Origin of the sequence: Selenomonas sputigena ATCC 35185, from assembly GCF_000208405.1 — a bacterium.
Taxonomy (GTDB): domain Bacteria; phylum Bacillota; class Negativicutes; order Selenomonadales; family Selenomonadaceae; genus Selenomonas; species Selenomonas sputigena.
Genome location: NC_015437.1, coordinates 57,672 through 115,342, shown reverse-complemented (window position 1 = coordinate 115,342; position 57,671 = coordinate 57,672). Strand labels below are relative to the sequence as shown.

Sequence of the window (57,671 nt, the reverse complement as noted above, 5' to 3'; positions counted from 1 at the left end):
TCGAAGAAGGCGTACGTCGCCGCCTTGTCGTCGAGGAGCCGCATGATCTTGTAATCGCTGCCGACGGCGAGCTTCGTGCCCGCCGCAAGAAATTCCTCACGATAGCGCGAGAGCAGCGTCAGGGCGCGGCGCGGGAAGAAGATGTCGATATGATGCGCCTTGCAGAATTCCAGACAATATTCCACATACTCGTCGGAGACGGGAAGCGCAGGCTCCGTATACCACTCGTCGGAAACGAGACGATAGAGTGCATTGGGATTGGCACTTGAGCCGACGAACGTGAACTTTCCGGGCGATCCCGCCCGCATCAGCTCGATCAGATGGTAGGCCGTGCTGAACCATTGGTTGAACCATATACGCATAAAGACTTCCCCTTACCTTTTGCTCTCGGCGGCGGCTGCCGCCCCATCATCCTTGACGCCATAGATTTCCGCGAGCGTCAGCACGCGCTTTGCCCACTTGGCATGCGTCTTGACCTCGTTCATGCGCGTGCCGTCCCAGCTCTTCTTCACGCCTGCCTTCTCGTCCTGCCAACCGCAGATCATCTTCGCATCCTCGTAGTCGGCGCGCTCCGCCTTCAGACTCTCGAAGACGAAAGGAAGCTGCGCGGGGTGGATGACCGTCTTGCCGATGAAGCCGCTCAAGCGATCGAGTTCCAGCTCCCTCTTGAGTCCCGCCGCCCACGCGCCCGCAGGATCGTCGCCGAAGTAATTCCAGACGGGGCCGGAGACGATGTAGTCACGCGCGAAGATGTTCAGAATGTCGATGAGGATGTCGCGCACGACGCCGACCTCGTAGATCGTGTGCGCGATCGAGCGGCGCACACCGTAGAGATTGCTGAAATCGTTGCCTCCGACGCGGATGTTCAGCACGTATTCCCTGTGTGCGTCGAAGATCGCCTTGAGCTCGCCGAGGACGGCGGCGCGGCTCTTGATGTCGGCGATGGAAGGACTTTCGAGGACGGGCATGAGGTAGCGCTTCTTCGCCGCACCGTCATTGACCGATCGCATCAGCTCCATGTAGGCTTCTACATTGCCGAGATTCACCTTGGGCAGAACGTAGCCTGTCAAAATGTCGCCCGCCGCACCCACGAAGTCGAGAAAATGTTCCATGTGATCGGCGGTGCGCACGCGCACGAAGAGCAGCGGCGTCTCGCGCCCCTCCTCTTTGCAGACCTCCTTGAGCGCCGCGAGATTCGTGCGCAGGACTCGCTCGGCATCGGCGACCGCCATATCGCCGATCGCGTCCTCCAGACAGAAGCAGATGGCCGTCAGATGCTCATTTTTCTGCCGACGAATCTTCTCCACGATGTTCTCTTGGTAGGCGGGCATGTAGAGAAGCCCGCCCACCTTGTACTGCAAGATTTCCCTATCTTCCCTTCGGGATAAGTCACACGAACAAACATCCACTATGGTAAAACCTCCATCTTCAGGAAGCACGGCTTCCCGTGCCCCTCTCTATTCCACGCTGAGTCCGTAGTCCTCGCAGAGTCTCGCGAGTCCCGCCTCGTAGCCTGCGCCGACGAGCTTGAGCTTCCATGCGCCGCGATGGCGGTAAATCTCCACCGCGTTCACCGTCTTCTCGCGCCGCAGGCCGTCGAGATAAAAGCTGTACTTCGGCACGCCGTCCTCCGCGAGCGTCAGGCGCGGCGCACGCACATGCGAGAAATCCCTGCCCGTGCCGTCATCGTAGACCGAGAAGCACAGGACGAGGCGCTCGACGGCCGCGCCGACCTTGGCGACGTCGACGCTCGCACCGACGCCGCCCGCCGCATTCACTTCAATGCTGTCATCGTCCGCGCGCGCGTTGCCAAAGAAGATCAAATCCTCGTCGCCATGTACGCGCCCGCCCGCATAGAGGCGAAACACGTAGGCGTCGACCTCGACGCCCGGCTCGCGCCCCTCGTCCTCGTAGCGGAAGGCGAGCTTCTCGCTTCCCGCCAGCCGCAGCCGCTCGCCGCGCACGAGCTGAGGAAGCGGCGGCTCGGGGCTTCTCGCGCGTCTTTCCGGCGCACCCGCACGCGCCTCGCCCGCGATGAATATGCGCCGCTCCTCACTCGCCGAGCGCATGCTGAGAGCACCGTAGACGACCGAGCCTGCGCGCACCGCGGGAAGCGTCAGAAGAAAGCCGCCCGCCCCCGCCGGCAAGACCTCGGGAGAAACGCGTGCATCCGCGATCTCCGCCGTCACGCGCACCTCCGCCTCAGGCGATGCGGCGACGGCGAAGCTGTTCTCGCACTCGGGCGCGAACGCGCCGAGGTCGATGAACTTCGGCAGTGCCGCCAAGGAGCCACCCGCCGTGCTCATTGCACTTTCGCCCCTCGCCTGTTCCCTTTCCATCGCATTCGCCTCCTGCGTCGGATTTCGGCAGACTCCCGCACGCGACTCGGAACTCCACTTCAGAGCCGCGCCCGGAAATTGCCGAAAAGAACACCCCAAAAACGGGAGGCGCAAGGCCTCCCGTTTTTTTCCAATGCTTTGTCAGACATTCACGCCGTACGCGCGGCAAAGGGCTTCCAAGCCGCCCTGATAGCCCGCGCCGACCGCGTTGAACTTCCATTCGCCGTTGTGCCGATAGATCTCGCAGACGACGAGCGCCGTCTCGACGGAGAACTCCTCCATGAGATCGAAGCGCAGAACCTCCGTGCCCTGCATATCCTGCGCGTTCGCCATGCGCGCGACGCGCACGTAGGCGTTCGACACCTGTCCGAAGTTCTGCTTGCGCACCTGCGCCTCGTAAATCGTCACGGTGATGGCGATCTTGTCGACGTCCGCCGGCACTTTCGTAAAGTCGATCGTCAGAACCTCGTCGTCGCCCTCGCCCTCGCCCGTGAGGTTGTCGCCCGTATGATGCACCGAGCCGTCCTGACTGTCGAGGTTGCCGTAGAAGATGAAGTCCTCGTCCTTTCGCACTTTGCCGTTCGCGCCCAAGAGGAACGCCGAGGCGTCGAGGTCGAAGTCCGCGCCGCCGTCGTACTGGTTGACGTCCCAGCCGAGGCCGACGAGCGCCATCGTCATGCCCTTGTCAAGACTCACGCGCTGTCCCTTGGAAAGATTCACCGCCATGTCATTTTCCTCCCTTTCTCACGATCTCCTGAATCCACGTCTCGAAGCCCGACGGATTCCTCGTCTGGATGAGCACGGGACCGGGCCCGCGGAAGCGGCACACGAGGCATTCGCCCGACATGACGCTCGAAATCCAGCCGTTCGACGCCTTTTCGATCTTGTAGTTCATGTAATCGGGCCATGCGACGAGGTGGCCATTGTCCACGATGACCTCCTCGCCCGCTTCGAGGTTCAGCACGTGAATGACGCCGTAGCTGCTCAAGAAGGCGATGCCCTTGCCCGTGAGCTTCAAGAGGAAGAAGCCCTCCTGTGAGAAGAAGCCCTGCATGAGTCCCTGCATCTTCGAGTCGATGTTGACCGTCTCCTCCGCCGCGAGGAAGCCGCCCTTCTGCACAATCATGCCGTAGGAGCCGTCCAAGGCGACGTCCATGATGCCGCCGGGCAGCGGATGTCCGAAGAGCACCTTTCCCGCGCCGCGCGAGGCGACGAGCCGCTGCAGGAAGAAACTCTCGCCCGTGAATACGCGGCGCATGATGCCGCCGAGCACGCCGCCCTCCATCTTGCCCTCGACGTCAACGGTCGCATCCATCGCGATCATCGCATCGGATTCCGCCTTGATCGCCTCGCCGTGGCGCAGCGAGCATTCGACCACGGGAAAAGCTTCCGGATATAAAATCTTGTATTCCATCATCGCACCCCTTTCGATGGTAAGAAGCTGTGCACGAGTCCGAGAGACTTATGCACAGCCTCCTTCTCTCACCTCCCCCGAGGGGAAGGCTCGCCCAACAAAAGAATGCGCTTATACGTTAACGCCGTAAGCCTTGCCGAGTGCGCCGAGGCCGCCGCTGTAGCCCGCGCCGATGGCATTGAACTTCCACTCCGCACCCTGGCGGTAGAGCCTGCCGACGACGACCGCCGTCTCGATGGAGAAGTCCTCGCCGAGGTCGAAGCGGATGAGTTCCTCTCCCGTCGCCTCGTTGACAACGCGAATGAAGGCGTTCGACACCTGGCCGAAGTTCTGCTTGCGCTCATCGGCCTCGTAGATCGTGACCGTGAAATCGATCTTGTCGATGGAAGCCGGCACCTTCGAGAGATCGACCTTGATCTGCTCGTCGTCGCCCTCGCCCTCGCCCGTGAGGTTGTCGCCCGTATGCTCGACGGCGCCCGATGCGTGCTTGAGGTTGCCATAGAAAACGAAGTCCGCATCGCTCGTGACCTTCTCGTTCGGTCCGAGAAGGAACGCCGAGGCGTCGAGGTCGAAGTCAGAGCCGCCGTCGTACTTGTTCGTGTCCCAGCCGAGGCCGATCAGGAGCTTCGAGAGACCCGGATTGCCCTTCGTCAGATCAACTTTCTGTCCCTTTTTCAAACTGATTGCCATGAAGATTCCTCCTTATGCGTACATGCGGAAACCGCCTGCAGCCGCACGGTCGAAAGGCGCGGCAGAGCGGGCGATTTTCCTGCCTAGGCACATATCGTGCCGCCTCATGGGAACAAACGAACCGTTCCCTATATCAAGCCGCAAGGGCATGATGTCTTACTGATAGCGCCGCGCCAGCTCGTTCAGACCCTTGTCCTTCGTGCCCTGCCCGATGGCATTGAACTTCCACTCGCCGTTATAGCGGTAGATCTCGCCGAAGATCATCGCCGTCATGCCTGCGTAGCTCTCCGAGAGGTTGTAGCGGCAAAACTCCTCGCCTGTCCGCTCGTCGCATATACGGATGAAGGCGTTCGCGATCATGCCGAAGTCCTGCTTTCTCGACTCGCAGTCGTAGATGTTGACGACGAAGACGAGCTTGTCATAATCTGCGGGCACAGCGGTAAGATCGACGAGGATCTGCTCATCGTCGCCCTCGCCCTCTCCCGTGAGGTTATCGCCCGTATGGACGATCGCACCAGACGGATGCTTGAGGTTGCCGAAGTAAACGACGTCCTTCTTCCCCGAGAGGCGGCCGCCCTTGCAGACAATCACGCTCGCGTCGCAGTCGATGTCGGGCGCAGAACCGCCGAAGATCGAGCCGAAAAGTCCGCCTTTCTTCTGCTCGACGGGATCCCAGCCGAGTCCGATGCGGATGCGCGAGAGCGCCTGACCGTCCGACTTCTTCAAGTTTACCTTCTGTCCTTTTTGCAGATTCACGCCCATATGCCTGCCTCCTTGATTTCTCCTTGCGATAAGAATATCTCATGCGGAGCAGCCGCTCTGCGAGCGCCGCTCCATGAAAACAATTTCCCTTATTTAAAAGAATTCGCCCTGCCGCCGCCTTTTCCCTTCATGGCTTTGATGAAAATTTCTTTCATACACCCAGCGCCTTCCGTCGAAGCAAAGCGGCTGCCCGCAGCAAAATCCTGCACGCTCAGTCCTTGCTGCCCGGCTCCCAGCGCAGACCCCAGTGATAAGCCTTGTCCATGCTCTTATGTCCACTGAAGAAATGCACGAGCTTTTCGACGCTGAAGGTATCGTTGATGTTTTCGAGCATGGCGATCGCGCACATCGCCTTCGACGAGCCGTACTCGTCCATGCGCACGATGATGTCGGGGCTGCCCGGGCACTTGACGGTCACGACGCCGTCCGCCTGCTGCCAGTTGGCGACGCCCTCGTAGATGAACGTGTAGACGAGGATGCGCTTGATCTTCGATGCCATCTTGCCGTTGACGCGAAGCGTCTCGCCGGCAGCATTGCTTCCCGTACGGTCGTCGCCATCGAGCGCGATCCAGGGGCGGCGCGAAAGGCTGCCGAAGTCATTGCCGAGCGCCTGTACGCAGCCTATCTCGCCGTCCTGCAGCTCGTAGAGGCAGCCGAGATCGAGGTCGATGCCGCCCGCTCCTCCCCCGCCGCCGAAAATGGAGGCGAGAAGCCCCTGCTTCTTCGTCTGCGGCTGCTGATGCCAGTTGAGGTTGATGGCGATCTCGCCGAGTCCGCCGCCGCCCTTGACGAGGCTGACCTTCTGTCCCTTTTTCAGCTCGACCTTCTTCGGCGCGGTCGGCGGCTGCACGGGCGGCGCGGCGGTCGGTACCGGCGGCACAGGCGGTGCGCCGCCGGGTCTGCCGAGGTTCAGCGGCGCATGCGGCGCAGGGGCGGGCGCAGCGCCAGGCCTGCCGAGATTCAGCGGCGGACGCTGTGCGGGCGGCGCGGCGGGCGCGGGCGATGCCGGCGGCGCAGTCGGTGCGGCAGGACGCGGCTGTGCGGTTGGCGGCGCGGCGGGCGCGGGTGGTGCTGCAGGACGCGGCTGTGCGGTCGGCGGCGCGGGTGGTGCGGCGGGCGCGGCTCCCTGCCCCTCGCCGACTTCGACGCCGAAGTTTTTGCACAGCGCCTCCAAGCCGCCGCTGAATCCCGCGCCGACGGCGCTGAACTTCCACTCGCCCTTGTAGCGGTACAGCTCGCCGACGACGATCGCCGTCTCCACGGAGAAGCCTTGCCCGAGATCGTAGCGCAGAAGCTCCGCGCCGCTCGCCGCATCGAGGACGCGGACGTACGCGCCCGCGACCTGGGAGAAATTCTGCCGCCTGGCGTCCGCATCGTAGATCGTCGCCGTCACGGCGATTTTTTCGATGGACGCGGGAACGGCGGCGAGATCGACGCGCACCTGCTGCCTGTCGCCGCCCGAAGGCGCAGCGATATGCTCGACCGCACCCGAAGCGTGACGCGCATTGCCGTAGAACACGAAGTCCGCATCGCCCGCGACTTTTCCCCCCGCGCCGAGCAAAAACGCCGCCGCGTCGAGATCGATGGCAGAATTCGCCTGCCAGCCCATGCCGACGAGCACGCTCCGAAGCCCCGCGTTGTTCTTCGTCAGATCGGCTTTCTGTCCCTTGCTGATGTTCATACCCATGCTTTTCCCTCCCGTAGAGTATAGAGCGGCGGCGTCGATGCTCTCCACCGACGCCGCCTTGCAAATATTGAATTACACCTTGCCTGCGACCATCTTGCGCAGCAGATCGATCGGCACGATCGTCACCGCCATGCCGAGCACGAACGCCCACTCCGTGAGCGTCAGGCCATAGCAATGCAGGATCTCGCCGCCGAGGTACGTCATGGCGACCTGGATCACGACGATCAAGCCCATGACGCGCAGGAATCCCGGATTGTGCGAGATATTGTCAAAGAGATTCTTCGAGTCGGTGCGTGCGTTGAACGCATTGAACACCGCCATGAAGATGAAGAACGCGAAGTAGCCCGTCAGCAGGTAGTGATTCGCCTCGTCGGGGCGGAAGTATGCGTGCGCCGCGCCGCTCATGAGGAAGTAGAGACTCAGCGCGAAGCACCAAAGAGAGCCGACGCCGATGGAAGACACCATGTACTTGCTGATGATGCTTTCATCGCGCTGCTTGGGCTTTTCGTCCATGAAGCGGCGCAGAGCCGGCTCGCCGCCGAAGGCGAGCGCCGCGAGCGTATCCATGACGAGGTTGATCCAGAGGAACTGCGTGATGGAAAGCGGCGTCTCCATGCCGAGAAGGGGCGCGGCGAAAGAAATCATGACAGCCGCGACGTTGATCGTCAGCTGGAACACGATGAACTTCCTTATGCTGTTGTAGATCGTGCGCCCGTAGAGGATCGCACGCGCGAGCGACTTGAAGTTGTCGTCGAGGATGACGATGTCGCTCGCCTCCTTCGCGACTTCCGTGCCGCTTCCCATGGCGAAGCCGACGTCCGCCTGCTTCAAGGCGGGCGAGTCGTTGACGCCGTCGCCCGTCATGCCGACGACGAGGTTCATCTCCTGCGCGAGGCGCACGAGGCGGCTCTTGTCGGTCGGAAGCGCACGCGCCACGACGCGAAGACGCGGCAGCAGAGCCTTGACCGCCGCATCGTCGAGCGCGGCAAGCTCGTCACTCGTCATCGCGACATCGTCATCGCGCGAGAGAAGACCCGCTTCCCTCGCGATGGCGCTCGCCGTGTCCTGGCGGTCGCCCGTGATCATGACGACCTGCACGCCCGCACTGTGCACGCGGCGGATCGCCTCGACGGACTCGGGACGCACCTCATCGCGGATGCCGACCGCGCCGACGAAGACGAGACCGCTTGCAGGAAGCGTGCCGTCCGCAGGAATCGCACCCTCGTAGACGGCGAGCGCCAGGACGCGGATGGCACGCGCCGCAAGAGCGTCGATGCAGTCCGTGATCGCCGCCCTATTCGTCAGAGGCTTCTTCTCGCCGTTTTCATCGTAATACGAGTCGCAGAGCGCGAGGATCTTCTCGGGTGCGCCCTTCGCCAAGGTCACGCTGTACTCGCCTGCGACCTCGGACAAAGAATACTTGTTCTTGCTGTTAAACGGCACGGCGTTCTTGACCTTCTCGTCCATCTCCGCGCTGTCTGCCGCGACGAAGCCGAAGATCGCGCGCTCCGTCGCATTGCCGCCGACGACCTCCTTGCCGTTGATGACGGCGCTCGTATTGTAGCGCACGCTGAGGTTCACGAGCTTCTTGAGTCCCGCGCCCAGCTCGCTGTAAGCGGCATACTGCGTGCCTGCGCCGTCGACGAAAGCGACGGCCTCGAGCTGTCCCTTCGTGATCGTGCCCGTCTTGTCACTAAAAAGAAGGTTCAAGCTGCCCGCCGTCTCGATGCCCGAGATCTTGCGCACGAGCACGTTGTCCTTGAGCATCTTGCCCATGTTCTGCGCCGAGACGATGGCGATCATCAAAGGCAGACCCTCGGGCACGGCGACGACGATGATGATGACGGCGAGCATGACGGCGTCGACGAGGTCATGCGCGACGACGAGCCAGTTCGAACAGTACGCCATGATACGCGCCATATCGAAGCCGTTGTGGATGACGAGGCGCTGAAACATGAAGGCGATGGCGATTGCCACGCCGCCGATGTAGCCGAAGTTGCTGATCTGATGCGCGAGGTTCGAGAGCTTCACCTTCAAGGGCGTGTCGCGATCCTCGTCCGCCTGCAGTTCGCCCGCGATCTTGCCGTAGAACGTCTTGTCGCCGAGCGTCGTCGTGCGCATCACGGCATTGCCGCCGCAGACGACGGAGCCGCGGAACACCTTGTGCGGGTGGAGGAAGTCCGAGCTTTTCTCCGCTTCCTCATCGCCCTCTGGAGCCGGCGTCTTCGCCGCTTCCTTCGCCTCGCCGTTCAATACCGACTGATCGACCTGGATCGATCCGTCACAGATCACGCCGTCCGCCGGGATCTTGTCGCCCGTCTGCAGCAGCACGAAATCGCCCATGACGATCTCGTCGATGGGAATTTCCGTCAGCGTGCCGTTGCGGTACACCTTACACTTGATCAGCGACGCTTCCTCCTGCAGCTTCTGGAAGGCATTCTCGTTCTGATACTCCGAATACGTCGCGACCGTCGTCGCGAGGATCACGGCGAGCGCGATGCCCACAGACTCGTACCATGCGACCTGCCCGAGGATCGCGAAAACGACGTTGATGGCGAGCGCCACGCAGAGAATCTTGATGATCGGATCGTCAAAGCTCCCCTTGAGCTTCTCCCAGAAGCCCTCGCCCTTCTGCTCCGTGATACCGTTCGTACCGTGCCGCTCGCGCGACGCGCGTACCTCTTCATCTGTCAAACCTTGAATCTTCATATAATCTCTCCTCATCAAAATAAAGACAGCCGATATTATTGTACTATGAAAGCCCAAGAAGTCAAGCCCAACGGACGTAGACTGATTGGCCGCTTTCATGTAAGGGCGACGCACAATGTCCACAAAGTGGACGTTTGTGCGTATAGTTTACTATGAAAGCCCAAGAAGTCAAGTCCAAAGGGCGTAGAAGAACGACTTGCACACAAACAGTCAGATATGCTATACTAGGGGTGGCAAAGGCAGTTAATGACTTAATCGGCACACGAAAAGCCCCCAAGCTAGCATCTTGGGGGCTTTTCTATTCCCGTATTGCAGGTGGGCTTAATCCCTAGGCTCGTCGCCGTCATCTCTCTCATCGAGCCATTTGCTGATGCAATTGGCAATTACGCCAGCCATGATAGAGAGCAGAAAGGCAGTCAATGACATCGGCACCCCCCTTCCCATTGCCATGTATAGGGGCGGCAACGCATAAAGTATAGCATACTTCAGCATATCTTGCCACAGCCCTCGATGCTAGGGACCAACTTCATGTAAGGGCGGCGCACATGAAAAACAGGCTCACAGTCGATTTTCGACTGCGAGCCTATCAGATTTTACGATAGATGATTTCAGCGATGCTAATGCATTCCGCTCCTTCGGGATCGAAGTTACGCGACCGCGCGGTTCCCTCGGCATCTTTCATCCATGGATCATCCGAAGGAACGAGACAATGCCCCTCGGCATCATGTTTGCAGTTTGCATAAGCTATTTTATATAGCTTGTCTCGATTTTCTTCCATAAATTTCTTGAAATCACGCATGGATTCCACCTCCCACCTGTTTCCATTATAGCAAAAAACGCACCAAAAAAGAACCCCCGCGAATGCGGGGGTTCTTTCATCACCGCGCCGAAGCACGATGTTTTCGACTTCTTAGAAGAAGTACTCAAGCGAGCCGTAGAAGCGATTCAGCTTCGTATCGCTCGTGATGTGCCTACCGTTGAAGTACTTGAGCGTGCCGACGATGTTCTTCGCGAACGTGTAGTCGCCGCCGACTTCCCAGCCCTTCTCGCCAGACTTGACGGCATCAAACGTCGGCTCTACAGCGACAGCCTCACCGAGACGGCGGTATGCAGCGAAGAGACCGAAGCTATGCATGTTCTCCTGCTCAGCGCCCTTGTAGGAAAGCTGTACATTCCAAGCGCGGTTAATATCCGAATCGTTCTGCGTCGTGTTCTTCCAATAACCACCGTTCAGAGCAGCGGTCTTGGCAATGTTGTACGTCGCACCGATACCCCAGATATTGTTGTACTCGCCGCTCACCGATGCACGATAATACTCGGCAGCTCCCGTGAACTCTTCCGTAGGCCTCCACGTGATGTTCACGCCCTGCACATTCGAAGCCTCACCGCCCTCGCGCTTACGACCAGCAACCAACGTGCCGGAAAGCGTCTGGTCTGCGCCGACCGTGACGCTGGCGCCCGAAAGGTTCTCATCGAACACAACGCCCTGCTCGGAGTAGTAGGGAATCAAGCCCGCATTGATATCCGTGATGCCGTAGTGACCGGCAACATAGGCACGCTTGAGCTTGACGTTGCCATCCTTACCCGTATCATTATTCGTATCCCACTTCGCATCGAGACGAGCCTTGACCTTCCAATGATCGTTGACCGTAGCCGTCGGCTCAAGGCGGAACTTGAGATCGTGCTCCGTCGTCGCATCCACGCCATCATACTTCGTACGCGTGTACTCGTACTGCAGCTTGCCCGTCCACTTGACGTTGTCGATGCGGCTCTCGAGGTTCGAGACGCGGACGCCGAGGTTGTTGAGCTCTTCGCTGAACTCAGCGGCAAGGCGGTCGATCATGGCCTTCTGCTGTGCATTGACCTGGTCTTCCTTCGCCATGGCCTTCGCGACCATCTGCGCCATCTCGTAACGCGTGATCTCGTTCTGGCCGCGGTACGTGCCGTCGCCATAGCCCTCGATGACGCCGTCATCGGCGAGCTGGGCTACTGCATCGTATGCCCAATGGTCGGCAGGAACATCGCTGAACGGGTTCGCCGCAGCGAACGTCGTCGAGGCTGCACCAACGACAAGAGCCGTCGTGAGCGCTGCTGTGAGAGTCTTCTTCATGAGAAACTCCTCCTTTAAGATAGATAGAAATTTGGCTGTGAACCAAAGCTCCAAGGAGGCTTCCTCTGAGTGTCCATGTTTCCTCAAGCTCAACCTCACCCGTATCCTCGGTTCGTGAAACTAGAATAGCACAGCTCAGAGGAAAACGCAAATGAAAAAATCATGAAGGGTGAAATAGGGGTTTTCGTCCTAAGAATGGTGGAATGTGCGCCACTCTGTTTCTCTCTCCTTCTTGTTTCCTCCTTGAAGTTCATAGTATAATACAGTCAAGGGGGTGACTCTGTGAGGAGAACGAAACGTTCCTATAAGGATTCCCTGTTCCGAGATATTTTCAACAACAGGGAACGTCTGCCGGAAATCTACGAAGCCCTTCTGGGGCTCAAAGCAACGCCCCAGGACATAACGCTCGCCACTATTGACGAGACGCTTTTCAGCGGCATCAAGAACGATGTAGGATTCATCGTCCGAAACGAGTATGTGCTCCTTGCCGAGCACCAAAGCACCATCAACGCAAACATGCCCCTGCGACTCTTCATGTACCTTGCGGAAATATATCGTCAATATGTAAATGAAGATGCTGTCTACAAAAGAGAATCCATCGCCCTGCCAGCACCGAGATTCTATGTATTCTATAACGGAAGCACGGAAATGCCTGACTGTTGGGAACATCACCTCAGCGATGCTTTCGGTGGGCGCAAAGGCGATATGGATCTAAACGTCACCGTTCTAAACATCAACGACAAACCGCAGCGCCCCATTTTAGAAAAATGCCCCTCGCTTAAAAGCTACAGCGTATTCGTCGCACAGGTGCGCGAGCACGTCAAAAAGGGCGGCACATTGGAGTCCGCCATAGGCGAGGCAGTACAATACTGCATCGCGCATGACTATCTGAGAGACTATTTCCGCCAAAAACATACGAAGGAGGTTTTCGATATGCTGAATTTCGCCTGGAATCAAGAACGCGCTTTGGAAGTGCGGGCCGAAGAAGCGATGGAAAAGGGATTGGCTCAAGGCGTGATGCAAACGACGGCTGCTTCCATCTGCCACATCATGAAAAGCTTCAACGTATCGATGGAAAAGGCGATGGACGTGCTTCAGATTCCGACGGCAGAGCGCGCGAAGTACGCTCAGCTCGTCAAAGGCTGATCTTGCATCACAAAACATACAGCCATAGAAAAAAGCCCCATTACGGGGCTTTTTTCTATGGCTTGCGGCCGGCTTATTCTGCGCTTTCGCCGAGTTCCTTGAAGATGTAGACGGCGCGGATCTCCACGGGAGTCACGCCGAGGTCCTCGATGGCGGTCAGGAGACCGGAGGCGAGGACGGCGCGCTCGGCCTTCTTGTCCTTGCTGACGACGATGTTGAGCGCCGGCGCGTCTTTCGGATAGAGCGTGACGATGCCGTTGCCGAAGGTGACTTCGAAGGCTCCGTTCTTCGTCTGGTAGAGGAAGCTCAAAGCCTTCTCTGCAGCATGACGGATCTCCTTGGGGTCGGGGATCTCGACCTTCTTCGAAGCGGGCTTGATGGCGAGCTTGCCTGGGCCGTAGTTGACGGAGTAGATGCCGTCAAGGTCGCGCGAGCCGCCGTCCGTGAAGAGGACGGGGATGGCTTCCGACGTGCCACCCGGAATCTCGTCGTGGATGCCGTAGTTGCCGCGCGTCTTGGCGAGATCGAATCCGAAGGAGCCGTCCGCGCCTTCGACATAGTCGTGCGCTTCAGAAGCGCCGCCCGCCGTGACGACGACGCGGCTCTGCCAGTTCGTCGCCGCCAGATCTTTCGGCATGTCGACGGCAACGCCGTCGGCAAACGATGTATCGTGCAGCTGCTCGGCAGACGGCGCACCTGCGGCTGTGCCGGTTGTGCCGGCGCTGCTGCCGCTGCTCGTTCCAGCGTTGGCGCTGCCTGCGCTCGTGCCACCAATGCTTCCTGCACCGCCGCGCATGCTCGCGCCGCCGCTGCCGATGCCCGTCATGCCGCTGACACCGCCCGTATGGCCATGGCTGAGGTTCGCTATGATCTGGGACGCTGTGATGCTGCCCGTCGTCACGACCCTGCCCTCGGGCGTGCTCATGTCAAAGCCGCGCAGATTGATCTTCAATGCACCGGGCGCATAGCTGAAGCGATAGTTGGAAAGCGCCGTCGCACCTCGATAGCCTGCATTGACGGAGGCGGGATCGACGTGAATGACGCCTGCATACGTCCCGCCCGCCGTCTGCGGCGTAATGGCAGCATCGTAGTAGGTCGCGACGCCCGTGAGATCATCGCCCGCCAAGAGGCCGCGCTCTGACGTATAGTCGCCGCGCTCAACCGTGTACTCGGTGACGACGGGGTTCGGTGCACCATAGTCGCGCGAAGCGTTGCCCGCCGTGACGAGAACCTCGCGCGGCACGATGGCAAAGCTGCCGTCCGCATAGTGAATCGTGTAGTTCGAGGCAAGCCCCGAGCCGAACTGCACGTCAGAGACGCGCGTCCAGAGGTGCGGCGTGCCCGCATCCGTCGTGATGGTCGCCAGCGGATCGATCGTCTCCGTGATGGAGGAAATCCGATCGCCGTTCACCAGTCCCGTCGTCGCGTCGGCATGGCGCACGTTGATACGGCTCGTGCCGTTCACATACTGCGCCAGACTGTTCGCTGCGCCGTAAGCGCGGCTCTTATCGCCGCCCTTGATATAGAGGTCGCGCTTCGTGATGTCGAAGCCGCCGTCGACATAGTGGATGTTGTAATTCGATGCCTTACGATTGCCCATGAGGCGTGCATTGGCAATCTGCGTCTTAAGTCCCGCCGTGCCGGCGTTCGTCGTGACGAGGGCGTCCGTCGATTCATCGACGTCAGCGACCGCGTCGCCGTTTACGAGCCCCGTCGTGGCGGTCGAGGCATCGGCGCGGAACTTCGATGTGCCGCCCGTGTAGACGGCGGTCGAGTTCTCCGTGCCGTAGATGCGCGTCTTGCTTCCCGCACGAAGCGTCAAGTCGCGCGGCGTGACGGCGAAGCTGCCGTCCTCGTAGGAGATGTCGTAGTTATTGGCATTGCCCGTGCCGAAGACGGCATTTGCAATCTTCGTCTTGAGTCCTGCCGTTCCTGCATCCGTCGTGACGGTCGCACGCGAATCAATCGTCTCCGCGACGGTCGAAACCGTATCGCCGTTGACGAGGTTCGTGCCCGCCTTGACGCGGAAGAGATTCGTGCCATTGACATAGCCCGCCGTCGTGTTCGCCGTGCCGTAGATGCGGCTCTTATCGCCCGCAAGGAGAGTCAATGCACGCTTCGTAATGGTGAACGCGCCGTCTGCGTAGTGGATGTTGTAGTTCGCCGCCGTACCATGCGAGAACTGCGCGGCGCTTACCTTTGTCCAAAGACCTGCCGTGCCGGCGTTCGTCGTGACGGTTGCCGACGGATCAATCGTCTCCGTAATGGATGAAATCCGATCACCGTTCGCAAGCCCCGTCGTCGCGTCTGCCGCACGCACGTTGAGACGGTTCGTGCCGTTCACATAGTGCGCCGTTTCGTTGGCGTCGCCGTAGATGCGGCTCTTATCGCCCGCCGTGATGTAGAGGTCGCGCTTCGTGATATCGAAGCCGCCGTCCACATAGTGAATGTTGTAATTCGATGCCCTGCCCGCGCCGAAGCGTGCATTGGCAATCTGCGTCTTGAGTCCCGCTGTACCGGCGTTCGTCGTAACGAGGGCATCCGTCGATTCATCAACGTCAGCGATAGTATCGCCGTTCACGAGTCCCGTCGTCGCCGTCGCCCCGTCGGCGCGGAACTTCGATGTGCCGCCCGTGTAGACGGCAGTCGAGTTCTCCGTGCCGTAGATGCGCGTCTTGCTGCCCGCACGGAGCGTCAAGTCACGCGGCGTGATGGCAAAGCTGCCGTCCTCGTAGGAGATGTCGTAGTTATTGGCATTTCCCGTGCCGAAGACGGCATTTGCAATCTTCGTCTTGAGTCCTGCCGTACCTGCGTCCGTCGTGACGGTCGCACGCGCATCAATCGTCTCCGTGACGGTCGAAACCGCATCGCCGTTGACGAGGTTCGTGCCCGACTTGACGCGGAAGAGATTCGTACCGTTCACATAGTTTGCGGTGCTGTTCGCCGTGCCGTAGATGCGGCTCTTGTCGCCCGCGACGAGCGTCAGCGGCCGCTTCGTGATGTTGAAGTGTCCGTTGACGTAGGTGATGTCATAGTTCGCCGCCGTGCCTGACGAGAAGTGCGCGGCGCTTGCCTTTGTCCAAAGGCCTGCTGTGCCCGCATTCGTCGTGGCGGTCGCTGTCGGGTCAATCGTCTCCGTCACATCGTCGATGGCGTCGCCGTTGACGAGTCCCGTCGTTGCGGTAGCCGCAGCGACGTTGACCTTCGCCGTGTGATTGACATAACCCGCCGTCGTGTTCGCATCGCCGTAGACGCGGCTCTTGTCGCCCGCTGTGATGGTCAGCGCACGCTTCTTGATGGTCAGCGTGCCCGTGCCGGATGTGATGTTATAATCCGTCGCAAGACTGCGGCTGCCCGTGGTAAGAGCAACGCCTTGGAGCGACATCGTGTACGATCCGACACCCGTGCGCTCGGTGACAGCGTTACCGCCGCCATCAACCGCTGTGACGGTATACTTGGCGAAGCTGTCGCCGGAGACAAGCGATCCCGTATACGACGGTGTGGGAATCGTCACGCTGTCGTTTGCCGTGCCGTAAATGCGCTCGCCGCTCGGCGCGGTGAAGTGAATGTCGATGGGCTTAATGGTGAGCTTGCCCGGAACGTACTTGAACTTGTAGTTCGTCGCGGAGAGCGTGCTGTTTTTCAAGTCAACACTGTACTCGCCCGCATGGACAGCGCCCTGCGCGTAGCCCGATGTCTTCGCCGCGTCCGCAATCGGGGTATAGGAAACAGCCCCCGAGAGAAGTCCCGTTGTATTTTCCGTCTGGCTGTTCGCGAAGTTCGAGAATGTAACGCCCGCGTTGCCCGTATAGCTGTGCGGATTGCCATCGTAGTTTACGGTCGATGTCTTGCCCGTGACCGTGACGACGCGCGGCACGATGCGGTAGTCGACCGTAATCTTGTAGTTGAGGTCGTTATGTCCCTGATAGGTGATCTTCTCATTGGCAATGCTCGAATTCGAGCCATAGGTATGCGTGCCCGCACGTCTGGTGACATCGGTCATCGCATTCGTCACTGTGCCGTCCGCCGTATTGACGTCGGCATTGACATTTGTCAGCTTCGTCGTGCCGAAGTTATGCGTGCCCGAATCCTGCACATGGTTGCGGATATAGTCGACCTCCGTCTTGTCGAGCGCACGACGCTTGAGGTTGCCGTCGTCTTCGATATGGAAGCCCGCCGTCGAGTTGAAGAAGGCCGCGTTGTCATCGCCGTAGGCACGCGTCGAGTAGAGCTTGAGTTCGGGCTGGTACTTGTAGAACATGGCGTTCTTGCCGGGCGGAATCGTGACCGATCCGCGCTGCGTGTAGTCCGTGCCGTAGCGGCGGAACTCGAAGACGAGACCGTCGATCTCGTTCTCGACGGAGTCCTCCGTATGCACGACATAGCGCTGACCGGGCGCGGTCTGGATGGCGTTCGCGCCGCCCTTGTTCTTGAAGGCGCCGCCCTTCGCCTCGATGAGGACATCGGACGTGCCCGTGCCGACGATCTGCCCGCCGGGCGCAATCGTGACGTTGCCGCCGTCCTTGTTCTTGATATTGATGGCGGCGTTATTCCCCTTGATAACCCCCGTGACGTTCGTTCCGCCCTTCGTCTCGACGGAAACGCCCGTCGCGGACGTGATATTACCGAGATTCTTGATCTCGTTCGGCCCCGTGAGATTTACGTTATGTGCATCTACTTCGAGCGTCGGAACGGATTTCAAGACACCCGTCGAGGTGACATCTTTGTTCGTCTTGATGGATACGGCATCGGCAAGCCCCTCGGGCAGGTCGACATTACCGACCTTGATATCGCCTGCATTCGTTCCGCCGATGCGGATTTTGCGGAAGCCCTTGCCGTCGGAATTCTTACGCAGGAGTCCCGTGCCGCTGAAGATGTCGGACGGAAGTGTGGGATCGGAGGCAGAGCCGCCCGCGCCGGGCGTGCCGAAGTTGAGCGTCTTGTCCGGCGTATAGGTGTCGAAGGAGACGTCGCCGTGACCCGTGATCGTGCTGCCGTTCGCCGTGTTGAGCTTGTCCGCCTGGATGGCGACGTTACCGTCATGATCGCGGTCGGCGCCGTCGGCATTGATATGCGCATCGTCGAGATTGACCTCGCGGCTGGCGACGGTATAGTCCCTGCCGTGCGTCTTGATCGAGCCGGAGAGGTTGACGCCGCCTTGGCCGCTCGTGATCGCCTGCTGGATGTTGACGGTGAACGGCATGTCGATCGTGCCGCTCTGATAGAGACGTCCGCCGCCGCCACGGTCGCCGATGTTGATGATCTCATACTCCCAGAACTGACGGTTGTTTCCATTGAAATACTTGTCGAGCAGCGAGAGCTTCGCGGGATCGTTCACTTCGCCGCCGAGCTTGATGTCGCGATCGTGCGAGATCGGCAGGATATTGAGCGCCTTTTTGCCCTTCATCTTGCCGTTCAAGTTCATCGCATCGGTCTTGAGCGTGAGCGCGCCCGTGCCCGTATCGATGGAGCTTCCCGCCGCCGTCGTCAAATCCTTCGATTCGAGTGCGAAGTCGTTGCCGTTCGTCTGAATGTTCGCCGAACCGTCGACCGTCATCGAGCCTGCGGTTTTCCCTGAGCGGATCGTTGTCGGATCGACGAAGTTCAGATTGCCGCCGACCTTTGTCGCGCCCGTCGCATCTTCGCGGCCGAGATAGACATGCTTGAAGCCGTCCTTGATCTTCGCGCCGCCGAAGAGACTCGCAGGCAGATTCAGCCCTGTACCCGTCGCGCCGACATTGAGGTTCGTCGCCGCATTTGCCTGCTGCACGGTGAGATTGCCCTTGCCCTCGACGCCTTCGGTGAAGGTCATGGCGTCCGCCGAAAGCACGACGTCGCCCGCCGTGCCGCCGGACTCGCCCGCCTTGACGCCCGTGATCGTGCGCGAGGGAACGGGAGCGCCCGCAGGCGTCGTGATCTCGCCGATCGTCAAGGCGTTCGACTTGACCTTGACGGAGAGGGCGTCGGCGGCGAGCGTGCCGATTTCGTTCGCCTGTTCGAGCGCGATGTTGCCGCCGACGGCGGCGAGATTCGCCGCCGTAATCTTGCCCGCCGTCTGGTTCGCCGCCGTCTTGGCGTTGACAACGAGCGTCTTGCCCGCCGCAAGCGTCATATCCCCTGCGAAGTTGATGTTATCCGCCTGCAGTGTCACGTCCTTCCCGAGGGAAGAATTTTTCACATTGATCGTACCCTGCGTACCGTTGCCGATGGCGTAATGCGAGAAGTTCGAGCCGAATACCTGTGTGAACTTATTGTTCGTCAACTGCAGGTCGCCCGTCGCACCGTCGCCAAGCCCGATGGTCTTCGAGCCGTTGTACGTTCCGATGCCGAGTGTGCCCGTGCCCGTGACGGACGGACTGCTCCCGTGCGCTGCGAGATTCGTGATATTGTTCGTATAGAGGTTCAGCGTGCTGCCCTCGCCGATGTTCATGATGCCCGCGCCGCCCGAGTTCTCGATCTCACCCGTGGTCAGCGTCACTTTGTAGTCCTTGCCGGAGCCGTCCGTGCCGACCTTGAGTCCGCCCGCGCCGATGACCGTCTTGCCCGTCTCCGCTGTCTTGACGACGACGCGGTTGTTCGCTTCAAGTCCGTCGATCGTGACCGTCTGGCTGCGATTGTCGCCGAGAACCAATTCGCTGAAATCTTTGCCAAAGAGCTTGCCGTTGAGCTGGTCGCTCGTGACATGAAGCCCTGCGCCCGTAGAAGCGTTGTTGAGCGTCAAATCGCCCGCCGTCTTGCGCGTGATGACGAGACCGCTCTTGCCGACGATGTTCGTCGTATTGTCGTCCGCTGTCGGCGTGACGATCTCATCCGTATGCACGCGCAGAGCACCGACGGTATCGGTGCCCGAGTCGAGCTGAGCGCGTGCGTCGAGCTGCAGCTTTTTGCCCGTGACATCGACCCAGACGGGTGTGGAGCCGGGAGCGACCTGCACCTTGGCATCCTCGTTCAGCACGACGTCGCCGTTTCGTGCATTGAGCGTCGCCTGTGCATAGTTGCCCTCGACCTTCAGTGTAGCTCCCTGCTCGAGATGGATGTTGCCCGCCGTTTGGATATTGATCTCTGCGCCGTTTTCCTTGCTCGTCCCGTCGACGCCTTTCACATGGACAGTCTTGCCCTGCTTAACGGTAAAGCCGCCCGTGATGACCGAGGCGGGATCATGCCCCGCCTGCGTCGGATCTGCACCGATCTTGAGCTTCGTACCCTTGCCCTCGATGGTTAGATTGTCGCGCACCTCGACGCCGAGCTTGCCCGCCGCATTGATGGACTTCTTGACCGAACCGCCGTAGAAGTAGACATGCTTCTCACCCGCGACGTCGAAGCCGCCGAAGCCATCGAGCGTATTGTTGATCGTACGGTAGGCAATGCGGAACTCCGTGGAAGGAGCATCTGCGGCATTGTCACTGATATAGATGTCCTGACTCGCCGATGCGCCCTTCGCCGTGACTTTGCCGTCCTTCTGTCCGTTGATCTTGCCAAGACCGAGATCGATGCCGCCCGAGAGGTCGAGGTCGAGATTCTTGACAGCGAGCGTATCGGACGCCGTCGGCAGAGTCGCCGCATGCGCCTTGATCTTCATGTCGGACTTGCCGTCCGCGCCCGCCTTCGTCGCGCCCGTCAGTGTGACGTCGCCCGTAGTCTCAATATCCGACGGCTTCTTGAAGGTCGCACCCTTGATATTGATGTTGCCCGTCTGCGTCGCGCCGCCGATCTTGATCTCGCCGTAGGCACTGTTGTTGATGTTCCAATCGCCCGCACCCGTGCCGATGTTGATCGCCTGCGACTTCGTCGCCTTTTCGAGCGTGAGCTTCTTGCCGACGTTGACCTTGTTATTCCCGAGGTCGAGATCGTCGGCTTCGATCTTCGTGTCGTCCGTGGATCTCAGATTGCCCGCGACCGTGAGCTTCTTGCCGGCATCCATCTTGATGTCCGTCGACTTCGTCTTGAGTCCGTCGACATTCACCTTCGGCGTGACGGTACGATTCTCAACGACAGCGACCTTCATGTTCGTCTGGTTCTTGAGCTTGAGATCGCCGTCCGCCATATCGGCGGCGATGTTTTCAATCTTGTTCGCCTGCGTGCTGAGATCCATCGAGCCTTTGCCGAGGAGAAGCAGATTGCCGACCGTGATCGGCGCACTCTGCGACAGTCCATCGCCGAGCGTCGCGCCCGGCGCATCGGCATGGAGCGCGAGCGTATCGGCAGATGTGCCGACGACCGCGCCCGTAACGTTGATCTTGCCCTTCGTTAGGATGCTCGTATACTTGGGCAGATTGCCGCTCGCGATGCCCGCGATGGTCGCCGTGCCGACATTCTCCTTCGTGCCGATGGCGACGTTGTAGAAATTGCCCGCCTTGAGCTTGCCGAGGCCTGCATCCGAGACGAGTGCGCTCGATCCGCCGACGGTGAAATTGCCCACCGTCTTGGGCTGAAGGGCAAACGTGCCCTTCGCATTGCTGTCGGCAAACGTGACATTGCTCCAGTTCGTGACAGCATCCGTCACCATTGTCATCGTGCCCGCGCCCGCCGCGAGGTTTGCGCCCGCAGCAAAGTCCACGGCGTTCGCCTTGAACGTCGTGTTCTTGCCCGCCGTATTCGAGAGCGTTCCCGAGAACTTGAGCGTTGCGCCCGACTCGACCGTCAGCGGTGCTTTGACATCGGCTGTGCTGATCTCGACGTTGCCCGTAGACGCATTGCCCAGATGGACTTCGCCCGTGCCGGAGTTGATGAAATCGAGGTCATTCATGTGAACATCGGCACTCGAAGAACCGACGGACATCGTCTTGCCCGACGTTTTCGTCTCAACCGTGACCTTTCCGTTTGCACTCGAAAGAGTGCCCTGCGCTCCTGCGGGGAGCGTCAGCGCATCCGTCTTGACATCAATCGTGCCGCCTGCTGTCGATACCTTGCTCGCCGAAGCAAATTCAACAGTATTTGCTTCGAGCGATGTCGCCGCCGCACCCGTCGACTTGACCTCGGCATTCGCATCGAGCTTGAGCGTGCCGCTCGCCTTGAGCTTCATCGCGCCCGCCGCGTTCGTCATGCCGTGTGCGCCGACCGTGAGATCGCCCGTCACGTCGAGACTCGCGCCGCCCGCTGCTGTCACCAACCCCGTTTCACCGCCAACGGTCAGATTGCCGCTGTTCTTAAAGGTCAAGCCCTTCGCCTTGCCGTCGAGCTTCTTGACAGCGTTCGCGCCCGTGAGATTCACAGTTGCATCCGCCGCATCGAGCTTGAGTGCGTCTGCCGTGATGACGCCCGCGCCCGTCATGGCATTCTTCGAGCCGAGCGTCAGTGCGTGCGTCGAAGCGATATTCACCGCGCCGCTGACCGTCAGCGTGCCTGCACCCGTATACATTTCCAGATCTTCGTCCGCCGTCACGCCGTTTGCGATGATATTCGCCTTTTTCGCGGCGTCGCCGACCGTATTCTTCTTGAAGTTCTGAATCTTTCCCGTGCTCGTGAACGTATCGCCTGCGAGATCAAGTCCGCCCGTGCCTGTGCCAAAGTTGATGGTCTTCCCGTCCGAAAGCGTCCAGACCTTCGCCGTGCCTGCGGGGTCGCCATCGCCCGTGATCGTGCCCGAGAGGTCGAGGGAATTCCGTGCGCAGTTCGACCGAGCGCGTCGTGATGTTTCCGCCGAGGGCGATACCCTTGCCGCCGCCCGTGGATTTGCCGACGAGCGTGACCTTGCCCGCACCCGCCGTGATCGTCGTGCCCGCGAGCGATACGCCCGCCGCGTTCGCCGTCGTGCTGCCCGCGAGTTCGACATTGCCGCTCGCCGTGGTGCCGTCCGTCGTGTCAATCGTGACGCCGTTGAGCATGATGCCCGCTTCGCCCGCGCTCTGCGAATTGGCAAATCCAACGCCGCTGTCCATGAGACCGCCGCCGATCTTGACATTGCCGCCGAGCGTCTTGATATTCTTTCCGCTTGCAACGCTGACACGACCGCCCGCACGGTGGTTCGTATCGGATGTAATGTCCACATTGAGCTTGCCCGCCGTCGAGCTGATATCAGCGTTGATATTGACGCTTCCCGTCGCCTTCAAGGAGAGGGTCGCGTCGCCGCCCGCCGTCTTGTTGATGGCGTCCGTCACGGTGATGGAGTGATCGTCATTTCCCGTGAGGTTCGCCGTCTGGATGGTTACAGATGTACCGCCGTTCAGCGAATTGGTGACGGTCTGCACGTCCGCCTGAGAGCCAGCTTCGGGGTCCCCCGTCCCTCGCGTCTTGACCTCAATATCGCCGGGATCGATCAGCCACTCGCCCGCCTTGCCCGCCGCTGACGAAGCATCGACGCGTCCCGTGATCTGCACCTTCTTGCCCGAGGTCTCGACCGCGCCGCCCGCGCCCGTGCCTGCACCGCGTGCCGTGATCTCGCCCGCGAACTTCGTCCTGCCGTCCGACCAGACGGCGACCGTGCCGCCCGCGGCATCCGCTGCCGTCGCATCGGCACGCACCGCCGCGCCGCGCTCAACCGTGACATTCTCAGCGTGCGCGAGGTCGCCCGTGCCCTGCCAGCCGCCGCCGATCTCAACCGTGCCGGCTTTCGCGCCGCTCACGTCCGTCACGCTGCCTGCGGCAAGGCGCACGTCGTTCGCCGTCATGCGGATTGCCCCCGCCTTGCCGTCAAGGCTCGCGGCACGCACGACGCCCTCCTGATTGACAGCAGAGGAAACGAGCGCGTCGCCCGTCGCCGCTGTCATGAAGACGAGTCCGCCGTCCGCTTCGACGATGCCCTTGTTCGTGACGCTCTCTTTCATCGCCGCTTTCGACGGCACGACCGCGACCTTGCCGTCGCCCGTGAAGTCGAGCGTGACGTCCTCGGCCGCCGCGAGAACCGCCGCGCCCTTCTTGGCGACGATGACGCCTTCATTGACGACATCCTTGCCGAGAAGCGCGACTGCGCCCGCATCCGCCGCACGAAGCGTGCCGCGGTTGATGACCTTGCCGCTCTCAGCTGCGCCGACGAAGGCATACTTGCCCGCCATGAAGTCGGCGTTCGTAATGTTCATCGCCGCAGCCGTGATCGCGCCCGCATCGACTTGTGCGCCGGGCGCAAAAAGGACGCCCGCCGGGTTGACGAGGAAGACGCGCCCGTTCGCCGTAAGCGTGCCGAAGATTTCCGAAGGACTGCCGCCGAGCACGCGGTTCAAAAGTGCAGCCTGAGCATTCGGCTGGAAGATATTGACGCGCTCGTTTGCCGCGATGTTGAAGCTCTGCCAGTTGATGACGGCGTTCTCAGTCGCCTGATGAATTGCCATCTCCGCCTGGCTCTTAGCGATGTCGGCAGCGCCCGCCGCGACTTCACCGCCCTGCGGCAAGGCGCTGGCAGGGCTGCTTGTGCCAACGAGGGCTGCGCCCGCCGCCACGATGCCGACGCCGCCCAAGAGGGCGCGGCGCACGTTCTCCTGCAGGCGCAGCAGGAAGGGATTGCTCTCGCCGCGCTCTTTCCTCGCGCGGCGCTGCTTTTTCATGAAGCGCATGGGTATTTCTCCTTTTTCGTCTGAAACCGATATTGGGGAATCACTGATAAATTCAGCCACCCATCTTCACACATCTGGGCGACCTCATTTTATCAGCGTTTCTTAGAAGAATTTATACAGTTGGAACCAGAACCTGCCGCTGCGATCCGTGTCGGAAGTCGCCTCTTCACGGCCGATCTTCCAAGCGTAGTGCAGATGCGCGACCCAGTTCGCCTGATTGCTCCAATTCACACCGACGCCCGCGCCGTAGAGGCTGCGGCTCTGCGGCCCTGTATAGCCCGACCAGCCGTCGTGGTAGAGCCCTACATGACCGCCGTCGACGAAGGCAATGAGCTGCCAGATATTCTCGTCGCCCTCGCGCGTCGGCAAGTTCCAGCGAAGCTCCGAAGTCCAGCGCCAGCCGTCGTCGCCCGACGCTTCGCCGACAGGGTAGGCGCGTACGCCGTAAGGCCCGCCGAGCGAGAATTTCTCCGAGGAATCGAGGTTCTTGTTCGCCCACTGGCGGCTGTACGAGAGGTAGAGCGAGAGACGATCGTCTATGTGCTGCAGGCGCGTCAAGTTCAAATTCCACTTGCCGAAATGACCTGCCGTCCGCGCGGTAGCGGCATCGTAGCGGCGCTGCACTTCATCGTCGATGGAGAGGTCGCCATACGTGTAATTGAGCGCGAAGGTGTTGCGGCCGCCCGTCCAGATATGGTCGAGGTTGTCGCCGTTGATGCCGATGACCCAGTTTTTCGCTCCCTTGGGATTCTTGTACGCCATGCCCTTCGCTTCGTCCTCAAGATCCTTCCAGTCGAAGCGCAGCGTGCCGTAGAGGTTGAAGTCGCGGCTGCGCTGGAAGTTGTGCTGCCACCAAAGGCTCACGGTCTCCGACGTGCCCGTGTAGTCAAGCGCAGAGAACGCGCCGCCCAGCGTGTAGTGCGAGCGCGCGTAGCTGACGCCGACGCGCTCGCCCTGCTTGGCGAGCGGCGTCGAATAGGACGCCGATCCCGACCACATGCCGCCGTTCGACACGACGCCGCCGACGGAGAAGAGGTCGCCCTCGCGGAACGGACTCGCGTAGTTGAAGAAGGCGCTGTACTGGTAGCGTCCCGTGTAGCGGTAGCCGCCGTTGTCGACGCCGACGTAGCCCCACATGCGGTTGCCTTTGTTCTTGACGTCAATGACGATGTCCGACGTGCCCTGGCGGCTGCCCGCCTTGATCTGTGTGCGCGCCTCGACGCGCGAAAGGTCGTTCGTCAGCCAGACGCCGCGGTTGAGCGGCGCTTTCTTCACGAGTTCGCCCGAGGAAAGCCCCATCTCGCGCCGAATGGCATTTTCTGTCAAATACGAATTGTTGTTCACGACGACCTTGTCGTAGCGGCCGGGCACGATCGTGAAGTCGACCGTGCCGTCTGCGAAGTCCTGCGGCGCGAGGTAGGCGAAGGCAACGAAGTATCCTTTGGAACGCAGGTATTTCGTGACCTCCGCCGCCTGCTCTTCGAGGTCGGCGAGACGCGCGTACTTGAGCTTGTGCGGCTTTAAGAGCGCACGAAGCTCCTCGTCCGTCACGGGGTTCTCGCCCGAGAACGTGTAGCGGCGCACGAGGATCGCGCTCTCCGCAGCCTGCTGCTCCGCCTGCCGCAGCGCAGGGGCTTCCACGCCCACCCGCGTCACGTCCGGCGAGGCGGCTGCCTCCGCTCCCTCGGTCTTCGGCACGTCGACGGCGCTCGCACCCATCATCGGCGCTTCGCCCGCCGCCGCACGCACCATGGCACGCTGCGCATCGCCCGCCGCATCTGAAACCGTTCCCGCTTCAGCGCAAAAGGGGGTGAGCACAGCGCTGAACAAAGCGAGCGTGACGGCAAAGGACAGACGCCTGCATCGCTTTACAGCAAAAGGCCTGTGCCGCATTTTCTCTGCATCCTGCATCTTCATTCGCATCGTTCCTTCCATGACTTGCCATCGTTCTTCACGACGGCTTCCAAAAGTATCAACCGCACTTGTATGCTATATATTAGCATAATTCGGGCTTTTTTCCTAGCGGATATTAGCTATTTCTTTGCGGTCTTGCAGAAATAGGGATTTTTGACCTATGCGAGAACGGGGTTTTTCGTACAAAAAAAGGCAGGCGACAGCTGCCTGAATGTGCTATACTATAGACGGTGTTGCTTCTAATCGGTAGGCGGTCGATTCTTAGCCCCTGAATGGCGGTCAACGTCAGCCAATCGCGTCTCGCCTTCGGCTCACGCTCTTGGGACGTTTTCGCATACGAGCCGTTTGCCAATCAGCTACGCCCACGGGCTTGCTTCTTGGACGGCTCAGCAGGGGGATAGCCCATGGAACTGTACGATTTTTTGTCGTTCGTTTTCCTCGTAACGATTTGTATCGTTACCTTAAAGGCAAAATAAGAAAACCCGCCTTCAGTTTCCAGACGTAGGCGGGTTTTCTAAATCCAAACGCGAGTGGGGCTGACCGTTTACCAGCAACACCCTTTTCAGGTTCATTATACGACACGCTGCGCCTTGCGTCAAGGAATCACTGATAAATTCAGCCGCCCACCTTCACACATCTGTGCTCGCCTACCCCTCGCATGCTTCCGACGGGTAAAAAAAGGAGGAGTCTCGCACGCGATGTGCGGCTCCTCCTTATCGCTCTATCGCGAATGTGAGATTCCTCCGATATGCACAAGATGCACTCAAAGCAGACTATGCCTCCTGCCAAGCTCCTGCACGCGCTCCATGGAGAACTTTGAAAGGCGCGCGATGGTTTCCAGCGGCAGCTTGTCACGCAGCATCTCCAAGACAATAGCGACCTTCCCTTCCTCGCATCCCTCGGCACGCCCACGTTTCATGCCGCGCTCGATGCCTTCTTCAAGGATGGCTTCTTCAAAGTCTTTTTGATTCCATTCAAAATTCACCATATCGACAACCTCCCTTTCGTGTTGCTGCAAAAATTCTGCCATGATATCATGTTCTTCGCAATATCGCATGGCCTCGCGAATGGCTTGCGCCCTTGCCATGCCGCTCGTCATATTCTTTTTGATTCGATCGATGAAGAAGCTATAGTCATGAAGCGTTCGGCTTTTCTGGAGGAGTATTTTCGCCTCGTCGTAGCTGATATTGTGGAAGCATACCTTCAATTCCAGGTTGATATTTTCATCCGACTCCGGCTTCCTATACGCATCGGACAGCTTCATCTGATACGTTTCAGGCATATCGCCGTCTCCCGAATAGAATACATGGAATTCCGGCGCGGGAAGTTCGATCCGCGTGTTCTGATACAGCTTCTTCGCTGGTACGTATTGACGCCATTGTTCACAGACATAGTAAAGGCAACGCAATGCCATGTTCTTGTTCGCCGTGCTCTGATGCTCCATGAAGATCAGATGCTGCTGTGCCAGCAAGAAGGATATGTCATTCTTGATCTGTGACAAGAAGGTTCCGTCAAGCGTCACGATCTTCAGCGGATCTCGGGCATAGGAACGTCCATGCAAAGCGCCCGCCACTTCTTTCAGGCGTTGTTCATCATTGAAGTAGAGGCGGAATACCGTATCTTGATACTGTCTGCCTTTCGCTTCTTTTTCCATGGCTGCTTCTCCGTTTTGCAAGCGTTGTTCTTCTGTCTCCCATTATATCATATATCATCGCGCACAAACAGGCAGGTGGCAAAAAGAGCTGCGATGCGTCGGCTTCAACGCCACGCAGTCCCACCGCCGATATGCTCGAACTTCGACATCTTCTCCTGTATAGCAAAAAGGCGTGGACAAGATGCGTCCACGCCAACCCCTGAGCTTTCAGGTCATGGTTTCCCATGTCTTGCAGAAGCTGACCGATTCGTCTGCAGCCTTCGGCCCGATTTCCTGAGCTTTCCTGGGAAACCCGTTTTCCCACAGCGGGATCCGTGCCTTCTCCGTCCGCTATTCTTTCAGGCACGCGGCGAAAACGATCTGATTCATCAGCACCGTCGGGTTCGTCGTGTTGATCTCAGCGGCTTGCGCGAAGGCTCGCCACGCTTCTCGGTATTTCTTCTCGCGCACGAGGGCGATGCCGATGTTGCTCTGGGCGTTCGCCGACTGCGGCACGAGGGCGAGCACGCGCTCGAAGTCTCTCATCGCAGCATTGTTCCTGCCCGCCTTGAGATTCATGACGCCGAGGTTGTACCATGCGTAGACGAAGTCGGGCTGCGCCTTGATCAGTGCTTCGAGGTCGGCCTTCGCACGTTTTTCATCGCCCGCTGCCGTAAAGAAGAGTGCACGATCATAGAGCGCTGCCGCGCTCTTCGGTGAGAGCCGAAGAGCCGCCTCCAAGTCAGCTGCCGCCCTCTCGCTCTCGCCGCGCTTCGCAAAGACGATGGCGCGATAGACGTAAGCGGCGGCATTTTTCTTTTCGGCGAGCTTCTTCTCGGCGAAGGCGAGCGAGGCGTCGCTCGCGTCGGGCGTCGTCGCTTCGCGGCAGAGCAGCAGGATGTCCTGCCCATAAGAGGTGCCCGGCACGGCCCAGACGCCGTTGAGTCCCGTCCAGTGCTTGATCTTGCCGTAGATGTCGGTGCGGTAGAGGCGCACGAGATCGTAGCGCGGATCGACGAGCGGCGCGTGCGGTCTCTCGGTCGTCGCGTATGCCATGAGGTGCTGAATGTGAGCGCGCACGCCTTCTTGCGGCGTGGCGAAGTACGCGCCCTTGGCCTTGTTGCCCGTCGCGCCGAGACCGCAGTAGTTGTTCTGAGCGGGCAGGACGTCGCCGCCGTAGGCGAAGAATCCCGTCTCCTTCAATGCCTGGCAAAGGGCGATGTCAGCACGCACGCCTTCCGCCCCTGCCTCCTCGTAGTAGAGCCGCACAATCTCCTCGACGGAGCAGGCGAGCTTCGGCTGCGGATTGCGCCGCCGGATGAAAGCCGCCATCTGCGCCTGCGTCGCCTCCGCCGCTCCTAGGATCTCGATGCTCTCGGGCGGCGCCTCCTCCTCCAAGATCGGCTCGGTCAGCGGCTCGGCAATGAAGAAGCGTACCTCTGCCGCCGCCTTCTCGTTGACCTCGGCGGGAAGATCTGCCGCAAAATGCGGACGGGCGACGAACACGGGCACGGCAGCATCCTTCTTCGCGCCCGTGTCTGTCGCCGCCTGTGCGCCCTGCACGGCGGAGTCGGGCGTCCCTTGCGCGGCCTGCGCCACGGACGGCAGTGGCGCTCCCGCGCACGCGGCGAGGAGCGCCGCCAGGGCGGCTCTCGCCAGAAGACGCCGCATCGTCCCCGTCATTTTTCCTTCGGGCATAAAGTTCCTCCATCTTCTTTCACGTCGTAAATCTTCCAGCCGTTGCGTCCCGCACGCTTCACATCGTAGAGCGCCGCGTCCGCCGCCATGAAGAGATCGTCGTAGTTCGTGCCGTGCAGGGGCGCGAGCGCTATGCCGATGCTCACGGAGAGCAGCGAGCGGTCGTCGCGCACCTCAAGCTCCTGCGCCGCCGTCATGAGCCGACGCGCGTGGTGCTCGACGGCGACGAGGGTCGTCACGTTCGGCATGAGCACGGTGAATTCGTCGCCGCCGAAGCGCCCGATGTGATCCGACTGGCGGAAGATCGAGCGCACCTCCTGTGCAAAGCGGCGCAGGACGTCGTCGCCCGCCTGATGGCCGTAGGTGTCGTTCATCTCCTTGAAGTGGTCGAGATCCATGACGAAGAACGCATGAACCGCCCCTTCCTTCAATGTTCCTCCCAGCATCTCCTCGCAAGCGGACTGGATCGCCTTCTTGTTCAAAAGCCCCGTCAGAGGGTCGATTTCCGCCTCCTGCTTGTAGATGTCGCGCGCACGCATCAGCTTCTTCTGCTCCTCGACCGCCTTTTCCAGCTCCTCGTTCTTCGCGAGCAGCACCTCCGACTGGCGTCTCTGCACACGAGAGCGCTCGATGAGGAACACGGCGATGAACACGGAGAGAAGGAAGACGACGGCGAGCGCCACCGTCTGCATCGGATAGCGTGCGACGATGGCGGTCAGCGTCAGACGCCCCGTCATGTGCTCGTTGACGATCTCCTGCACGCGGCGCGGATCCATCTTCAAGATGCCCTTCGTCATGACGGACTGCAGGACGCGCGGCTGCTCGCCCGAAATCGCGATGCTCACGGGGATCTCCGCCGAATGACTCGCGAGCACGACAAGGCTCGGATGCATCGACAGGAGGCTGCTCTGCTGCAGGAAGAGCGAGGGCAGAAGCGCGAAATCACAGCCGTCCTCCTCGATCATGCGCAGGCAGTCGACAGGCTCGTCAACCGGCACGATCTGCCAGTTCGGATGCTGCATATTCAGGTAGGTGCGCATGCCATGAAACCAGCGCGGCAGCGCGACCCGCGCCGTTCCCGTCGGCACGTCGCCCGCGCCGCGCCGCACAACGTAGGAGAAATCTTCCGTCGCAAAGGTCGCCGTGAAGAAGAGATCCCGCATCGACGGCAGGTTGTTGTAGACGCAGAAGAAGATGTCTGCCTCGCCCTCGCGCAGCATCTTCAGCGCATGTTCGTTGTCCTCGGCGCGCACGAAGCGAAAGCGCAGGCCGAGCGTCTCGCCGAGCGCCTGCAGAAGGCTCGGATAAATGCCCTCGGGCACGCCCTTTTCCAAACGGTCGCCGAAGAACGGCTCATGTCCGCCGACGTAGACGACGCGCAGGTCGGGCGCGGATGCCAGGTAGGTATTTTCCGACGCATTGAAGCGCACGAGCTGGTTCTGCGCCCGATCGAGAAAGGCCTTGCCCAGATACGTCTCGAAGCTCGGATTGACCCTTTCCGTATAAAGGATCGTATCGCTGAGGTTCTTCAGCAGACCTTCCCGCTTCTTCGCCGCGATGAACTTCGCGGGCATGAGCGCCACGCGCAGGAGCAGCTTCTCTCCGTCCTTTCGACGGCTCGCGCTGTCCAAGATGGCGTCGACTTCGCCCCGCGCAAGCGCCCCGTGCAGCGCCTCGGCGGTCTGATGCTCGACGACGTCGACGCGCACGCCCTGCTCGCGCACGAGCGGCATCAGCGCATAGGAATACAGGCCGTCTTGGAGCACGCCGATCCGCATGTTGGCGAGCACGGCGGGATTGTTCGTCTCAAGGGAGGAATCCTCGCGCACATAGAGGGAGAGGATCGAATACGCCGCGCTGTCCACGCTGAAGGAGAACGCTCCTTCGTCACCGGGCATCTCGCGCGCAGGGAAGTACATGTCGATGCGCCCCTCGCGCAGCATCTCGCGCGCCGTCCACTCGTCCATCTCCACATATTCGTACTGCCAGCCCGTGCTGCGCGCCACCTCGTTGAGGTAGCGCTTCGCGTAGTTGAACAGCAGCCGCTCGGGCGATCCGTCGGGAAAGGACGAGACATCGAGGCAGCCGACGCGCAGCACGGGCGCAGAATCCATCGCATGGAGCAGACGCTGCGGCGCAAGCAGCATGAGCAGGACGAAAAAAAAGATGATGCCGCAGCGCATGACGGGATTCATTTCCAACACCTCTCCTGCAGTTCTCGGACGAACCGCCCAATGTACAGTTTGACACTGACTATAGTATAGCAGATTTTTCCTGAATTTTCACTACATAAAATTCCAGACTTTGCTATAATGATGGAAAAGAAGTATGGACGAAGGAGAGACTGCCATGAAAATTTTTCAAAACGATTGGGAGGGCCTGCTCACCGACGAGATGAAAAAGCCCTACTATCAGGAACTGCGCCGCTTCCTCATCGAAGAGTACCGCACGCGCCGCATCTTTCCCGATATGTATGCGATTTTCAATGCGCTCCACTACACATCCTACGCCGAAACGAAGGTCGTGATCCTCGGCCAGGATCCCTATCACGGCGAGGGGCAGGCGCATGGACTTTCCTTCTCTGTGCAGGCGGGCGTCGAGCCGCCGCCGTCGCTCAAGAACATCTTCGAGGAGCTTTCCAGCGATCTCGGCTGCAGGACGCCGAACAACGGCTGCCTCGCGCCGTGGGCGAAGCAGGGCGTGCTGCTTTTGAACACCGTGCTGACCGTACGCGCCCACGCCGCCGCCTCGCACCATGGGCACGGATGGGAACAGTTCACCGACCGCATCATAGAGCTGCTCTCAGCACGCGAAAAGCCCCTCGTCTTCATCCTCTGGGGTGCGCCCGCACGCCGCAAGAAGGCGATGATCGCCGCCCCGCCGCACGCCGTCATCGAATCGGCGCACCCGAGTCCCCTGTCCGCCTTCCGCGGCTTCTTCGGCAGCCGCCCCTTCTCCCGCGCCAACGCGTTCCTCGAAAGCACGGGGCAGACGCCGATCGACTGGCAGCTGCCCGATGTTTGATCTGTAGAAGCTATAGAGATCAACCAAAGAGCAGCGCAAGCGATGCATATCGTTCATTCACGCTGCGATTCGGCACATTTGCAAAACTTTATTGCACATAAAGCGACATTTTGTTACACTTGGTAATAGGCATCAAAATAGTATCGTATTATCCACTAGGGAATGCCTGCGTGTCGGACATTCTCACAGAGCGGGTTCACCTGTCCCGTTTATTTCGTTTTGGAGGGCATTTCGATGGGCAAGAGCATATTTTCGCGGGCAGGGCTGATCACCGCGGAGGACAAGAAGGACTTGGAAAAGCGGCTCGAAGAGCTTGAGCAGGCGATCGACGACATGCACGACGCGCGCCGCCAGCAGGATCGCGACTCGATCCGGCGCGAGCGCTCCATCCTCAGCCGCATCGACGAGGTGGAGCGCTCGGTCGCCGAACGTCTCGACGCGATGCAGGCGGGACTCGTGCGCGAGATCAACGCCCTCGCCCGCAGCCTGCCGCGCGACCTCTCCGCCTTCCGCAGCGGTTCCGGCATCGACACGAGCGCACTCGGCACGATGATGCAGAAGGAGATCGCGCGTCAGATGGCCGCACTGCACACGGCGCAGGAAAAGGGCACGCAGGATCTCAAGGACTCCCTCGCGCTCACCCTGCAGTATGTGGCGAGCACGCAGGAGCAGGGATTCGCCGACCTTTTGAAGCGTCACTCCGCCATCGAGATCGGCCTCGTGGAGACAGCCGGACAGATCGCCGAGGACATCGAGCGCGAGCACGAGGCGCTTTCGGGACGCATCGCTTCCTTGGATACGGCGCAGCGCGACAACGGCGAGGCGGCGAAGGAGCGCGAGCGCAAGCAGGACGAGCAGACGCACCAGCTGCAAAAGTTCCTGCAGCACGCGGCGACCGCCTTGGAAACACTCGCAAAGAAGCAGGACATCGGCCTCATGGAAGGGCTGCTGCGCCTGCAGGAAGCAAGCCAGCGAACGCAGGGCATGATCGAGGACGCCGAGGAAGATGCGCAAAAGGAACCGCCCTCGCTCCTCGCTGAAAAGAAAAGCGCCTCCTTCCTCATCCTGCCGAACGGGGTCAAGCGCCCTTGAGCGGCGCCATGACGAGCGGCGGCTTCCTGCGTGCCGCCGAGTCTCTCGCGGCGCGCGCCTGTGCGATGGCAGCGCAGCCTGTGCAGCAGCAGGCGACTGTGCCAAAAAGCGCCGAGCGCGGCCTGCGCGTCGCCATGCTCGCGAGCGGCAGCAAGGGAAACGCCGCGTACATCGAGCTGGACGGCACACGCCTCCTCATCGACGCCGGCATCAGCGCACGCCGCATCACGCGCTCGCTCGCCGACCTCGGCGTCGACGCCGCCTCCCTCGACGGTGTCTTCATCACGCACGAGCACAGCGACCACATCAAGGGACTGCCGACGCTCTTGAAGCAGTATCACCTGCCGCTCTTCGCGCCGCCCGCGACGCTCCGCGCCATAAGGGAGAGCCTTGCCGTGCCCGAGGACACGTTCACGCCGCTCACCGGCAATGTCATGCTCGGCGCGGTCTCGGTCAAGAGCTTTTCCACGCTGCACGACGCCGTCTCGCCCGTCGGCTACGCCGTCTGCGGCAGCGAGAAGTGTGCGCTCGCGACCGATCTCGGCTTTTTGACAAACGACGTCATGACCGCCATCGAAGGCGCGGACGCACTGATCTTAGAAGCCAACCACGACCGCGAGCTGTTGCAGCGCGGCTCCTATCCGTGGCACTTGAAACAGCGCATCCTCTCGAACCGCGGCCACCTGTCGAACAGCGCGGCGGCCTGGGCGCTCGTGCGCCTCAAGAAGCGTCCGCGCGCCGTCTTCCTCGCGCACATGAGCCAGGAGAACAACCGTCCCGAACTCGTTGAGGAGACCGTGCGCACGATCCTTGCGCAGCAGAACGTCCGGCAGGAAAACATCGTGCTCGCGGCACAGGACGTGCCGACCTGCTTCACCTTGACTTGATGCATCGTCGCAGGCAAAACTTCAGGACAACAACGAAAAAGGGGTCTGCCCACAGTCGGATTCGACTTACGGGCAGACCCCTGCTGATTTTCATGCAGACTGCATATACAAATGTCCAGTTCTTGCGGCTTCATAGTAAACTACACGCACAAACGTCCACTTTATGGACATTGTGCGCCGCCCTTACAGAAGCCTAGCCAATCGGTCTGCACCTTCGGCTTGACCTCTTGGGGCTTCATAGTAAACTACACGCACAAACGTCCACTTTGTGGACATTGTGCGCCGCCCTTAATGAAAGTTACCCAATCAGTCTGCGCCCTTCGGGCTTGACTTCTTGGACTTTCATAGTAAACACGGGGAGAGAATCAGTGGCTGGCCTACCTCCCCCGTGTTTGGTGAAACACGGCAGAATAGGCGTGTAGATCTTGATTGTCTACTTGCCGCAGACATAGTATAGCACATTGTCGACAGAATTGCACGAAATAAATCGAAAATCGGAAAAAAGAATCTTCTAATCTTTGGAAATACGCTGCTTCAAGAACTGCTCCTGCAAAAGAAAAGCCCTGCCGGATGCAGCGTCCGGCAGGGCTCCGGCAGCAAGGGAACAAGATCAAGCTATTTGCGCATCTGCAGGGCTGCGGCGCGATAGCGGTAGAGCAGTCCCAAGAGCATGAGAATGCCGAAGGTCGTGAAGGCCGCCAAAACAGCGGAGTCCGTCAGTTGGTACGTCACGGCGAGAGGAATGGCGATGATGAGCGATACCGCCGTCAATTCCATGTCGTCGAGGAAGAGGATAGCAAGCAGGATAACGAGAACTGCGGCCAATATGCCCATTTTCTACATCTCCTTTCCGATAGAGAAGAAACGATGAATACAGCGCTTGCACGCTTCTTTCCTTCTTTATCGAAACTTTCGAGGAGAAAATTAAGGCTTTTCGCCCATTTTATTTTCAGGTGTGCCTTTTTTTGCCGCTTCCTTCTCTTTTTTCTCCTGTTCCTTCTTCTCGCGCTCCTTGACGATCTTGTCGTAGGCTGCGGCATCGACTTCCTGCATGTACTCATCGGGGATGTCGCTCGCATTCGGCGCTTGCTTCCAGTATTCCTTGTAGGCGGCTAGCGCCGCTTCCTTCTCGCCCATTTCGCTATAAATTTCGCCGCGCATCTTGTAGATGTAGGGATTCTTCGCGTCGATCTCCTGCGATTTTTCGAGGTCGGCGAGGGCTTTTTCGCGGTCGCCCATCATGCGATAGACGTCGGCGCGGTTGAGGAAGTTGTAGATGTTCGCCGCGTCGAGCTCGACGGCATGATTGGAGTCGGCGAGTGCGGCTTCGTAGTCGCCTGCGACGGCTTTGGCTCTGCCGCGGATCGCGTAGTTTTCGGCGACGTTGTCGGGATTTCTCGCGGCGAAGGCGCGTTCCATGAGGAAGAGCGCTTCCTTCGCCATGCCGTTGTCGCTGTAGCGGTCGGCGTTGTAGCGCAGCTGCTTGACGTAGTCGCCCTTGGCGTCGAGCGCATTCTCGCGAATCTTCTGCCACGCGTCCGTGCGCTTCTTTTCCTCGGCGGCGACCTTTTCACGCATTTCCTTGTCCTTGCTGCTCGCATAGGCATTGCGCACGAGTTCTTCGAGGCGCTCTTCCGCATGATTGCGCATGACGAATTTCTTGAGCTTTTCGTAGACGCGGCTGTCGTCGAGGTAGGCGATGCGTGCGCCGGGCGCGGCAGAAAAGTGCCAGCCGTCGAAGGAGGCGTGGTCGTGGAACGCCTTGGCGATGCCGCCCGCGATGAGGTAGGCGTTCTCCGTCGTGTTGTTGTAGTCGGCGTCCCAGTCGGCCGAGAGGAGCTTTTCGCCGTCGATGAGGACGTCCGCGCCGTTTTCGACGGTCACATGCCCCATGCCGTAATTCGTCATCATGGCGGCAAGGCGCTCGACGCGCTCGTACATGGCGGGGTGATCGTTGTAGTTCGGTGCGTCGGGATTCTCGAAGGGATCTTGGTACTCGCCGATGTCCTGCGTTTCGTATGTCAGGTAGTAGGCCATGCGTGCCATGGCGGCCGCGCCGCCGCCGGGGTTGAAGCCCGCCGTCGTCATGAGGTGGAAGCCTCCCTCGTCCGCCTCAAGCTCGCTCGGCAATGTCACGTCCTTGGCGATGGCGTAGCCGACGACGGCATTGAGCTTCTGCCAGTCGAGGTTGTCCGCCGCCGAGCCGATGGCGATTCCCGCATACGATTCGGCGACGGCCTTGGCGTAGTTCTTCGCGCTGTGCTGCCGAAGGCCGTGCGTCATCTCGTGGCCGAGGACGGCGGCAAGCTCGTCTTCGTCGTGGTGCAGCGCACGCACGAGACCGCGGTTCACCGTGATGTAGTCGGTCGGATAGCAGGCGGCGTTGAAGGCCGCGCCCGCGTTCACGCGCCACAGGAAGGGCAGGGAGTTGATGGAGAGCGCGTATTCGCCGTGTTCCGTGATCCGGCCGAGCACGCAGTCGACGACCTCGCGGTCGAGGGCGTCCTTGTCCTCGCCGTTTTCCTCCATGTCCTGTTTGAGCCCGCTGATCTGGTAGTCGACGTTGTTGCCGATGGCAAGCATTTCCTTGAGCGTGCCCTGGTAGGCGAGGAAGCCGCCGATGGCAGACATGCCGATCATCACGGGATTGAGCGCCGCCGCCTCAGCTTGCGCCGCAAGGGGAAAGTGCGGCGCGAGCGGTGCGATGCTCAAGAGGCCGGCAAGAATGGCGGCGCAAAGTTTTTTCCCGATCTTCATGGTTGATTCCTCCTCAGAAAGTTGCTTCATTCAACATTTTCTTGACGAAGCGACGAATTTACCATGAAAGTCCAAGAAGTCAAGCCGTAGGCGCAGACTGATTGGCTCTTTCATGTAAGGGCGGCGCACAATGTCCACAAAGTGGACGTTTGTGCGTGTAGTTTTCACTGTCACAAGTCATCTGAGTTCCGCCGGATCGGCGTTGCGTCTATCAGCGTTTCCTCATGAAATCGAGGATGCCTTTTAACTTCCTATATAACAAAGGAGCAGCCATCCGAAGATGACTGCTTGATAAGCGAATGGTGCTCGGTACTGGATTCGAACCAGTGACCCCCACAATGTCAATGTGATACTCTAACCAACTGAGCTAACCGAGCGTATGTTGTGCAGGCTCGTACCTGCGAACAAAATGTATTATACAGAAAGCCGGAGGAAAATGCAAGTGTTTTTTTACGGAAATTATTTCATGGGAAGATTGCAAGTTTCATTGTCGCATCGTCCCGCCAAACCATTGGCAGCTTACGCAGCCGCAGTATACGAAGCTGCCGCATACGAATCGTGTATGCGGCGACTTTCTTCGCACACAAAAAGAGAAGCTGTGCACAAGCCGGATCCGGTTCATGCACAGCCCTCCCTCAATGCATCGTTTCCTTGCCACCCGTCACCTGCAGCACCTTGAGCGCCTCGCGGTGCGGCGCGAGGTCTACCGCCATCGCCGCCATTTCCAGGGCTTCCAGACGCGCGTTGATGTAGGCCGTGCTGCGACGTACCTCCTGCGTCATGCGGCACGCTTCCTGCGTCTCTTTTTCGAGTTCCGAAATCTGCCCGCTCGCCGCCTCGTAACGCGCATTGAACGCCTCAAAGCGTGCGTTCAGCTCGGCGAAGCGGCGGTCGAGCGCCGCGAAATGTGCATCGAACTCCGCCAGCTTCTCGTCGATCGCTGCCAGCTTCGCCTCGCCGCTCGCCAAGCGCTCGCTCACACGGCGGACATTTTCATCTAAGTTTTCTATATCATGGCGCGTCCATTCGCGCAAATTTGTGCTATCTTCCATTGCTTTCCCTCCAATTTTATTATACCACGACTTTTCTCCCTAGTCCAGAATGATTTAGGAGAAAATAGTAAAAAGCCGCTATTTTTCCTGCACGATGGAAAAACAGCGGTATTTCAACGGAAGAAGAGCATGATGAAACCGCCGATCGTCGGCATTCCAACGATAGCGGCTTTCAATAAAGGGCGTGGAGCGAGATGTGTGCATTTTGCTCCGACGAAAGCCCCAATCATCAGCCCAAAGAGTGTCTGCACGAAGATGGCGAGATCGAGCCGCCCGTTCATCATGTAGCCGAGCCCGCCCGCCGCCGAAATCGGCAGAATGACCATCATGCACGTGCCGATCGACTGCAGGAGCGGCACGCCGAAGACGCAGAGCAGCGTGAGCTGGATGAAGGCCGCCGCCCCGATGCCGAACGCGCCCGACAGAAAGCCGTTGACGAAACCGAGTGTCAGTCCGTAGACGACGAGCTTCCTGCCTGCAAGAAGCTCGCCGCGCACATGGAAGATGCGGTCGAGGAGATCGGCGCGATAGACCTTCATGTAGAGCGTGAATGCCGACAGGAGCAGCATCAGCGCCGTCAGAAAGCCAAGCTCCTCCGACGGCATCACGTTCGACACCTCCGCGCCCAAGAGTGCGCCGAGGACGCCGCCCGCGCCGAGCACCGCGCCCGTCTTGACGACGACCTCGCCCTCGCGGAAGTGGCTGACGGCGCCCGAGAGCATCGTGAAGAGCATCGAGGCGAGCGCGACGCCGAGCGCCGTATGGATCGGCACGCCGAAGCCGACGGTCAGGAGCGTGATGACGACGCCCGCGCCGCCCGCACCGACGAAGCCGATGAGCGCTCCCAAGATCAGCATCGAGAAGAAAATCATTTTTCTTCCTCCACATCCTCCGTCAGCGCGTGCTGCCCGAGCATCGTTGTCAGATTGTCGCGCGTGAAGCGATAGGCGCTCGAAGAGAAGTCCTGCGTCGCATCGTAATGGTTCGACTGCGCGTGCAAGATGCCGGCGACCGTGTCGTAGATCATGTCGTTCGTGAAGTACTGGCTCTCGTGACCCCTCAAGGCTGCCGCGACCGCAGGCTCCGCCGCCTGGCAGGCGGGAGACATGTAGACGAACATCGGGATGCGCACCATGTGGAAGTTGAATACGTCGGGATTGTGCGAAATCTCCAAGTCCTCGCCATGGTCGGAGAAATAGACCATCGCCTGCAGGTTCAGATTGTCGCGTGCGTACTCGAAGATGCGCCGCAAATTGTCGTCCGTGTAAAGGATGCTGTTCGCATACGACTCGGCATTCGTTCCCGCGCCGCCCGCCGCATTGACCCAGCGCTCGAACGAGGCGGGATAGCGGTTGTTGTAGTAGATGTGGCTGCCCATGATGTGCAGCACGATGAAGTTGTTCTTCGAGCCGTCGATTTCGGTCAGATACTGCAGAAGATTCTCGTCATATTTCTCCGTGAAGAGGTACGAATCATCGACCCACTCCGCACGGTCCGCCGTCTTCGCGACGAGCGTGATGGCGCTGTCGTACTGCCCGTAGCGCCCTTGATTGCTGAACCAGTACGTATTGTAGCCCGCTTTCTTCGCCACGTCGATGAGCGAAGTCGAGTCGTAGAATTCCTTGTCATTGTACTGGCTCTGCTCCGTCAGCGCGCGCTGCAAGACAGGCACCGTCTGCGACCAGCACGAATAGGCGTGGCGGAAGACGACGAAATCGGGATCTTCCATGCGTGCGGCGAGCCACGGCGTATCATCGTAGGGGAACGTCGGCGTGTACGCCTTCATGAACGTGCGCGACGCCGACTCGCCGATGACGACGATCACCGTGCCTGGCGCCTTGGCGGCAAGCGTGTCCTCGGGCGTATCGAGCTTGAGTCCGGCGAAGCGCTCGTCATAGTAGGCGCTGTACTCCTGCGTCTCGGCGACGTAGTCGGAGACCTCCTTCCAGCTCAGCGCGATCGACGTCTCCGGCAAGACAAAGAACGGGATGTAGACGCCGAGGACGCAGCCGAGCAGGAAGAGCGCCGCCCGCTTGCCCGCCGTCAGCGGATGCGCCGCCAGATGACGCGCTTGGCGCATGTTGCCGCGATAGCAGAGCCACAGGAATGCGAGAAAAGCGATGACGATACCAATCAGTGCGGGGATGCCGAGCATCGCCTCAAGAAAATCGACGCTCTCGTCGGGATTCGTCAGATAGAGCGCCATGAGCGACGCGGGCGTCAGGCAGTGCTGGTAAATCGAGAAGTAGACGATCTGCACGAAGGGAATCGCAAGGCACACGAAGTCGAGCGCGGCGAAGAGCGCGGCGACAGGGCGCGAGAGCTTTCCGTACGAAAATGCCAGCGACTGCCAAGAAGCGAGCAAGAGAAAGATTCCCGTGCCGCACAGAAAGTCGAGCCGTATGAGCGAGACGTACCACGGCGTAGCGTACGACCACGAGTAAAGCAGCGGGAACGTCACGCACCACAAGACGCCTGCGAAAAGATGCGGCGCGTGATTCAGCGAAAACAGCCGCTTTCGTGCGCCGTACTGGAAGAGCGCGAGCGCACCGATCACAGGCAGAAGCCACGGCAGATAATTGGCCGGCGTCATGTCCTCGCCGATATTGATGTAGAAAGAAACGAGCGCAAAATAAAAAACGAAAGCCGCTACAACATACCGCATGCCCTCGTTCTTCTCCTCTATGGAAAACCGCATGGAAAACCGCATCCTTTGTCTATGTTGTAATTTGGAAAAAGAGCCGCCGCACCGCATTGTCAAAGGTCGAAACGGACTCCCCCACGTTCTTCTAAGTATAAGGAAAGCCCCCGCTTTCGTCAAGAGGATTTTCCATGATGACGTTTTTTGCTATAATGGTAAAAGAGTCTTTTCTATCTACATGGATTTCCGCAGGAGACGCGTATGATTGACATAAAGAACCTTCGCAAACATTACGATGAAGCCCCAAGAGGTCAAGCCGCAGGCGCAGACCGATTGGCTAGGCTTCTGTAAGGGCGATGCAATTTTGTCCACAAAGTGGACGTTTTTGCGTATAGTTTACGATGATAGATGATAAATGAAAGAAAGGATGGTACTATCATGACGACTCTCCAAATCAACGTAGACGATGCCGTCAAGGAAAATGCCGATCGGCTGTTCTTCAGCCTCGGCCTTGATACGTCCACGGCCATACAGATCTTCCTCAAAGCCGCCATCGCACATGAGGGAATCCCCTTCCCCATCGCACACCCGCATACCGGACTCCCTGCGGATCTGAAAGAAGCCGTCGAGGACAGCCGCCAACGCCGCAACTTGCACGGTCCCTTCGATTCAGCCGACGAAGCCGTAGCATCCATGCTGGAGGATTAGCATGTACGAGATCGTCTATACGAATCGCATGAAAAGAGATGTCCGCCGCGCGAAAAAGCGAGGCAAAGACATCTCCAAACTCATCAAGACATTACAGTTACTGCAAAAAGGCTCTGACATACCGGAGCAGTATCGAGATCATGCACTTGGCGGAAATCTGAAGGACTTCCGCGAATGTCACATCGAACCGGATTGGCTGCTGATATACCAAATTCATGAGGACATGCTCATTCTTTTAGCAACCGCCACAGGAACACATGCTGATTTATTCGGCGAATAAACTGCTTTCCTAGCCACTTTTTTCAGGCCATATGCTCTCGTCAATTATTTCACCATTTCCACGCGGTCGATCCTCGTGCCGTCGGGCAGGAAGCATTCGACCACGAGCTGCGCGTCTTTCGCTTCCAATACGAGATAATTGTCCGTCTCGGGCTGCGGCGCGACTACCTCATCGAGCGCATGATCGACCCAGAGATTCGGATAGCGCACATCGCCCGCGACGCCCGTCAAGATGTAGGTGGGGCCTTTCGGCGAACGGCGGAATGCCTCGATATGACCGCGATTGTGATAGGTGTGCAGGTGCGCCGTCAATACGAGGTCGATGCCGAGCGCGTCGAAGACAGGCATGAAGACCTCACCGAAGTAGGAAAATCCCTCCTTTCGCTCGGGGCGGTCATGGATGCGATACTGCAGCACATCCTTGTGCAGGAGCGCGATCTTCCACCGCTTGCGGCTCTTCTCCATATCCTTGGGCAGCCACGCGAGCTGCTCTTCCAAAAGCCCCTGCTTGAAATCCGCCACCTCGTCCATCTGCGAATTGAGCACAGCGAAATGGCAAGTCCCGTAATCAAACGAATAATAATAGCGCGAGAACGCCTCACTGCCGTTGTCCGGCACAGCGAACTCCTGCAAGTACGCTTCGGGCAGGCGCACTTGCCAATTCCTGTCGTACGTCTCATGATTGCCCATGACGGGCGCAAAGGGAATCTGCTCGATCATGGGCGCGACCGCCGAGAGCCATGCATCCCACTGTGTATGATCTTCGCCGTTATCGACGAGATCTCCCATGTTGACGAAGAAGCCTGCATCCCGATTGCGCTGCCATGCTCCCTGCGCGACGTCTCGCCAGACCGAATAATCGCTCGACTGCGAATCGGGGAAGATCAGCGCCTTGAAGTTATCGCTCTCCGCCGGCGTCGTCAAAGGCCGCCACTCGCTCGCCTCCTCGCCGTTCACCAGCCGATACTCGTAGCGCCGTCCCGGCATCAGCCCCTCAATACCCGCCGCATGCAGCACCGCCGCGCGTCCATCGTCCGTGAAATCCTCGTTCGTCGCCGCCGCGCGCTGCACCAGGGTCGTCTCCACCTCGCGCCACTCGACCGCCGCCGCACTCTCCGCCGCCTCCGACTGCCACATGATCGTGCGCGAGACGGAAGAATCGCGCGTGATGATCTGCCGGACGAAGTCCGCCTCGATCTTTCGAGGATTCGCCATCTTGTCGAGCCGCTTCGCCGCCTGTCCGAAGACATCGAACCTCTGCGCCAAAAAGCCGCCGCCCGCAAGAACCGCCGCACCGCCCGCAAGCTTGAGGAATGTGCGGCGGTTGAATTGATGTTCCGTTGCCATGTCCCGCTCCTTAAAACGTCGATGCACTTTTTTAAATCGTCACCGATAAATTCATTTCCTCATCTTCCTACATTCGCACTGTCATTATCGAAAAATCGCAACAACGCATCCATCTGCACATTTTATTTGCCCAGACTTCCCACATGCACTCCTCCGGAGCGAGAATTTCCCCTTCCAGTACCGCACAGCAGCTTCACCACTCGATCCACATCGGTCATGGGGTTCTGCTCTGATGTTTTCTTCCCTTCATGGTATTCACGTAACTGTTCGGCATGGTAAATCGCCTCGTTCATCCTTTCTCGTAATAGTCCGAAGATGTCCTTGTTCTTTTGATAATCAGGAATATGCTGTTTCAATCTGTCGATGACCCCATTGCTAGAATTATACGGTGACTTGCCATCTTCAAAATGCAAGACGAACCAAACCTCAAAACATGGATTGGATAAGATTACCTCTATATTTTGCCTCTTGGCATAGTGAAGTGCCTCCTGGATTTGATTGCCTTGCGTTCGCCAAAGATCGGCATCAAAGACAGCAAAGGCCAGATCATCGTGTCGAAAATTTCTTTTCTTATCACGGCTCTTCTTTACGTCTTCCACTATCCCCACAGCATCCGTGGAATTGCCTGAAGAAAATTTGACGATGAACTGATTCTGTATTTGATTGAAGTTTTTAAAATAACTTTCTTCAGTCTTATTCCTTCCTTCTGTCCCAATCAATACCATGCGCTTTACCGGAAGCGTCCTTTCCCCTCGCTGTCTTTGTGCACTGCGCCTCACCATATTGTGTCCTCCAATGAAATAATAGGGATCGCTCCATATCGTCCTTGGAGATAACTTTCCTGAACATTATCTTCTCGTACAGGTGCAGGAGAGAACTCATCCAGAGAATACAGCGTAGATATGCCTGTGGAATTCTCTTTCTCCACAAAATAGATTTGATCTCGACGGAACAAATCTAAGTTGAACAGACTGATGTCGTGCGTACTAAAAATGAGTTGAGCATTTGTTTGATTGAGTTCCTTGTCATAAAACATTTTTATGATTGCCTGCAGCAGAAGCGGATGCAAGCCTGCAGAAAGCTCATCAACGATGATTGTTTTTTCCGATTCCATCGCCCGCTTGATCAATGCGGCTCCAAAAAACATCTGCTCTGTTCCAGAAGATTCTTCTTGTAAAGGCAAATCAAAATACTGGTTTCCAGCTTTTGTTCTTATCGCATGCCTCGCCGTAATCCTATATCTTTTCCCTCCGTCCTCCAACATCTGTCTTTGAAGCGATTCTGCGGCCACATCAGACATACCGCTCTGCCTAAACTCCGCTAGCGTCCAAGGTACATCCTCAAAGGTGTAATCCGAAATGTTGAAATCAGAATCTTTTAACGTCTTCATAAGAAAATCTCTCAGTGATTGATCTGCCTCTTCGATAATATTAAGCCCTTCCGAGCGAATGCGCTCAAAATTATATACATCAATCGCCTCTGCAAACCACATATACGGCTCTTTCGTTTCCGCGCAATTCCACGAGGTCGCCGTTGCAAGGAACAATTTATTGGCCGTATTTTTTTCTGCATATTCATTGAACCTTTTCTCATCGTCTTCGGGAAAAGAATATTGATTCATACCTTTTCGCTCAAATATCTTTGTCGCCTCCGACGATTCGTATGCATACAAATATTCTTCCATAATCCTGTATTTATCGGCCGAAAAGCCATATTGATACTTCTTCCCCTTATAGACAAAAATGAAATCAAACCGTGTTGGCTGCGTATGCATTTCTTCATCAAACAGAAACGGAACAACATCCGGCAAAGTATTATTGATTCCCCGCAAATCCGAGTAGCGGATGAGCTTGATTGCCACAGCCATCGCAATCAATATATTGCTTTTCCCTGCTGCATTCGCTCCATATATTGCAGCAACGGGTATCAAGCGCTCTGCGCCAACGCTGCATAACCATTCTGTATGTTCATCATCATTTTCGTTCGCCAGCATGCTCAATACAACTTCATCTTTGATGGATCGAAAATTAGATACACTAAACTGTAATAACACTCTATCCCTCCCCTTATTAACTCGAACTTCGCAGACTAATAATCTACTGTAATCTTTGAAATGTCCATCTCTTTGGAAAATAAAATAGCATGAACGACATCCACTTAGTATAATTCTACTATGAAGCCCCAAGAAGTCAAGCCGCAGGCGCAGACCGATTGGCTAGGCTTCTGTAAGGGCGGCGCACTTTTGTCCACAAAGTGGACATTTTTGCGTATAGTACGAGATCGTCTATACGAATCGTATGAAAAGAGATGTCCGCCGCGAGAAAAAACGAGGCAAAGACATCTCCAAACTCATCAAGACATTACAGTTACTGCAAAAATGCTCTGCCATGCCGGAGCAGTATCGAGATCATACACTTGGCGGAAATATGAAGGACTTCCGCGAACCGTCAACACGAGGTCGACGCCGAGCGCATCGAAGACGGGCATGAACGCCTCGCCTATGTCGGAAAATCCCTCCGTGCGTTCGAGGCGCTGATAGACCCTTCACCCCTTGCCCGCCGACCTCTTCATGCCGCGAAGCGCCATCTTAGCCCAAAAGAAGAAAGCAGGCGAATCTCCATAAGCATAGAGATGATCGGTAAAAATCAAGAAAAGCTCCTCCATCGTATGCGGCCGATAACTATACGGGCTCAAGGTCTCTGTATACGTCTCCATCTTTTTCGTACCATAAGCGGAAAAGAACTTCTTCACATCCGCAGTATTATCAAGCAGCATCTGCAGATACCGCCGCGCCGCCTCCTCTTTCCCCAGCTTGTAAGAAAGAAGCGCCATGGACAACGGAAGGCGCGTCTCCTCCGCCCCATGATACTTTTTGAAGATCTTCTGCGCCGCTTTTTCCTCCTCAAGATACGCATAAATATGAATGAGCGTATAGCGAATACCGAGATTGTCCCTCGAACAAAGGCGAAGCATCGACTCGCACTCCTTAGCGGCAAGGCGCATCTTGCGATTCACCAGCAAGGTTTCCACATACGCATGACAAACCCGCATATACGGGCGCGTTCCTACAATGAGCCAGAAGTCGCCGATGGCCTCCTTGCCAAAATCCCCTTGCTCACGCAGCTGCTTCTCAGCCTTTTGCTGCAATTCAAAAAGAAGCATCTCTTCCTCGTACGGATTCTTGGCCGTCATCTCGATTTCCGCCAATGCCGCATCCACATGATCGGGTTCAATCTCGCGCGCCTTCCGGATCCACTTCAGACGCTCCCTCCGACTCTTTGCCTCCTGCGCACGATCCAAAAACACATCCGCCGACTCCTCTTCCGCCATCGACGCGAGAAGCGGCGAGCCTTCATTCATCAGCTTCACATACTCCTGCAGCAACGCATCCATCTCGTCATCCGTCGGCTGCTCATGTCCCGACTGTGTCAAAAACCTCTGAAACCCCTCGTAGAACCTCTCACTATTGCTCTTCGCCACTGTCATCGCCTCCGTTTCTTCCTATAGGCCAACCTGCCTCCTTTTTGATCCTTTGCAAAATTCCCTTTTCTCCTGACAAATACGCGGCTCATCTTCATTGACAGTACCATCTATGACTATCGCTATCGATACGTCTCTCCTGCTATAAGATGTCTTCATTTTCCTGCATGGACCGTACAAGCTTTGCTGCAGCCCTATTTTCAACATCTTCCTGTTAGTTTCCGCACGGTGTTCCAACATGTTCCATCTACACACTGATGCAGATCCGGCATCATTCGAACCTTGTAGCATATGCTTTATCATACTATAATTGGAGCATTCGCATTTATTCGTGATACTGTGATGTGTAGAGTACACTCTAGATATACAGTTTTAGCAAAATAATTTGCTAGAATTTACTCTTGTATCATATTGGGCAATATATCTATCTAGAAGTGTCGATAATTCTCTTATGCTTTGTTTTAGTCTTTCTGAAGTGTTTTCATCGCTCAATAATTCACTTGAAGAATGTGTCAAGGGATTGGCATATCTTAAAGCCTGAGCCTTATCAATGATATTATATGCACTATCATCAAACTCTTCATAGAACTCACATAGTCGCTTTTTCTTATAAAACTTGCGATATTTAGGTTTATTCTCACCTTTTGGATTGCGAAGAAACGCTAGGTCTGCTGTCACTCGATCAAAATAACTTTTATAGTAAGCGAATGATGTCATAAAATTTCCTTTTTTATATTCACATAAATACATAAAATATAAATAATATGCAATTTGATCTTGAACCAGTGCTGTTATAAGCCTCCAATTCTCTCCCTTTCGCAAATCGGCAATAAAGCTCTTTCTGCAATAGTTCTCATAATACTGAAAAAGATGTGGGTGTCGGCGATTGAGCACATGCAATAAATCGCCATGCCGAAACCGACGCTGTACTAGATAAGAGATTGTAATAGTTGTATCATACGCATTCCAAGTATCATTTTTATCCTTCTTAAATAGCTGTGCCAAAAATGCCTTTATTACTTTCTCTTCCCTTGTCTTTAGAATCATTGATGTTAAGCGTTTTGGATCGAGAGTAATAAATGCTATATTCTTTTTAATCAAACGCATAATTTTATCCACAATAAATGGATTCCGCCACATTAGATTATTTCTGCTTTCGTATATTACAGAATTGAAAATTTCATCCGGAGTAACCTCCATATCATTTAAGCTAAAATATTTATCTATTATTTCATTGTACCGTTCTGTATCAAGGCTATCATTCGATAACTCCTCTAGCAATGCATCCAAAAAACTCCCTATTTCACTTACAAAAGTATTTTTTATACGCCATTTCTCCTCTTGAAAGCTTCTATCATAAAGCGATTTTTTCAACTCGCCCTTAAGTTTTGTCGTTTCTTTCAAACAACACTTTTTCATATTGAGTGCCAAACCTTTCCCCTTTAAGATAGAAGAGTATTCATTTTTAATTATATTATACGTTTCATGTAACTCTTCGAAAGCACTTTCTGATGAAAATAAGATATACATATCATCTACATATCGAACCATACGAAAGCTACAGATGCACTTCACTTTAGTCGAAATATATTTATAAAGTGCAGCATCAATATCATCAAGATAAACAATTGTCGATAAAAAAGACGAGGCTACACTATTTTCAATAAGCGGAAACTGTCCATTTCCGCAATAATTAAGAATTTCCTTAAAAAGAGTCAGTTGCATTTGAGAAAATGCTATTTTCTCACGATTGCATATTGCGTCAACATGGGAGATTAGCTTATTTATTTTTATATTAGAAAAGAAATTCGCAATATCTGTTTTAATGAAATATTTATATTCTTTAGCATAAATATTCAATATTTTAAAAAATCTATCATAAGACGGTTTGTAACTAGCACACATATTCTTATCCTCATAACTCCCTGCATAATAAACAGAAATTTCTGAAGAACGTTGTGAGCTATATTGATCATGAATCACCTTTCCTATTCCTTGTAAAAGTAAATATAGCAAAGGGCTAACTAAAAAAGACTCCCTAAAACTTCCATCTGTTTTCTGCAAGAAATTTTCTGTTTGATACATAGTTTTCGAATACAAAAATACTGCTGGATTTTGAATATATTTCCTATAAAACTTTTCACTACATATATATTTTTTATCTTGATAAGGAAGCTCACCAAAGGGAAACCACTGCAAATAAGCTTTACATGTATTCTGTTTTAAATTAAAGCACATCTCACATACACTTTTCCAATCGGTATAGCTGATATCAAACATCAAGTTACCTCCCCCACAAATTAACGCCAGCTTTACTCCAGTCACACGATTGTACAATGTGCATCGCCATAACACCGACTGTCAGTATTATTAAATTTTACACATATATAAGATTTTCCTAAGATAGTTCATTGACTGAGTGTCACTATGAATATAGATTTGACTATTGACCTGTTCGATATAAAATACTCGTTGTAGCATTCAATCTGTTCGGGTTAATCATCCATCAAATTGAGTAATCTCTCTGCCTCTCCTTTATTGAATGTTTGTTCTTCTTTTTCTTTAAGTGCTACTCTCGCTTCTGCATAACTCCTTCTGTCTGTGCCAGGATATTTTTTATTCACCTGTGCTACTACTCTCGTAAGATCATCTCTCCTCGATCGCACTTCTTCATCAGATAACATATCAAAATCAGTAATAAAAGCAACATAACATTCGCGTATCTCCCAAAGTTCATTTGCAGCCTCTGTATGTTGTTTAATTTGATTCGGCAAATCAAAATTTAGCATATAAAGATTCAAACACAAAGATAAAAAAGAACAAGCTCCGCCTAACATTCCTCCTATTTCGGTAACACAAGAGCTCCCTTTAATCAAAGCTGTTAAAAATCCGCACGAAGCACTTGCTGTTAGAGCAATCTGTGCTATTTTGAATTCTTCGTATCTGCTTTGGAGTCGATTTACAATTTTCCAATGTGCTGTATAGGTGTATACAATTCTCGCTGCAGCTTCAATAATCTTTTGCCTAACAATATGCCTATGTACATTATACGTCATATTCATTCCACCATTTCCCCTCAATATCTTTCTAAGAACATCCCCGTCCTCAATCTTTCTCTATCGGCAAATCACCACTCTCTAGGGGTGTATCAAGAGTTTTGTGTAAACGATTTTTCAGTATGCCGTATCATAGCGGAAGATTACAAGTTTAATTGTCGCATCGTTCTGCAAAAAGCAGTTTGTAAAAATCGAGCGTCAATTCCAGCTGATAGAACTCGCTGCCCGCTCGCTCCTTCACGAGGTACAAAAAAGCGACGCAGGAAACCATGGAAAACTTCTTTCCTGTTCCCGCGTCCGCCTCAATCGGAATATGCTTCTCCGCTGGTGCATGTTCGATCTGATACTAAGGACTGCAGTTATATTTCTCGCTGATTTTATTCAACAGGGCAAACCGATAAGCCCGCGCCTGCTTTTTCAGCGACCTCTGTGACGCATCAATCCCCTCCACGAAAATGCGGTCAGGTCAGCACCTTGTCGTTTCTTTAGACGCCATAGACAAGGTGCAATGTCACAATACAGCGAACAAAACACTATGCACCCCATCATCTATTATTAGGCGAAATCGGTGCCGGAGGAGGAGGTTTCACATTCCCTGGCGTTAGATGCACACTAGGCTGATTCGTAGATGAGATCTGGACTCCACGAATCTGATCAAATTGACTATCTTGATTTTTTTGAATCTGCCTACCTTCTGTAAGGATGACATCTTTATCGTTCATATGGATTCTCCTTCAAATAAATTCAATGATCACATCTTCCATCTTTTTAGGAATATAAACAACTGGAACCTGATACAATTTCATTCCTTGCTCATTATATATCACCGTCTCTTCCAAGACAATCCCATCCCGTTCTGTCGGATCAGACGTAGACGCCAACCGTCCCTGATAGATTCGGTTATGTTCAATATCTCTCACACGAACCCACACAGGATTATAACATGCAAGACAATTTACCCATGCATCCACCTCAGGAAACTTATCTGAAACTCGTAATACGGATGCGGCCTTAAATAACAGTCTGCGATTTATTATTTTTGTAATACAAAGCCCTAAGACAACAGAAAACATCGTGGCAATGAAAACTTCATAAAAATTTATGGTTGCATCATAGTTCACCAGAAGTGACAAAAACTTTGAAAAAGAATTTCCACCATAAACGACAGCATGAACTTCACATAGAAGTGTCCACGGAAAATAACTTGCAAAACCTAAAAGAAATGAATAGATTACCCAATGATGAAGTTTCGTCTCTTTATGTATCGTTAAATTATCAATAATAATAAAAGCAATTATCCCTGGAAGGAACAATAACATTAATCGAAATGTATATTCAGATAATTCCATTTAAGCCCCCCCTATGAAGTAGCTCAAAATTCCTGCATGTTGCACTTATCAACAAAAACTGGACACAAAAATTCCAAAAATAGTCATGGAAACCTGTATGTCAGACAAATCTTATCGAAGTGTTAGACAACCGTTGAAGACCGAGATTTTTATACTGGTTTGGATGTCTACGGAATCTATTCACAATGACCGTTTATCAAGTGTCGGCTCTTCCGCACTTGGGCGCGAAGCGTTACCTATACTGATTTGGAGTAAGGTATCCAAGGGCGTATGCGGGACGCTCTTCGTTGAAGAATCGAATATATTCGGTGACCTGCCCAGGGACATCGTCTGCAGATGTGATATGCAGATCCGTAAACAACTCGGCCTTTACCCATCCGTTGATGGCTTCCATGGCGGCATTGTCCGTTGGCGTGCTGGCTCTGGACATGGATCTAGTGATGTTATACATGGGCAGGAGTTCGTTGTAGCTCTTGGAAGCATATACAGAGCCTCGGTCACTATGAAGAACAAGCTCCTGCTTTGGATATTGCTTCTTGAACTCGATGACATCCTGCAAACCATTGAGATAGGTCATACGATCGCCGCGCTTGGACGAAAACGAATGTGCAATCAGCTCATCATTCCATAAATCCATATCTTCTGTTCCGATGGACTTTCAATGCTCTTCTTCCAATTCTAGAAACTACTGCGTACTCCTCTTCTCTTTATTTCTATAAACCAACTCCATTTTCCTGCATATACCGTACCATTCCGTCACCCTCCCCACACGATCTTATCCTCCGCATCGATATCCTCGCCCGTCTGGATCTCCATCACCTTCAGTAGCGTCTCCGCGCGTATCGTATGGAAAGCCCCCCTCGGAATCCGCACCGTCTGTCCCTCGGCGACGGCGAATTCATTGCCATCGAGTTTCACCCAACCGCGGCCTTCAATCACCGTCCACGTTTCATCGCGGCGCTCGTGCAAATGATAGGTGAGCGCTCGCCCCGGACTCAGCGTGATCTTGATGGTCAGGCTCTCCGTCTCCGCATCGACGATCTGAAACTCGCCCCATGACTTTTCCGTATACATCACCGGCGTATGAAGCCGCTCTGCATAGGGCTTCATTGCGCTGGATCGCTCCTTGTCCGAAACGATGATACCTTCCGGGCTCGCTGCCACCACAACATCCTTCACCCCCATGCAAAGGATGGGTATCGGCAATGTATTCACGACATGAGCATTCCTGCAAGTCTCGTCCATCGTGACGCGACCGATCGTATGCTCCGGCATCACCTCGGCGAGCGTATTCCATGTGCCTATATCAAGCCAAGTGCCACTGTAACGCTGAACTGCAATATTTTTCTCTTTCTCAACTACAGCATAATCAAAGCTGATCTTGGAAAGCTCTTCATAGCGATTAAACAAATCCTCGTAGTCTGTATAATCCAGCAACTCACGAGCCTTATCAAGCGCATAGCCAAGCTTGAACGCGAATACGCCGCTGTTCCACAACGCGCCCTGCTCAATGTATTCTGCAGCTTTCTCCTTATCCGGCTTCTCTTTGAACGACTGCACCATACTCTGCGATTCCTGCGAAACAGGCATGATATAGCCATACTTCTCGCTCGGATACGTCGGCTCGATCCCCATCAAAATGAGATTCGCAGAACCTTCCCTCTCAGCTTCCTGAAGCAACTGCACAACGGCACGAAAATATCCCTCATCGACATAAGGATCAGCAGGACAAATCGCCACAGCCTCATCGAGAGGAATACCGCGCACCTCATGCAAATAGGCAGAAACCAAGGCAATCGCCGGAAACGTATCGCGCCGGCATGGCTCCACCGAGATGTTCACGCCAGAACCAAGTTGGCGGCGAATCAACGAGACTTGTTCCCGCCCCGTTGCAACGGTAATCGGCACATCGGACGCAACACTTTGCACCTGACGGCAGACACGCTGAATCATCGATTCCAGCGTCCCATCTTCGCGTCTCAAGATGCGGAGAAATTGCTTAGAGTAAAGATCATTGGAAAGCGGCCACAAGCGTTTGCCCGCTCCGCCGGACAGTAAAACGATTTGCATCTCATCACTCCATTTTACCATTAGCACGAGTCAATCAACTACGCCATCCATTCAACCTCATCTGTCAGGACTTTTGCAGATATGCCCCCAATAATAACGTTTCCTCTCGTAAATTTTTTGGCAATCAGACTACCCGCTGCAACAATCGTCTTGTCCGCAATAACGCTTCCTTTTAGGATCGTACACCTACAGCCAATCCAAACATGTTTTCCAATATGTATTTCTGCAGGAGGATTGATAATTTCATCATTTTTGATGACATGGTGAAAATCTGTGTCCATAATCAAGTTATCCCATGAAATCAATGTACCCTCACCAAAGGATATTTTTCTTTGACAAACGATCGCTGTTTCAGCGGTTATATCTACTCCCGCAGAAAAAACAAGCGTTCCTTTTTCCCCTACAGAGATTCTTGTCCCATGCCCAAGCCTTACTTCTCCCTGAAATTCAATCTCTCCCTTAACTTCCCAGATGCTTCTTGAATATCTTGCATCAAAAATTCCAACATGCCCGAACCCCATTTGAACCATGCGTGTTCGAATTGGCGCAGATATCTGTATACACCCCTGCAATTACGAAGCAGCACACGATGAGATACGAAAACGGGCAAATGCAAGGCATCCCATAAAGAAAAATATCTTAAGTTAAAATATATCGTCTTGGGTAAGCCTAATATATAAAGAAATATCAAGCGCCACTTCATTTTCTTACAAATAAGCATAGTCATCCGTCCAACTTTTCACTATACTGTATCATTATTCATCGCAAGAGCAATATTGACAATACAAACATTACATTCCAGCAACCTTACATCAACAAATCCCAAGACATAGGAGTCCCACGCTTTACATCACGATTGATACGCTTGCCAAGAATCATCCCATTATACTTCGGCGAAAGCCCGTGTCCCGGTCTGATACGTCTTACGTTTTCCTCTGTTATAGCATCACCGGCCTTCATGTCTTCCACAATATAGAGACTGCGCCTGAATCGAAGCGATTTCTTCTCCTGCTCTGCTATCTCATAGCGCACTTCCCCCATGGCAAGAGCAGCAGCCCGACATTCTCGAACAAGCTGCGCCATCTCATCCGGCTCCAGAGAAAACGCCGCATCTACGCCACCATCAGCACGCGACAGCGTGAAGTGCTTTTCTATAACACTTGCCCCCAGTGCAATACTGGCTACAGCGACGCCAATGCCAAGCGTATGATCGGACAAGCCAACCCCACAGTTAAAAAGTTCCCTCATATGAGGAATCGTTCGGAGATTCGTTCCTTCTGCCGAAGCCGGATAGCTGCTCGTACATTTAAGCAATGTCAGATCTCTGCAGCCATTCTCACGCGCTACTCGAACGAGATCTTCAAGTTCCGAAACCGTCGTCATACCCGTTGACGCGATCATCGGCTTCCCCGTCCGGGCGACCTTACGAATAAGTGGAAGATCCACATTCTCAAAGGATGCAATCTTATAGCATGGCACATCAAGCTCTTCTAGAAAATCAACTGAAGAATCATCAAACGGGGTGCTGAACCCCATAATTCCATGTTCTCTACAACGATCAAAAATCGTTTTGTGCCATTCCCACGGAGTATGAGCCTTTTCATAAAGGCGATAAAGCGACTCGCCCTTCCAAAGACTCTCTTGATCTGCAATAAAGAATTCACCTGCAGCAATATCAAGCGTCATCGTATCCGCCGTATACGTTTGAATCTTAACCGCATCCACCCCTGCTGCCGCAGCAGCATCGACGATTGCAAGCGCACGCTCAAGAGACTGGTTATGATTGCCCGACATCTCTGCTATGATAAAAGGCATTCCTTCCTTGCTCCACATATCCATCCTCCTAGCGAATGATGCGTCCCACTGAAAACGCTTCAGCAAATTCGATACCTACTGCATAGCCACGATAGCGTGCTAGAATTTCCACCGCTCTATAGGAGCGCGGATGAGGATAGTCACGCATCTCTGATGCATAAAGTTCGAGCGCTTTTATTTTCTGTGCAAACGTATTGCTTATATCTACATAAAGTGCAGGGAGGAACGCCTTATCACTCGTCTGCATCTGCCATTCCGTACTCGATGGCGTCTCAAAAAAACAAAGCTCCTTAACATTCTTTCCTGGCAGCGAGCGACAAGCCGTAACAACAGCGTTATGCGTTTGTACATGATCAATATTTACATCACCTGCATGATGTGTATAAACGATTTCAGGATGAAAATCTTCAATTTCTTTCTCAATTACCTTGACAATATCCAAGAGTTCAACACAATCCATGCGGTTGTCCGGGAAGTTTGCAAGCTGTATGCTTTCTGCTCCCAGCGCATGTGCAACGCTTTGCGCATTTTTATGCAAAGCATCCAGTCCTTTTTGAAAGCTCTCAACATCACGCTGGTCTGCACGGCTTGTCAGCCCTTCCGCCATAAGGAGAATCCTAACCGTATCCCCCACCTGTGCATGGCGAATAATCGTACCGCCTACACCAAGAACCTCATCGTCCGGATGAGCTGCAACAACAAGAACACGCTTAGACATCTTCTTCCTCCCATATCGTAATCTTAACGTCTGCCAAAACACATCCATCCTTTAAGGATGCACGCGAAAATTCCATTCGTAAATGATTCATCTGAAGAAATGCCGGCGGGTAGCCATCTGCATCAAGCATACGAATGTAGTCAAACACCTGTGAAAGGTCCTCGAGATTTCCTATATTGCCATCTGCAGGAGTCCGACGCTTAAAAGCAAGTCCCTCTCCCATCTGTGCATGAGGTACAGGATTCTTTTGCACCAGTTCTATTATCATCTCTTTTGTAATCTCTCCGGCACGCAAATAGATTTCCTCCGCACTACCCCAAAGAGAAAGAGGGCGTTTTATATAAACAGGACCTGCATCAAGCTCCTTAACACAGCGAAGCGCCGTAATCTTTGTTTCGTAAATGCCGCGCACAATAAGATTTTGCAGAGGACTTCCACCACGCCCAAAGGGCAAATCTGTCATATGGAAAATCACGCAGCGAAAGTTTTCGTAAACTTCTGCAGGGATAATATAAGACCAGTGAGGAAAGAACACCCAGCTAGGAGAAAGTGCTGTCATTTTTTCCTGCGATACATCATCTCGCTGCTCCAAATAGGTTACTTTTATACCTGTCCGAGTTTCAATCTCAGGCACAAATCGACGATTCCATGCCCTATTAGAAACAATGACCATATGCATAACTTCAACCCCTATAACAAATCCTCTTTTTCACGACTAATCTTTAGATAGTAGCGATACCCCATCCACTCAAAAAATGCTGGATACCGGTCATTATCTACAACACGAAAAAGATTTATTTGTTCGCGAATCGTTCGATCTAAATCAAGACGACTATCTTTTGCTCTCCGCCGCGGATAAAAACTTTCTTCTCCAACTTGTTTTCTGGCTGTTCGTAGAATGTCCGGATAATCTTGAACAAATGCAGTGCAAAGTGCATGGGTTGTTTCTCCTTGAACTCTGCGCAACTCATCAATCAATTCAGTCCCATCAAAACACATCTTTTTCTGCAAATAAATCTTTCCTGCATCGACATGTTCATCTGCTTCGAAAAGTGTAATTGTTATCTGTGACTTTCCTTCAAGAATCTGCCACGTCAATGGGGACCATCCTTTCCCCTGTGGCAAATCACTTTCATGAACCACAAGATTATGGCGATTTAAGCATAACCATTCCTTTTTTATAATTTCTTGATAACTTAGCAAAAATACAAAATCGTAGGAATTCTCCGTATCGAAATCATATCGGCAAACAACAGTATGACCCATACTACGCAAATCTCGCTCAAGCCTTTCAATATACGGTTTAATCCATGATTGTTCATCTGTGACAATAGCAATTTTATACATTTTCATCCGTTCCCTTTAGACTGCAGCAAATATACAAATGAAGATTCATACGAAACTAGAAACTAATCGCGTTCCTTATCCAAGCAGATCAGAGACAAGGATAAACCTCTTCCCAAACCACATGAAATTCAAAACAACATTTATCGTTCCATGGCCCTCCAACATTCTAATTGACAATTATGCTGAAATCGGCTAAGTGAATTCACATTTAGGAACTCCTGCACGGCTCTTATAATATCCCTATCGGTTACTTTATCCCATCTTCCCAGAGAATAAATAAGCCCTGCCTCTGCACAGTCCCGACAAATTTCAAACTGATTCTCGGCAATAGCCGTAACAATGGTAGGCAACCCTAGAAAACACCGTTCCCATGTCGTTGTGCCCCCGGCACCGAGACAAAGGTCGGCCTTTGCCATAAGTTCTGCCATATTCTCCACTTGGCAATGATAGCGAAGAAAATC

At 55.6% G+C, this 57,671-nt stretch carries 43 protein-coding genes, 1 tRNA gene and 1 pseudogene (2 of these 45 cut by a window edge); 7 read left to right on the top strand and 38 right to left on the bottom strand.

From position 1 onward, the window contains the following. The 11 genes from SELSP_RS00475 to SELSP_RS00425 form a co-directional block, all read right to left on the bottom strand. Window positions 1–362, bottom strand: the start of a protein-coding gene (locus tag SELSP_RS00475; RefSeq protein ID WP_006192736.1) for an ATP-grasp domain-containing protein. 655 nt of this gene lie to the left of the window's left edge; the window shows 362 of its 1,017 coding nt (coding positions 1–362); it begins with the start codon at window positions 360–362; the stop codon falls past the left edge of the window. Window positions 363–374: 12 nt separating this feature from the next. Next, window positions 375–1,361: an HpcH/HpaI aldolase/citrate lyase family protein gene (locus SELSP_RS00470; protein WP_006192735.1), complete on the bottom strand. Its 987-nt coding sequence runs from the start codon at window positions 1,359–1,361 to the stop codon at window positions 375–377. 96 nt (window positions 1,362–1,457) lie between these two features. Beyond that, window positions 1,458–2,339, bottom strand: a complete 882-nt coding sequence (locus tag SELSP_RS00465; protein WP_006192734.1) for a TerD family protein — start codon at window positions 2,337–2,339, stop codon at window positions 1,458–1,460. Between the two features lie 141 nt (window positions 2,340–2,480). After that, window positions 2,481–3,065 (bottom strand): TerD family protein, encoded by a 585-nt coding sequence (locus tag SELSP_RS00460; RefSeq protein ID WP_006192733.1) that lies wholly within the window; start codon window positions 3,063–3,065, stop codon window positions 2,481–2,483. Window position 3,066: 1 nt separating this feature from the next. Next, a complete protein-coding gene (locus tag SELSP_RS00455; RefSeq protein ID WP_006192732.1) occupies window positions 3,067–3,756 on the bottom strand; it encodes a TIGR00266 family protein in 690 nt (229 codons plus the stop codon). Window positions 3,757–3,864: 108 nt separating this feature from the next. Next, complete coding sequence (locus SELSP_RS00450; RefSeq protein ID WP_006192731.1) at window positions 3,865–4,443, bottom strand: TerD family protein; 579 nt, start codon at window positions 4,441–4,443, stop codon at window positions 3,865–3,867. Between the two features lie 156 nt (window positions 4,444–4,599). Beyond that, complete coding sequence (locus SELSP_RS00445) at window positions 4,600–5,205, bottom strand: TerD family protein (protein WP_006192729.1); 606 nt, start codon at window positions 5,203–5,205, stop codon at window positions 4,600–4,602. 211 nt (window positions 5,206–5,416) lie between these two features. Then, window positions 5,417–6,892 carry a TerD family protein gene (locus SELSP_RS12645; protein ID WP_013740493.1) on the bottom strand — a complete coding sequence of 492 codons (1,476 nt, stop codon included), beginning with the start codon at window positions 6,890–6,892 and terminating at the stop codon, window positions 5,417–5,419. Window positions 6,893–6,964: 72 nt separating this feature from the next. After that, window positions 6,965–9,601, bottom strand: a complete 2,637-nt coding sequence (locus tag SELSP_RS00435) for a calcium-translocating P-type ATPase, PMCA-type (RefSeq protein WP_013740492.1) — start codon at window positions 9,599–9,601, stop codon at window positions 6,965–6,967. 586 nt (window positions 9,602–10,187) lie between these two features. After that, a complete protein-coding gene (locus tag SELSP_RS00430) occupies window positions 10,188–10,400 on the bottom strand; it encodes a hypothetical protein (protein WP_006192723.1) in 213 nt (70 codons plus the stop codon). Between the two features lie 111 nt (window positions 10,401–10,511). Then, complete coding sequence (locus SELSP_RS00425) at window positions 10,512–11,711, bottom strand: S-layer homology domain-containing protein (protein WP_013740491.1); 1,200 nt, start codon at window positions 11,709–11,711, stop codon at window positions 10,512–10,514. Between the two features lie 282 nt (window positions 11,712–11,993). On the opposite strand from SELSP_RS00425, the gene SELSP_RS00420 reads away from it, so the two are divergent. Next, window positions 11,994–12,857: an RpnC/YadD family protein gene (locus tag SELSP_RS00420; protein WP_006192721.1), complete on the top strand. Its 864-nt coding sequence runs from the start codon at window positions 11,994–11,996 to the stop codon at window positions 12,855–12,857. 73 nt (window positions 12,858–12,930) lie between these two features. Here SELSP_RS00420 and SELSP_RS00415 read toward each other — a convergent pair whose 3' ends face one another. The 6 genes and pseudogenes from SELSP_RS00415 to SELSP_RS00395 all read right to left on the bottom strand — a co-directional run bounded on the left by SELSP_RS00415 (window position 12,931) and on the right by SELSP_RS00395 (window position 31,783). Then, on the bottom strand, window positions 12,931–22,557 hold the full coding sequence (locus SELSP_RS00415) for an MBG domain-containing protein (RefSeq protein WP_327219990.1): 9,627 nt from the start codon (window positions 22,555–22,557) through the stop codon (window positions 12,931–12,933). A 946-nt stretch (window positions 22,558–23,503) separates the two neighbouring features. Beyond that, window positions 23,504–24,334: pseudogene (locus SELSP_RS12590) on the bottom strand (two-partner secretion domain-containing protein); the annotation flags it as partial. Between the two features lie 111 nt (window positions 24,335–24,445). Next, window positions 24,446–26,260: a ShlB/FhaC/HecB family hemolysin secretion/activation protein gene (locus tag SELSP_RS00410; RefSeq protein ID WP_013740488.1), complete on the bottom strand. Its 1,815-nt coding sequence runs from the start codon at window positions 26,258–26,260 to the stop codon at window positions 24,446–24,448. Between the two features lie 760 nt (window positions 26,261–27,020). Further along, the gene (locus SELSP_RS00405) at window positions 27,021–27,911 is read right to left on the bottom strand and encodes an RpnC/YadD family protein (RefSeq protein WP_006192717.1); all 891 of its coding nucleotides are present in this window, start codon (window positions 27,909–27,911) and stop codon (window positions 27,021–27,023) included. Window positions 27,912–28,241: 330 nt separating this feature from the next. Beyond that, complete coding sequence (locus tag SELSP_RS00400) at window positions 28,242–29,588, bottom strand: glucosaminidase domain-containing protein (RefSeq protein ID WP_013740487.1); 1,347 nt, start codon at window positions 29,586–29,588, stop codon at window positions 28,242–28,244. Next, window positions 29,570–31,783: a transporter substrate-binding domain-containing diguanylate cyclase gene (locus tag SELSP_RS00395; RefSeq protein WP_006192715.1), complete on the bottom strand. Its 2,214-nt coding sequence runs from the start codon at window positions 31,781–31,783 to the stop codon at window positions 29,570–29,572. Before SELSP_RS00395 ends, SELSP_RS00400 begins: the two co-directional genes overlap by 19 nt. Before the next feature lie 154 nt (window positions 31,784–31,937). Here SELSP_RS00395 and SELSP_RS00390 point away from each other — a divergent pair, with 154 nt between their 5' ends. The 3 genes from SELSP_RS00390 to SELSP_RS00380 all read left to right on the top strand — a co-directional run bounded on the left by SELSP_RS00390 (window position 31,938) and on the right by SELSP_RS00380 (window position 34,591). Beyond that, a complete protein-coding gene (locus tag SELSP_RS00390) occupies window positions 31,938–32,612 on the top strand; it encodes a uracil-DNA glycosylase (protein ID WP_013740486.1) in 675 nt (224 codons plus the stop codon). Window positions 32,613–32,846: 234 nt separating this feature from the next. Continuing rightward, the gene (locus tag SELSP_RS00385) at window positions 32,847–33,704 is read left to right on the top strand and encodes a hypothetical protein (RefSeq protein WP_006192713.1); all 858 of its coding nucleotides are present in this window, start codon (window positions 32,847–32,849) and stop codon (window positions 33,702–33,704) included. Then, window positions 33,701–34,591 carry an MBL fold metallo-hydrolase gene (locus SELSP_RS00380; protein WP_407635828.1) on the top strand — a complete coding sequence of 297 codons (891 nt, stop codon included), beginning with the start codon at window positions 33,701–33,703 and terminating at the stop codon, window positions 34,589–34,591. Before SELSP_RS00385 ends, SELSP_RS00380 begins: the two co-directional genes overlap by 4 nt. Window positions 34,592–35,206: 615 nt before the next feature. Here the strand turns inward: SELSP_RS00380 and SELSP_RS00375 are convergent. From SELSP_RS00375 to SELSP_RS00350, 6 genes are all read right to left on the bottom strand, one after another. Continuing rightward, on the bottom strand, window positions 35,207–35,425 hold the full coding sequence (locus tag SELSP_RS00375; protein ID WP_006192710.1) for a hypothetical protein: 219 nt from the start codon (window positions 35,423–35,425) through the stop codon (window positions 35,207–35,209). A gap of 90 nt (window positions 35,426–35,515) precedes the next feature. Then, a complete protein-coding gene (locus tag SELSP_RS00370) occupies window positions 35,516–37,348 on the bottom strand; it encodes a M48 family metalloprotease (RefSeq protein ID WP_013740485.1) in 1,833 nt (610 codons plus the stop codon). A gap of 300 nt (window positions 37,349–37,648) precedes the next feature. Continuing rightward, window positions 37,649–37,725: transfer RNA gene (locus SELSP_RS00365), tRNA-Val, on the bottom strand. 258 nt (window positions 37,726–37,983) lie between these two features. Further along, complete coding sequence (locus SELSP_RS00360) at window positions 37,984–38,400, bottom strand: hypothetical protein (protein ID WP_006192707.1); 417 nt, start codon at window positions 38,398–38,400, stop codon at window positions 37,984–37,986. 113 nt (window positions 38,401–38,513) lie between these two features. After that, window positions 38,514–39,272: a sulfite exporter TauE/SafE family protein gene (locus tag SELSP_RS00355; protein ID WP_006192706.1), complete on the bottom strand. Its 759-nt coding sequence runs from the start codon at window positions 39,270–39,272 to the stop codon at window positions 38,514–38,516. Beyond that, window positions 39,269–41,098, bottom strand: coding sequence for a phosphoethanolamine transferase (locus SELSP_RS00350; RefSeq protein ID WP_013740484.1), 1,830 nt, complete (start codon window positions 41,096–41,098; stop codon window positions 39,269–39,271). The genes SELSP_RS00355 and SELSP_RS00350 overlap by 4 nt, the downstream gene beginning before the upstream one ends. A 381-nt stretch (window positions 41,099–41,479) precedes the next feature. On the opposite strand from SELSP_RS00350, the gene SELSP_RS00345 reads away from it, so the two are divergent. Together SELSP_RS00345 and SELSP_RS00340 are read left to right on the top strand one after the other, a co-directional pair. Further along, window positions 41,480–41,749, top strand: coding sequence for a type II toxin-antitoxin system RelB/DinJ family antitoxin (locus SELSP_RS00345; protein ID WP_013740483.1), 270 nt, complete (start codon window positions 41,480–41,482; stop codon window positions 41,747–41,749). Window position 41,750: 1 nt separating this feature from the next. Next, entirely contained in the window at window positions 41,751–42,029 is a 279-nt protein-coding gene (locus SELSP_RS00340) for a type II toxin-antitoxin system YafQ family toxin (RefSeq protein ID WP_006192702.1), read from the top strand. 44 nt (window positions 42,030–42,073) lie between these two features. On the opposite strand, the gene SELSP_RS00335 is transcribed toward SELSP_RS00340, so the two are convergent. The 3 genes from SELSP_RS00335 to SELSP_RS00325 all read right to left on the bottom strand — a co-directional run bounded on the left by SELSP_RS00335 (window position 42,074) and on the right by SELSP_RS00325 (window position 45,428). After that, a complete protein-coding gene (locus SELSP_RS00335) occupies window positions 42,074–43,375 on the bottom strand; it encodes a metallophosphoesterase family protein (RefSeq protein WP_006192701.1) in 1,302 nt (433 codons plus the stop codon). A gap of 122 nt (window positions 43,376–43,497) precedes the next feature. After that, window positions 43,498–44,100, bottom strand: coding sequence for an RloB family protein (locus SELSP_RS00330; protein ID WP_232362355.1), 603 nt, complete (start codon window positions 44,098–44,100; stop codon window positions 43,498–43,500). Window positions 44,101–44,150: 50 nt separating this feature from the next. Beyond that, window positions 44,151–45,428: an AAA family ATPase gene (locus SELSP_RS00325; RefSeq protein WP_013740482.1), complete on the bottom strand. Its 1,278-nt coding sequence runs from the start codon at window positions 45,426–45,428 to the stop codon at window positions 44,151–44,153. 226 nt (window positions 45,429–45,654) lie between these two features. Between SELSP_RS00325 and SELSP_RS11800 the strand changes: the two genes are divergently transcribed. Next, entirely contained in the window at window positions 45,655–45,864 is a 210-nt protein-coding gene (locus tag SELSP_RS11800) for a type II toxin-antitoxin system RelE/ParE family toxin (RefSeq protein WP_268741245.1), read from the top strand. Window positions 45,865–45,919: 55 nt separating this feature from the next. Here SELSP_RS11800 and SELSP_RS00320 read toward each other — a convergent pair whose 3' ends face one another. From SELSP_RS00320 to pseG, 12 genes are all read right to left on the bottom strand, one after another. After that, window positions 45,920–46,861, bottom strand: coding sequence for a hypothetical protein (locus SELSP_RS00320; protein WP_006192697.1), 942 nt, complete (start codon window positions 46,859–46,861; stop codon window positions 45,920–45,922). A gap of 366 nt (window positions 46,862–47,227) precedes the next feature. Next, window positions 47,228–49,135, bottom strand: coding sequence for an AbiA family abortive infection protein (locus SELSP_RS00315; protein ID WP_013740480.1), 1,908 nt, complete (start codon window positions 49,133–49,135; stop codon window positions 47,228–47,230). A gap of 215 nt (window positions 49,136–49,350) precedes the next feature. Continuing rightward, window positions 49,351–49,911 carry an SLATT domain-containing protein gene (locus SELSP_RS12125; RefSeq protein WP_013740479.1) on the bottom strand — a complete coding sequence of 187 codons (561 nt, stop codon included), beginning with the start codon at window positions 49,909–49,911 and terminating at the stop codon, window positions 49,351–49,353. Window positions 49,912–50,645: 734 nt separating this feature from the next. Beyond that, window positions 50,646–51,260, bottom strand: coding sequence for a DUF6338 family protein (locus tag SELSP_RS00305; RefSeq protein WP_013740478.1), 615 nt, complete (start codon window positions 51,258–51,260; stop codon window positions 50,646–50,648). A 232-nt stretch (window positions 51,261–51,492) separates the two neighbouring features. After that, window positions 51,493–51,897: an integrase core domain-containing protein gene (locus SELSP_RS00300; RefSeq protein ID WP_006192692.1), complete on the bottom strand. Its 405-nt coding sequence runs from the start codon at window positions 51,895–51,897 to the stop codon at window positions 51,493–51,495. Window positions 51,898–52,016: 119 nt separating this feature from the next. Continuing rightward, window positions 52,017–53,330 carry a sugar phosphate nucleotidyltransferase gene (locus tag SELSP_RS00295; RefSeq protein ID WP_013740477.1) on the bottom strand — a complete coding sequence of 438 codons (1,314 nt, stop codon included), beginning with the start codon at window positions 53,328–53,330 and terminating at the stop codon, window positions 52,017–52,019. A gap of 38 nt (window positions 53,331–53,368) precedes the next feature. Continuing rightward, on the bottom strand, window positions 53,369–53,851 hold the full coding sequence (locus SELSP_RS12365; protein ID WP_169304913.1) for an acyltransferase: 483 nt from the start codon (window positions 53,849–53,851) through the stop codon (window positions 53,369–53,371). 286 nt (window positions 53,852–54,137) lie between these two features. Beyond that, on the bottom strand, window positions 54,138–55,163 hold the full coding sequence (gene pseI / locus SELSP_RS00285) for a pseudaminic acid synthase (protein WP_013740476.1): 1,026 nt from the start codon (window positions 55,161–55,163) through the stop codon (window positions 54,138–54,140). A 10-nt stretch (window positions 55,164–55,173) separates the two neighbouring features. After that, complete coding sequence (locus SELSP_RS00280; protein WP_006192688.1) at window positions 55,174–55,863, bottom strand: PIG-L deacetylase family protein; 690 nt, start codon at window positions 55,861–55,863, stop codon at window positions 55,174–55,176. Further along, window positions 55,856–56,542: a hypothetical protein gene (locus SELSP_RS00275; RefSeq protein WP_006192687.1), complete on the bottom strand. Its 687-nt coding sequence runs from the start codon at window positions 56,540–56,542 to the stop codon at window positions 55,856–55,858. The genes SELSP_RS00280 and SELSP_RS00275 overlap by 8 nt, the downstream gene beginning before the upstream one ends. Window positions 56,543–56,553: 11 nt before the next feature. After that, window positions 56,554–57,210, bottom strand: a complete 657-nt coding sequence (locus SELSP_RS11790; protein WP_013740475.1) for a formyltransferase family protein — start codon at window positions 57,208–57,210, stop codon at window positions 56,554–56,556. 140 nt (window positions 57,211–57,350) lie between these two features. After that, window positions 57,351–57,671, bottom strand: the end of a protein-coding gene (pseG, locus tag SELSP_RS00270; RefSeq protein ID WP_232362353.1) for a UDP-2,4-diacetamido-2,4,6-trideoxy-beta-L-altropyranose hydrolase. 708 nt of this gene lie beyond the right edge of the window; the window shows 321 of its 1,029 coding nt (coding positions 709–1,029); its start codon lies off the right edge, out of view — the gene reads right to left on this strand; its stop codon occupies window positions 57,351–57,353.

Excerpts from the sequence above, each read along its gene's own strand:
- SELSP_RS00465 (WP_006192734.1), bottom strand. The coding sequence starts at position 2,339 with ATGGAAAGGGAACAGGCGAGGGGCGAAAGTGCAATGAGCACGGCGGGT.
- SELSP_RS00460 (WP_006192733.1), bottom strand. The coding sequence starts at position 3,065 with ATGGCGGTGAATCTTTCCAAGGGACAGCGCGTGAGTCTTGACAAGGGC.
- SELSP_RS00455 (WP_006192732.1), bottom strand. The coding sequence starts at position 3,756 with ATGATGGAATACAAGATTTTATATCCGGAAGCTTTTCCCGTGGTCGAA.
- SELSP_RS00450 (WP_006192731.1), bottom strand. The coding sequence starts at position 4,443 with ATGGCAATCAGTTTGAAAAAGGGACAGAAAGTTGATCTGACGAAGGGC.
- SELSP_RS00445 (WP_006192729.1), bottom strand. The coding sequence starts at position 5,205 with ATGGGCGTGAATCTGCAAAAAGGACAGAAGGTAAACTTGAAGAAGTCG.
- SELSP_RS12645 (WP_013740493.1), bottom strand. The coding sequence starts at position 6,892 with ATGGGTATGAACATCAGCAAGGGACAGAAAGCCGATCTGACGAAGAAC.
- SELSP_RS00435 (WP_013740492.1), bottom strand. The coding sequence starts at position 9,601 with ATGAAGATTCAAGGTTTGACAGATGAAGAGGTACGCGCGTCGCGCGAG.
- SELSP_RS00430 (WP_006192723.1), bottom strand. The coding sequence starts at position 10,400 with ATGCGTGATTTCAAGAAATTTATGGAAGAAAATCGAGACAAGCTATAT.
- SELSP_RS00425 (WP_013740491.1), bottom strand. The coding sequence starts at position 11,711 with ATGAAGAAGACTCTCACAGCAGCGCTCACGACGGCTCTTGTCGTTGGT.
- SELSP_RS00410 (WP_013740488.1), bottom strand. The coding sequence starts at position 26,260 with ATGAAGATGCAGGATGCAGAGAAAATGCGGCACAGGCCTTTTGCTGTA.
- SELSP_RS00405 (WP_006192717.1), bottom strand. The coding sequence starts at position 27,911 with ATGGAAAAAGAAGCGAAAGGCAGACAGTATCAAGATACGGTATTCCGC.
- SELSP_RS00400 (WP_013740487.1), bottom strand. The coding sequence starts at position 29,588 with ATGCCCGAAGGAAAAATGACGGGGACGATGCGGCGTCTTCTGGCGAGA.
- SELSP_RS00395 (WP_006192715.1), bottom strand. The coding sequence starts at position 31,783 with ATGAATCCCGTCATGCGCTGCGGCATCATCTTTTTTTTCGTCCTGCTC.
- SELSP_RS00390 (WP_013740486.1), top strand. The coding sequence starts at position 31,938 with ATGAAAATTTTTCAAAACGATTGGGAGGGCCTGCTCACCGACGAGATG.
- SELSP_RS00385 (WP_006192713.1), top strand. The coding sequence starts at position 32,847 with ATGGGCAAGAGCATATTTTCGCGGGCAGGGCTGATCACCGCGGAGGAC.
- SELSP_RS00375 (WP_006192710.1), bottom strand. The coding sequence starts at position 35,425 with ATGGGCATATTGGCCGCAGTTCTCGTTATCCTGCTTGCTATCCTCTTC.
- SELSP_RS00370 (WP_013740485.1), bottom strand. The coding sequence starts at position 37,348 with ATGAAGATCGGGAAAAAACTTTGCGCCGCCATTCTTGCCGGCCTCTTG.
- SELSP_RS00360 (WP_006192707.1), bottom strand. The coding sequence starts at position 38,400 with ATGGAAGATAGCACAAATTTGCGCGAATGGACGCGCCATGATATAGAA.
- SELSP_RS00355 (WP_006192706.1), bottom strand. The coding sequence starts at position 39,272 with ATGATTTTCTTCTCGATGCTGATCTTGGGAGCGCTCATCGGCTTCGTC.
- SELSP_RS00350 (WP_013740484.1), bottom strand. The coding sequence starts at position 41,098 with ATGCGGTTTTCCATAGAGGAGAAGAACGAGGGCATGCGGTATGTTGTA.
- SELSP_RS00345 (WP_013740483.1), top strand. The coding sequence starts at position 41,480 with ATGACGACTCTCCAAATCAACGTAGACGATGCCGTCAAGGAAAATGCC.
- SELSP_RS00340 (WP_006192702.1), top strand. The coding sequence starts at position 41,751 with ATGTACGAGATCGTCTATACGAATCGCATGAAAAGAGATGTCCGCCGC.
- SELSP_RS00335 (WP_006192701.1), bottom strand. The coding sequence starts at position 43,375 with ATGGCAACGGAACATCAATTCAACCGCCGCACATTCCTCAAGCTTGCG.
- SELSP_RS00330 (WP_232362355.1), bottom strand. The coding sequence starts at position 44,100 with ATGGTATTGATTGGGACAGAAGGAAGGAATAAGACTGAAGAAAGTTAT.
- SELSP_RS00320 (WP_006192697.1), bottom strand. The coding sequence starts at position 46,861 with ATGACAGTGGCGAAGAGCAATAGTGAGAGGTTCTACGAGGGGTTTCAG.
- SELSP_RS00315 (WP_013740480.1), bottom strand. The coding sequence starts at position 49,135 with ATGTTTGATATCAGCTATACCGATTGGAAAAGTGTATGTGAGATGTGC.
- SELSP_RS12125 (WP_013740479.1), bottom strand. The coding sequence starts at position 49,911 with ATGACGTATAATGTACATAGGCATATTGTTAGGCAAAAGATTATTGAA.
- SELSP_RS00305 (WP_013740478.1), bottom strand. The coding sequence starts at position 51,260 with ATGGAATTATCTGAATATACATTTCGATTAATGTTATTGTTCCTTCCA.
- SELSP_RS00300 (WP_006192692.1), bottom strand. The coding sequence starts at position 51,897 with ATGGATTTATGGAATGATGAGCTGATTGCACATTCGTTTTCGTCCAAG.
- SELSP_RS00295 (WP_013740477.1), bottom strand. The coding sequence starts at position 53,330 with ATGCAAATCGTTTTACTGTCCGGCGGAGCGGGCAAACGCTTGTGGCCG.
- SELSP_RS12365 (WP_169304913.1), bottom strand. The coding sequence starts at position 53,851 with ATGGGGTTCGGGCATGTTGGAATTTTTGATGCAAGATATTCAAGAAGC.
- pseI (WP_013740476.1), bottom strand. The coding sequence starts at position 55,163 with ATGTGGAGCAAGGAAGGAATGCCTTTTATCATAGCAGAGATGTCGGGC.
- SELSP_RS00280 (WP_006192688.1), bottom strand. The coding sequence starts at position 55,863 with ATGTCTAAGCGTGTTCTTGTTGTTGCAGCTCATCCGGACGATGAGGTT.
- SELSP_RS00275 (WP_006192687.1), bottom strand. The coding sequence starts at position 56,542 with ATGCATATGGTCATTGTTTCTAATAGGGCATGGAATCGTCGATTTGTG.
- SELSP_RS11790 (WP_013740475.1), bottom strand. The coding sequence starts at position 57,210 with ATGTATAAAATTGCTATTGTCACAGATGAACAATCATGGATTAAACCG.